The organism is Arthrobacter sp. UYCu512, from assembly GCF_040547075.1.
Classification (GTDB): domain Bacteria; phylum Actinomycetota; class Actinomycetes; order Actinomycetales; family Micrococcaceae; genus Arthrobacter.
Window position 1 is genome coordinate 112,659 of record NZ_JBEPPA010000012.1, and the last position, 55,945, is coordinate 168,603.

54 protein-coding genes, 1 tRNA gene and 3 pseudogenes (2 of these 58 only partly in view) are annotated in these 55,945 nt (G+C 65.3%); 33 read left to right on the plus strand and 25 right to left on the minus strand.

Features of this window, described 5'->3' with window-relative positions; all coding sequences use genetic code 11:
• From ABIB49_RS13995 to rarD, 3 genes are all read right to left on the minus strand, one after another.
• Positions 1–462, minus strand: the 5' end (the start) of a protein-coding gene (locus ABIB49_RS13995) for a putative bifunctional diguanylate cyclase/phosphodiesterase (protein ID WP_282358538.1). The gene continues 1,131 nt to the left of window position 1, outside the view; the window shows 462 of its 1,593 coding nt (coding positions 1–462); its start codon is at positions 460–462; the stop codon falls past the left edge of the window.
• On the minus strand, positions 449–853 hold the full coding sequence (locus tag ABIB49_RS14000; protein WP_226776176.1) for a DUF7793 family protein: 405 nt from the start codon (positions 851–853) through the stop codon (positions 449–451). Before ABIB49_RS14000 ends, ABIB49_RS13995 begins: the two co-directional genes overlap by 14 nt.
• A 113-nt stretch (positions 854–966) precedes the next feature.
• The gene (rarD, locus tag ABIB49_RS14005; protein WP_282358532.1) at positions 967–1,992 is read right to left on the minus strand and encodes an EamA family transporter RarD; all 1,026 of its coding nucleotides are present in this window, start codon (positions 1,990–1,992) and stop codon (positions 967–969) included.
• Positions 1,993–2,175: 183 nt separating this feature from the next.
• Between rarD and ABIB49_RS14010 the strand changes: the two genes are divergently transcribed.
• The 6 genes from ABIB49_RS14010 to ABIB49_RS14035 all read left to right on the plus strand — a co-directional run bounded on the left by ABIB49_RS14010 (position 2,176) and on the right by ABIB49_RS14035 (position 10,192).
• On the plus strand, positions 2,176–3,612 hold the full coding sequence (locus ABIB49_RS14010) for an FAD-dependent oxidoreductase (protein WP_226774174.1): 1,437 nt from the start codon (positions 2,176–2,178) through the stop codon (positions 3,610–3,612).
• 240 nt (positions 3,613–3,852) lie between these two features.
• Positions 3,853–5,241, plus strand: a complete 1,389-nt coding sequence (locus ABIB49_RS14015; RefSeq protein ID WP_226774175.1) for a helix-turn-helix domain-containing protein — start codon at positions 3,853–3,855, stop codon at positions 5,239–5,241.
• A gap of 134 nt (positions 5,242–5,375) precedes the next feature.
• A complete protein-coding gene (gene exaC, locus ABIB49_RS14020; RefSeq protein ID WP_226774176.1) occupies positions 5,376–6,899 on the plus strand; it encodes an acetaldehyde dehydrogenase ExaC in 1,524 nt (507 codons plus the stop codon).
• A 163-nt stretch (positions 6,900–7,062) separates the two neighbouring features.
• The gene (gene adhP, locus ABIB49_RS14025; RefSeq protein ID WP_226774182.1) at positions 7,063–8,073 is read left to right on the plus strand and encodes an alcohol dehydrogenase AdhP; all 1,011 of its coding nucleotides are present in this window, start codon (positions 7,063–7,065) and stop codon (positions 8,071–8,073) included.
• A gap of 16 nt (positions 8,074–8,089) precedes the next feature.
• On the plus strand, positions 8,090–8,497 hold the full coding sequence (locus ABIB49_RS14030; protein WP_226774177.1) for a DUF779 domain-containing protein: 408 nt from the start codon (positions 8,090–8,092) through the stop codon (positions 8,495–8,497).
• Positions 8,498–8,659: 162 nt separating this feature from the next.
• Positions 8,660–10,192, plus strand: a complete 1,533-nt coding sequence (locus ABIB49_RS14035) for an APC family permease (RefSeq protein ID WP_226774178.1) — start codon at positions 8,660–8,662, stop codon at positions 10,190–10,192.
• Positions 10,193–10,315: 123 nt separating this feature from the next.
• Here ABIB49_RS14035 and ABIB49_RS14040 read toward each other — a convergent pair whose 3' ends face one another.
• Positions 10,316–11,824 (minus strand): catalase, encoded by a 1,509-nt coding sequence (locus ABIB49_RS14040; protein ID WP_226774179.1) that lies wholly within the window; start codon positions 11,822–11,824, stop codon positions 10,316–10,318.
• A 16-nt stretch (positions 11,825–11,840) separates the two neighbouring features.
• On the minus strand, positions 11,841–12,314 hold the full coding sequence (locus ABIB49_RS14045; protein WP_226774180.1) for a Fur family transcriptional regulator: 474 nt from the start codon (positions 12,312–12,314) through the stop codon (positions 11,841–11,843).
• A gap of 150 nt (positions 12,315–12,464) precedes the next feature.
• Here ABIB49_RS14045 and ABIB49_RS14050 point away from each other — a divergent pair, with 150 nt between their 5' ends.
• Both ABIB49_RS14050 and htpX read left to right on the plus strand, forming a co-directional pair.
• Positions 12,465–13,736 (plus strand): MFS transporter, encoded by a 1,272-nt coding sequence (locus ABIB49_RS14050; RefSeq protein WP_282468025.1) that lies wholly within the window; start codon positions 12,465–12,467, stop codon positions 13,734–13,736.
• A gap of 52 nt (positions 13,737–13,788) precedes the next feature.
• On the plus strand, positions 13,789–14,658 hold the full coding sequence (gene htpX, locus ABIB49_RS14055) for a zinc metalloprotease HtpX (protein ID WP_354157183.1): 870 nt from the start codon (positions 13,789–13,791) through the stop codon (positions 14,656–14,658).
• Positions 14,659–14,799: 141 nt separating this feature from the next.
• On the opposite strand, the gene ABIB49_RS14060 is transcribed toward htpX, so the two are convergent.
• Positions 14,800–15,291, minus strand: a complete 492-nt coding sequence (locus tag ABIB49_RS14060) for a YajQ family cyclic di-GMP-binding protein (protein WP_226773971.1) — start codon at positions 15,289–15,291, stop codon at positions 14,800–14,802.
• Between the two features lie 194 nt (positions 15,292–15,485).
• Here ABIB49_RS14060 and ABIB49_RS14065 point away from each other — a divergent pair, with 194 nt between their 5' ends.
• Complete coding sequence (locus ABIB49_RS14065) at positions 15,486–15,740, plus strand: hypothetical protein (protein WP_226773970.1); 255 nt, start codon at positions 15,486–15,488, stop codon at positions 15,738–15,740.
• Between the two features lie 150 nt (positions 15,741–15,890).
• Positions 15,891–15,972 (plus strand) — tRNA-Tyr (locus ABIB49_RS14070).
• Between the two features lie 96 nt (positions 15,973–16,068).
• On the opposite strand, the gene ABIB49_RS14075 is transcribed toward ABIB49_RS14070, so the two are convergent.
• Positions 16,069–16,566: an SRPBCC family protein gene (locus tag ABIB49_RS14075; RefSeq protein WP_226773969.1), complete on the minus strand. Its 498-nt coding sequence runs from the start codon at positions 16,564–16,566 to the stop codon at positions 16,069–16,071.
• Positions 16,567–16,579: 13 nt separating this feature from the next.
• Positions 16,580–16,912 carry an ArsR/SmtB family transcription factor gene (locus ABIB49_RS14080; RefSeq protein WP_226773968.1) on the minus strand — a complete coding sequence of 111 codons (333 nt, stop codon included), beginning with the start codon at positions 16,910–16,912 and terminating at the stop codon, positions 16,580–16,582.
• A 605-nt stretch (positions 16,913–17,517) separates the two neighbouring features.
• On the opposite strand from ABIB49_RS14080, the gene ABIB49_RS14085 reads away from it, so the two are divergent.
• Positions 17,518–17,694 carry a DUF1059 domain-containing protein gene (locus ABIB49_RS14085; RefSeq protein ID WP_226773967.1) on the plus strand — a complete coding sequence of 59 codons (177 nt, stop codon included), beginning with the start codon at positions 17,518–17,520 and terminating at the stop codon, positions 17,692–17,694.
• Entirely contained in the window at positions 17,691–18,845 is a 1,155-nt protein-coding gene (locus ABIB49_RS14090) for an EAL domain-containing protein (RefSeq protein WP_226773966.1), read from the plus strand. The genes ABIB49_RS14085 and ABIB49_RS14090 overlap by 4 nt, the downstream gene beginning before the upstream one ends.
• Here ABIB49_RS14090 and ABIB49_RS14095 read toward each other — a convergent pair.
• Positions 18,842–19,300 carry a DUF1810 domain-containing protein gene (locus ABIB49_RS14095; RefSeq protein WP_226773965.1) on the minus strand — a complete coding sequence of 153 codons (459 nt, stop codon included), beginning with the start codon at positions 19,298–19,300 and terminating at the stop codon, positions 18,842–18,844. The genes ABIB49_RS14090 and ABIB49_RS14095 overlap by 4 nt on opposite strands.
• 206 nt (positions 19,301–19,506) lie before the next feature.
• On the opposite strand from ABIB49_RS14095, the gene ABIB49_RS14100 reads away from it, so the two are divergent.
• The 4 genes from ABIB49_RS14100 to ABIB49_RS14115 are packed head-to-tail and all read left to right on the plus strand — an operon-like array spanning position 19,507 to position 21,019.
• Positions 19,507–19,755 (plus strand): MgtC/SapB family protein, encoded by a 249-nt coding sequence (locus ABIB49_RS14100; protein ID WP_309485679.1) that lies wholly within the window; start codon positions 19,507–19,509, stop codon positions 19,753–19,755.
• Positions 19,737–20,012 carry a hypothetical protein gene (locus ABIB49_RS14105; RefSeq protein ID WP_309485678.1) on the plus strand — a complete coding sequence of 92 codons (276 nt, stop codon included), beginning with the start codon at positions 19,737–19,739 and terminating at the stop codon, positions 20,010–20,012. Before ABIB49_RS14100 ends, ABIB49_RS14105 begins: the two co-directional genes overlap by 19 nt.
• Entirely contained in the window at positions 20,002–20,559 is a 558-nt protein-coding gene (locus ABIB49_RS14110; protein WP_226773964.1) for a GNAT family N-acetyltransferase, read from the plus strand. Before ABIB49_RS14105 ends, ABIB49_RS14110 begins: the two co-directional genes overlap by 11 nt.
• Before the next feature lie 55 nt (positions 20,560–20,614).
• Complete coding sequence (locus tag ABIB49_RS14115) at positions 20,615–21,019, plus strand: VOC family protein (protein WP_226773963.1); 405 nt, start codon at positions 20,615–20,617, stop codon at positions 21,017–21,019.
• A gap of 26 nt (positions 21,020–21,045) precedes the next feature.
• Here the strand turns inward: ABIB49_RS14115 and ABIB49_RS14120 are convergent, their stop codons facing one another.
• The gene (locus ABIB49_RS14120; RefSeq protein WP_226773962.1) at positions 21,046–21,534 is read right to left on the minus strand and encodes a GNAT family N-acetyltransferase; all 489 of its coding nucleotides are present in this window, start codon (positions 21,532–21,534) and stop codon (positions 21,046–21,048) included.
• Positions 21,535–21,656: 122 nt separating this feature from the next.
• Between ABIB49_RS14120 and ABIB49_RS14125 the strand changes: the two genes are divergently transcribed.
• Together ABIB49_RS14125 and trxA are read left to right on the plus strand one after the other, a co-directional pair.
• Complete coding sequence (locus ABIB49_RS14125; RefSeq protein WP_226773961.1) at positions 21,657–22,202, plus strand: acyl-CoA thioesterase; 546 nt, start codon at positions 21,657–21,659, stop codon at positions 22,200–22,202.
• Between the two features lie 159 nt (positions 22,203–22,361).
• Positions 22,362–22,775, plus strand: coding sequence for a thioredoxin (gene trxA / locus ABIB49_RS14130; RefSeq protein WP_226773960.1), 414 nt, complete (start codon positions 22,362–22,364; stop codon positions 22,773–22,775).
• A gap of 104 nt (positions 22,776–22,879) precedes the next feature.
• Here trxA and ABIB49_RS14135 read toward each other — a convergent pair whose 3' ends face one another.
• Entirely contained in the window at positions 22,880–23,158 is a 279-nt protein-coding gene (locus ABIB49_RS14135) for a putative quinol monooxygenase (protein WP_226773959.1), read from the minus strand.
• Between the two features lie 100 nt (positions 23,159–23,258).
• Here ABIB49_RS14135 and ABIB49_RS14140 point away from each other — a divergent pair, with 100 nt between their 5' ends.
• The gene (locus ABIB49_RS14140) at positions 23,259–24,935 is read left to right on the plus strand and encodes an AMP-binding protein (protein WP_226773958.1); all 1,677 of its coding nucleotides are present in this window, start codon (positions 23,259–23,261) and stop codon (positions 24,933–24,935) included.
• Positions 24,936–24,958: 23 nt separating this feature from the next.
• On the opposite strand, the gene ABIB49_RS14145 is transcribed toward ABIB49_RS14140, so the two are convergent.
• Positions 24,959–25,939 carry a DNA-3-methyladenine glycosylase family protein gene (locus tag ABIB49_RS14145; protein ID WP_226773957.1) on the minus strand — a complete coding sequence of 327 codons (981 nt, stop codon included), beginning with the start codon at positions 25,937–25,939 and terminating at the stop codon, positions 24,959–24,961.
• Positions 25,940–26,102: 163 nt separating this feature from the next.
• Between ABIB49_RS14145 and ABIB49_RS19300 the strand changes: the two genes are divergently transcribed.
• On the plus strand, positions 26,103–26,306 hold the full coding sequence (locus tag ABIB49_RS19300; protein WP_396021236.1) for a VOC family protein: 204 nt from the start codon (positions 26,103–26,105) through the stop codon (positions 26,304–26,306).
• On the opposite strand, the gene ABIB49_RS14150 is transcribed toward ABIB49_RS19300, so the two are convergent.
• Positions 26,307–27,485 (minus strand): SLC13 family permease, encoded by a 1,179-nt coding sequence (locus ABIB49_RS14150; protein WP_226773974.1) that lies wholly within the window; start codon positions 27,483–27,485, stop codon positions 26,307–26,309. It abuts the gene before it with no gap.
• 87 nt (positions 27,486–27,572) lie between these two features.
• Here ABIB49_RS14150 and ABIB49_RS14155 point away from each other — a divergent pair, with 87 nt between their 5' ends.
• From ABIB49_RS14155 to ABIB49_RS14175, 5 genes are all read left to right on the plus strand, one after another.
• Entirely contained in the window at positions 27,573–28,958 is a 1,386-nt protein-coding gene (locus ABIB49_RS14155) for a cystathionine beta-synthase (RefSeq protein ID WP_226773956.1), read from the plus strand.
• A 58-nt stretch (positions 28,959–29,016) separates the two neighbouring features.
• Positions 29,017–30,219, plus strand: coding sequence for a cystathionine gamma-synthase (locus tag ABIB49_RS14160; RefSeq protein WP_226773955.1), 1,203 nt, complete (start codon positions 29,017–29,019; stop codon positions 30,217–30,219).
• A gap of 6 nt (positions 30,220–30,225) precedes the next feature.
• Positions 30,226–31,512, plus strand: a complete 1,287-nt coding sequence (locus ABIB49_RS14165; RefSeq protein ID WP_226773954.1) for a glycosyltransferase 87 family protein — start codon at positions 30,226–30,228, stop codon at positions 31,510–31,512.
• Positions 31,513–32,036: 524 nt separating this feature from the next.
• On the plus strand, positions 32,037–32,690 hold the full coding sequence (locus ABIB49_RS14170; RefSeq protein WP_282358499.1) for an MOSC domain-containing protein: 654 nt from the start codon (positions 32,037–32,039) through the stop codon (positions 32,688–32,690).
• Positions 32,691–33,080: 390 nt separating this feature from the next.
• Entirely contained in the window at positions 33,081–35,216 is a 2,136-nt protein-coding gene (locus ABIB49_RS14175) for a DEAD/DEAH box helicase (RefSeq protein ID WP_282358498.1), read from the plus strand.
• 69 nt (positions 35,217–35,285) lie between these two features.
• Here the strand turns inward: ABIB49_RS14175 and ABIB49_RS14180 are convergent.
• Positions 35,286–35,598: pseudogene (locus ABIB49_RS14180) on the minus strand (aldehyde dehydrogenase family protein); the annotation flags it as partial.
• Between ABIB49_RS14180 and ABIB49_RS19305 the strand changes: the two are divergent.
• Positions 35,589–35,738 (plus strand): annotated as a pseudogene (locus ABIB49_RS19305) (DUF4913 domain-containing protein); the annotation flags it as partial. The pseudogenes ABIB49_RS14180 and ABIB49_RS19305 sit on opposite strands and share 10 nt — an antisense overlap.
• A 203-nt stretch (positions 35,739–35,941) precedes the next feature.
• Here the strand turns inward: ABIB49_RS19305 and ABIB49_RS14190 are convergent.
• From ABIB49_RS14190 to glyA, 9 genes are all read right to left on the minus strand, one after another.
• A complete protein-coding gene (locus ABIB49_RS14190) occupies positions 35,942–36,148 on the minus strand; it encodes a hypothetical protein (RefSeq protein ID WP_282358497.1) in 207 nt (68 codons plus the stop codon).
• A 29-nt stretch (positions 36,149–36,177) separates the two neighbouring features.
• Positions 36,178–37,077 carry a pyridoxal 5'-phosphate synthase lyase subunit PdxS gene (pdxS, locus tag ABIB49_RS14195; RefSeq protein WP_226773951.1) on the minus strand — a complete coding sequence of 300 codons (900 nt, stop codon included), beginning with the start codon at positions 37,075–37,077 and terminating at the stop codon, positions 36,178–36,180.
• An 84-nt stretch (positions 37,078–37,161) separates the two neighbouring features.
• Positions 37,162–38,058 carry a formyltetrahydrofolate deformylase gene (gene purU, locus ABIB49_RS14200; protein ID WP_226773950.1) on the minus strand — a complete coding sequence of 299 codons (897 nt, stop codon included), beginning with the start codon at positions 38,056–38,058 and terminating at the stop codon, positions 37,162–37,164.
• A 3-nt stretch (positions 38,059–38,061) separates the two neighbouring features.
• Positions 38,062–39,477, minus strand: a complete 1,416-nt coding sequence (locus ABIB49_RS14205) for an L-serine ammonia-lyase (protein WP_282359789.1) — start codon at positions 39,475–39,477, stop codon at positions 38,062–38,064.
• Positions 39,477–40,112: a sarcosine oxidase subunit gamma gene (locus ABIB49_RS14210; RefSeq protein WP_226773948.1), complete on the minus strand. Its 636-nt coding sequence runs from the start codon at positions 40,110–40,112 to the stop codon at positions 39,477–39,479. The genes ABIB49_RS14205 and ABIB49_RS14210 overlap by 1 nt, the downstream gene beginning before the upstream one ends.
• Complete coding sequence (locus ABIB49_RS14215; RefSeq protein ID WP_226773947.1) at positions 40,105–43,065, minus strand: 2Fe-2S iron-sulfur cluster-binding protein; 2,961 nt, start codon at positions 43,063–43,065, stop codon at positions 40,105–40,107. The genes ABIB49_RS14210 and ABIB49_RS14215 overlap by 8 nt, the downstream gene beginning before the upstream one ends.
• Positions 43,062–43,484, minus strand: coding sequence for a sarcosine oxidase subunit delta (locus tag ABIB49_RS14220; RefSeq protein WP_226773946.1), 423 nt, complete (start codon positions 43,482–43,484; stop codon positions 43,062–43,064). Before ABIB49_RS14220 ends, ABIB49_RS14215 begins: the two co-directional genes overlap by 4 nt.
• A gap of 27 nt (positions 43,485–43,511) precedes the next feature.
• Positions 43,512–44,732, minus strand: a complete 1,221-nt coding sequence (locus ABIB49_RS14225; RefSeq protein WP_226773945.1) for a sarcosine oxidase subunit beta family protein — start codon at positions 44,730–44,732, stop codon at positions 43,512–43,514.
• Positions 44,729–46,039 (minus strand): serine hydroxymethyltransferase, encoded by a 1,311-nt coding sequence (glyA, locus tag ABIB49_RS14230; protein ID WP_226773944.1) that lies wholly within the window; start codon positions 46,037–46,039, stop codon positions 44,729–44,731. Before glyA ends, ABIB49_RS14225 begins: the two co-directional genes overlap by 4 nt.
• A gap of 227 nt (positions 46,040–46,266) precedes the next feature.
• Between glyA and ABIB49_RS14235 the strand changes: the two genes are divergently transcribed.
• The 3 genes from ABIB49_RS14235 (at position 46,267) to ABIB49_RS14245 (ending at position 49,873) form a co-directional block, all read left to right on the plus strand.
• Positions 46,267–47,649, plus strand: coding sequence for an MFS transporter (locus ABIB49_RS14235; protein ID WP_226773943.1), 1,383 nt, complete (start codon positions 46,267–46,269; stop codon positions 47,647–47,649).
• A gap of 61 nt (positions 47,650–47,710) precedes the next feature.
• The gene (locus ABIB49_RS14240) at positions 47,711–48,967 is read left to right on the plus strand and encodes an aminopeptidase P family protein (RefSeq protein WP_283480251.1); all 1,257 of its coding nucleotides are present in this window, start codon (positions 47,711–47,713) and stop codon (positions 48,965–48,967) included.
• An 81-nt stretch (positions 48,968–49,048) separates the two neighbouring features.
• A complete protein-coding gene (locus ABIB49_RS14245) occupies positions 49,049–49,873 on the plus strand; it encodes an IclR family transcriptional regulator (RefSeq protein WP_226773941.1) in 825 nt (274 codons plus the stop codon).
• Between the two features lie 24 nt (positions 49,874–49,897).
• On the opposite strand, the gene ABIB49_RS14250 is transcribed toward ABIB49_RS14245, so the two are convergent.
• Positions 49,898–51,445 (minus strand): PucR family transcriptional regulator, encoded by a 1,548-nt coding sequence (locus ABIB49_RS14250; RefSeq protein ID WP_354157184.1) that lies wholly within the window; start codon positions 51,443–51,445, stop codon positions 49,898–49,900.
• Between the two features lie 108 nt (positions 51,446–51,553).
• On the opposite strand from ABIB49_RS14250, the gene ABIB49_RS14255 reads away from it, so the two are divergent.
• The 3 genes from ABIB49_RS14255 (at position 51,554) to ABIB49_RS14265 (ending at position 55,259) form a co-directional block, all read left to right on the plus strand.
• Complete coding sequence (locus ABIB49_RS14255; protein WP_226773939.1) at positions 51,554–53,092, plus strand: purine-cytosine permease family protein; 1,539 nt, start codon at positions 51,554–51,556, stop codon at positions 53,090–53,092.
• 140 nt (positions 53,093–53,232) lie between these two features.
• Positions 53,233–54,036 (plus strand): creatininase, encoded by an 804-nt coding sequence (locus ABIB49_RS14260; protein WP_226773938.1) that lies wholly within the window; start codon positions 53,233–53,235, stop codon positions 54,034–54,036.
• Between the two features lie 767 nt (positions 54,037–54,803).
• On the plus strand, positions 54,804–55,259 hold the full coding sequence (locus ABIB49_RS14265) for a nucleoside deaminase (RefSeq protein WP_226773937.1): 456 nt from the start codon (positions 54,804–54,806) through the stop codon (positions 55,257–55,259).
• A gap of 353 nt (positions 55,260–55,612) precedes the next feature.
• On the opposite strand, the gene ABIB49_RS14270 is transcribed toward ABIB49_RS14265, so the two are convergent.
• Positions 55,613–55,909 (minus strand): hypothetical protein, encoded by a 297-nt coding sequence (locus ABIB49_RS14270; protein ID WP_226773936.1) that lies wholly within the window; start codon positions 55,907–55,909, stop codon positions 55,613–55,615.
• Positions 55,910–55,914: 5 nt separating this feature from the next.
• Between ABIB49_RS14270 and ABIB49_RS14275 the strand changes: the two are divergent.
• Positions 55,915–55,945: pseudogene (locus tag ABIB49_RS14275) on the plus strand (transposase); its annotated part runs 506 nt beyond the window's last position; the annotation flags it as partial.

The following is a 55,945-nucleotide window of genomic DNA, read 5'->3' on the forward strand; positions in this document are numbered from 1 at the left end:
ATGCTGCCCGTCGGCGGCGGACCTCAGGCGCCGGGCGATTTCCACCAGGACGCTGTCCCCCGCAGCATTTCCCAGGCTGTCGTTGACCAATCTGAAGGCATCCAGGTCCACCAGGATCAGCGCGGGCGGGCGGCAGGATTCCCCGGCCGCAAGGGCGGAGCGGGAGATTGTCTCCCGCAGCAGCGACCGGCTCGCCAAGCCTGTCAGTTCATCGGTGTTGATGACCCGGCGCAGGTCCGCCTTGGCGTCTTCCAGCAGCGCCGTGCGTTCGGCGACCCGGACTTCCAGGCTGTCATACATGCTTTGGAGCTCTTCGGCGAGCAAATTGATGCCGGTAGTGACGGCATCAATGCCGTCCCGGGCAGGGGAAGTCTCCAGCCGGTTCGACAGATCCCCGGAGGAGAGGACGACGATGCCTGCTACCAGTTGTTCGAGCCGCCAGTCGTCGTTACTCGCGAGCATCGGCCCGCGTCATCAACCAGTTGACAGCCTCATCCTGGCTGGTGAAGAACTTCGTCGGAACCGGTGCCGCGTGGACGCCGAGGAAAAAATTGGCAAGGACACGGTCAACGGGGGAGGAACCAAGCAGGGCGATGGCCGACGCGTCGCAGGGTCGCGAAAACACGGCCCTCGCCGGCCTGCTCACAGAATTTGTGGTGGCCATATCGATCAGGAGCGGACGCGGCAGCCCCCGGCACAGTTCGTTAACACGGTCCATGGCCAACTGGGCGCCGGCGCCGTCGATGCTGACCCCCCGCCGCCAGACGAGCCGCAGAATGCCGCCGTGGTCGAACTCAAGGGATTCGATCAACGACCCGCCTGGGGTTTCAAAATCCCGGTCAGGCACGGGCATACCTCAGCTTCCAACTTAATGCGTCCAATGCCATGACAATAACGCACCGGAACACCCATCGCGAGCATCGGCCCGGCCCCCGCCGGCCCGTGGCGGGTCCCCAGGTTCCGGGATCAGGCAGCCGCGCGCGCCCGTTTGCGCAGTACGGAGTTCTTCCGTGCGGTCAGCAGCATGTCCACCGTCAGTACCAGCAGCGCCAGCCACACCACGCCGAAACCGATCCAGCGGTCTGTGGTCATGGGTTCGTGGAACACGGCGAGTGCCACGATGAACTGCAGCACGGGGGCGAAGTACTGCAGCAGGCCGATGGTCGTCATCGGCAGGCGCCTGGCGGAGGCTCCGAAGAACAGCAACGGCACGGCGGTAATGATGCCCGAGGCGGCGAGGAGCCAGAAGTGCCCGGACCCGTTGGTTGTCAGCGTCGCAGCGCCGGTCAGCGCCAGGACGATCAAGGCGGCCGCGGCCACCGGCGCCAGCACAATCGTCTCGATCGAGAGGCTGGTAATCGCATCAACGCGTGGACCGACGCGCTTTTTGACGAAACCATACAGGCCAAAGCTCAGCGCAAGAGTCAACGCGATCCACGGCAGTTTGCCGTAGGAGACCGTGAGGACGCCCACGGCGATGAAACCGATTCCGACGGCGGACCACTGCAGCGGCCGCAGCTTCTCCTTGAGCACCACCACACCCAACAGCACCGAGACGAGCGGGTTGATGAAGTACCCCAATGAGGCTTCAACGGCCTGTCCGGTGGTTACGCCGTAGACATAGGTCAGCCAATTGACGGCGATCAGCACAGCGGCCATGACGAGCGGGAAGATGATGGTGCGGTTCCGGAAGGCGGCCGCCAGGACCCGCCAGGAACGGGTGACAGTGATCAGCAGGACGCAGAAAATAAGCGACCAGAGCACCCGGTTCGCCACGATCTCCACCGCACCGGCGGGCTGCAGCAGGAAGAAGTAGAGCGGCATCAGCCCCCACAGGCCGTACGCGCCGATCCCAAAGACAATTCCCGCCGTGGTGTCCGTGTCTACTGCCTTGAGAGCTGCCGGGGCATGCTGCGGGGCACCCCCGCCGGGGGCAGCAGCGCCCCTGGTCGTCAGAGACGTGGGGGCGGGGGATCCATCGGGGGTAGGCACAAGATCAATAACACCACCTCCAGGGCCGGTATTCCTGCTTTCGGCTCCGATGCCTGCAGCGCCGGGCCCGGGATTCCTGGGACGTTGGTCACCGGGGCACCCGGAGGCGGCCGAGGACATTTAGAATGGAAGACTGTGCGCTGCATGAGCTGGCGCCGTCGCTAAGACTCAGAAGGGCTTCCGGTGTCCAACTCGGCCGAAACCACGTCCAAACGTCCGCTCCGCGTTGCGATTGTCGGCGCCGGCCCGGCCGGCGTCTATGCTGCTGACATTCTCACCAAGTCCAACGAGGTCAAGGACGGCGACTTCGAGGTCAGCATCGATCTTTTCGAAGCCTACCCGGCCCCCTATGGCCTGATCCGCTACGGCGTCGCCCCGGACCATCCCCGGATCAAGGGGATCGTCAACGCCCTGCACAAGGTCCTGGACCGCGGCGACATCCGTTTCCTCGGGAACGTCAGCTATGGCCGCGACCTGACCCTGCACGACTTCAGGGCCTTCTACGACGCGGTGATTTTCTCCACCGGAGCCGTCAAGGACGCGGAACTGGATATCCCCGGTGTGGGCCTTGCGGGATCCTTCGGCGGGGCGGACTTCGTTTCCTGGTACGACGGCCACCCGGATGTACCGCGCGACTGGCCGCTGGAGGCCAAGGAGATCGCCGTGATCGGCAACGGCAATGTGGCCCTCGACGTCGCCCGGATGCTGGTCAAACACTCCGACGAGCTGCTTGTGACGGAAATCCCGGACAACGTCTACCAGGCGCTCAAGAACTCCCCGGTCACGGATGTGCACGTCTTTGGCCGCCGCGGACCGGCCCAGGTGAAGTTCACGCCGCTGGAACTGCGCGAGCTCTCGCACGCCCGGGACGTCGATATTGTCCTTTACCCGGAGGACTTCGAGTTCGACGACGCCTCGGACGAGGCGATCCGCGGCAACAACCAGATCCGCACCATGGTGAACACCCTCACGAACTGGCTCGTCGAGGAACACACCGCAGCGCAGGAGCCATCTTCCCGCCGCCTGCACCTGCATTTCCTGCACAGCCCGGTGGAGGTCCATGATGACGCAGCACGGCCCGGCGAGGTTACCGGCATCACGTTCGAACGGATGGAGCTGGACGGCACCGGAAACGTCAAGGGCACGGGGGAGTTCCTGGACTACCCGGTCCAGGCCGTCTACCGCGCGATCGGGTACCACGGCTCGCCGTTGGACGAACTGGAGTTCGACGCCCGCCGCGGCGTCATCCCCAACGAGGGCGGCCGTGTGCTGGACTCCGACGGCAATCCGGTGCCGGGCATCTACGCGACGGGCTGGATCAAGCGAGGCCCCGTGGGCCTGATCGGCCACACCAAGGGCGACGCCCTGGAGACCATCGGCTGCCTGCTCGAGGACCGGCTGGGCTTGCCGCCGGCGCAGAACCCGGACCCGCAGGCGATCATCGAGCTCCTTGAAGCCCGCGGGGTCGAATACACCACCTGGGAAGGCTGGAACAAGCTCGACGCCCACGAATTGGCCCTTGGCGCGCAGTGGTCGGCGTCCGGCGAGGCCAACGGAATCGTCCGGGAGCGCGTTAAGGTGGTTCCGCGCGAGGACATGGTGCAGATCTCCCGCGACTAATCCTGCTCCACGCGGCGCAGCTCACCCCGCGACGCGCAAGAACGCTGGGGCACCGGGTGTTGCGGCGTCGAAGGCGCTTTGGCGCCCTGCCGGAGGTGGCGCCTGGTCCACGCAGTTGGCACCGGCCACGCTCCGACAGTGCCCGGGACCGGCGAGCTATGGCGGGCACTGACAACGCGCACTACACTGAGCTGGACGTGGCTGCCTTCGGCGTGGTCGCGCCTCTCCAGTGGGAGTTCAATGACGAAAGTGATCCATCCGGCGGCTCCGTTCCCGCCAGCGGGTAGGTTGCCCGCTGCGTTGCGCCAGCAATATGCAAGCGCCGGCCATGAGCAACTGGACTCCCGGGGACGTGTGCTGCCGGCGGACCTGCAGCTCCCGGGTCTCAGCAGCCTGATCCAGGAATCTTGGCGCCGCTCAGCGGAGCTGCAGGCGAACCCGGACAACCCCGAGGCCCCCTTGGCCATGGACCTAGAGGAACTCGAAGAGTACCGCCGCCAGCATCCGCTCGCCGCCATTATGCCCGTGATCCACAAACTCCTGGTTCTGCCCAGCCACGAGAGTGGAATGCTTGTCGCCGTGGGGGACGAAGTGGGCCGTCTGCTCTGGGTCGAAGGCGATGCCGAGATGCGGCGCCGGGCCGAAGGCATGATGTTCGTACCCGGGGCCGACTGGTCCGAGGCGACGGTGGGAACCAGCGCCCCCGGCACTGCCCTGGCCCTGGGCCGCGGCATCCAGATCGCGGGCGCCGAACACTACAAACGCTCCGTGCACCCGTGGAGCTGCACGGCAGTTCCCTTCCATGATCCGGATTCCGGGGCCCTGCTGGGTGTCGTCGACATTACCGGGACGGAATCTGCCGTCGCCCCGCACACACTGTCGCTGGTCGAAGCGACGGTCGCCGCTGCCCAGGCGCACCTGCGGGTGGAACGGCTGCAGCTGGCCGCTGCGCGCCAGTCCTCGCCGGCACGACGGCGGGGCGCCGCTTCCGCCGCTTCGGGCGGGGGGCCGGCCGTGGCCTCCGGCAGCCTCTACCGCAACAGCCTCCAGCTGCTCGGCAGGGACCAGGCGCTGCTTAGTATCGACGGCCGCACCGTGGCGCTGTCGGCCCGGCATAGTGAAATCCTGGCGCTGCTCAGCACCCACCCGGACGGCCTGAACGCCGAGGAGCTCTGCGCACTGCTGTACCCCGGAAACGCCTCCACCATGACTCTGCGGGCCGAGATGGTCCGCCTGCGAAAGGTCCTCCAGCAGCTCAATCCGGACGCCGTTCCCGAGTCGCGCCCCTACCGGCTGCCGCTGGATCTGGTGCCGGACTCAGTCCAGGTCCTCAATTGCCTGCAGCGCGGCGCCCACCGGATCGCCTTGGAGATCTACCGCGGCGCCGTCCTGCCGCGCTCCGAGGCCCCCGGCATCGCCGAGCTGCGGAACCGGGTCGGTTCACTGCTCCGCGAAGCGGTCCTCACGGATGGCAGCGCCGAGTCGCTGCTGCGCTACGCCGAGCTTCCCGAGGCCAGGGACGACGTCGAGGTCCGGATCGCGGCGTTGAAGCTGCTGCCGCCGCGCTCGCCCAAACGGGCCGCGATCGTCGCTGACCTGGAACGGCTCGAGGCGGAACTTACCGCCTGAAGTGCGCTTTCGGAGCAGCGTGACCCGGGTCACGCCCACTGCAACCTGACTGCAACCTCCTGGCTCCTAGGCTGAGTGCAACGGTGGCGCCGGCAACTGGCCGCCATCAATCTTGCACAGCAAAGGAGCTAGCAATGACTGTTTACGCACAGCCCGGTACCGAGGGCTCGAAGGTTACTTTCAAGGACCGCTACGAGAACTGGATCGGCGGCGAGTGGGTTGCCCCGGTCAAAGGCCAGTACTTCGAGAACATCACCCCCGTCACCGGGAAGGCGTTCTGTGAGGTTGCCCGCGGCACCGCTGAGGACATCGAGCTTGCCTTGGACGCCGCACACAAGATTGCCCCGTCCTGGGGCAAAACCTCCGTGGCCGAGCGGGCCGCCATCCTGAACAAGATCGCCGACCGCATCGATGAGAACCTCGAGATGCTCGCCGTCGCCGAATCCTGGGACAATGGCAAACCGATCCGCGAAACCCTCAACGCGGACATCCCGCTCGCCGCCGACCACTTCCGCTACTTCGCCTCCGCCGTCCGGGCCCAGGAAGGCCGGCTGTCCCAGCTCGACGAGGACACCACCGCGTACCACTTCCACGAGCCCCTCGGCGTCGTCGGCCAGATCATCCCCTGGAACTTCCCGATCCTGATGGCCGTCTGGAAACTCGCCCCGGCCCTCGCCGCAGGCAACGCAGTGGTCCTGAAGCCGGCCGAGCAGACTCCGTCCTCGATCCTGGTCTTGATGGAACTCATCGGCGACCTGCTCCCGGCCGGCGTCCTGAACGTGGTCAACGGTTTTGGCGTCGAGGCCGGCAAGCCGCTGGCCTCCAGCCCGCGGATTCGCAAGATCGCCTTCACCGGCGAAACCTCCACCGGCCGGCTGATCAGCCAGTACGCCAGCCAGAACCTCATCCCGGTCACGCTGGAACTGGGCGGCAAGAGCCCCAACATCTTCTTCAACGACGTGGCCGACACCAACGACGCGTTCTACGACAAGGCCCAGGAAGGCTTTACTCTCTTTGCCTTCAACCAAGGCGAAGTCTGCACCTGCCCCTCCCGCGCCCTGGTCCAGGAGGACATCTACGATTCCTTTATGGCCGACGCCGTGGCCCGGGTCGAGAAGATCATCCAAGGCAACCCGCTGGACACCGAAACCCAGCTCGGCGCCCAGGCGTCCAACGACCAGCTGGAAAAGATCCTCTCCTACATCGACATCGGAAAGCAGGAGGGTGCCAAGATCCTCACCGGCGGTGCCCGGGCCGAAATGCCCGGCGACCTGGCCGGCGGCTACTACGTCCAGCCGACCATTTTCGAAGGTCACAACAAGATGCGGATCTTCCAGGAGGAAATCTTTGGCCCTGTGGTCTCCGTGACCCGCTTCAGCGACTACAACGACGCCATGGGCATCGCCAACGACACCCTCTACGGCCTCGGCGCCGGCGTCTGGTCCCGCAACGGCAACGTAGCCTACCGCGCCGGGCGTGAGATCCAGGCCGGCCGGGTGTGGGTAAACAACTACCACGCCTACCCGGCGGGTGCTGCGTTCGGCGGCTACAAGTCATCCGGCATCGGCCGCGAAAACCACTCGATGATGCTGGACCACTACCAGCAGACCAAGAACCTCCTGGTCAGCTACAACGAGAACAAGCTCGGCTTCTTCTAAGCCGCACCAAACCCGGTCGGGGCGGATCAGGATGGATCCGCCCCGACCGCACCAGTTGTGCACCTCAGCGGAAGGATGCCGGCCCACTGCACATGCCTTTGGTTACACACACGCTTTATGACGCAAGGATTTCGCTATGACGACGACAACGACGACGACGACAATGCAGGCCGCAGTAGTGACCGAATTCGGCAAGGACCTGCAGATCCAGACCCTGCCCGTCCCCGTGCCGGGCCGGGGTGAAGCGCTGGTAAAGCTCCTGACCACCGGAGTCTGCCACACGGACCTGCACGCCGCGGAAGGCGATTGGCCGGTGAAGCCGAGCCCGCCGTTTATCCCCGGACATGAAGGCGTCGGTGAAGTCGTTGCCCTCGGCGCCGGCGTGACGGACCTGGCCGTCGGCGACCTCGTCGGCAATGCCTGGCTTTGGTCCGCCTGCGGCGACTGCCAGTACTGCCGGACCGGTTGGGAGACCCTGTGTGAAGCGCAGCAGAACGCCGGCTACAGCGTGGATGGTTCATTTGGCGAGTACATGCTGGTGGACACCCGCTTCGCCGCCAGGATCCCGGCCGGCTCGGACCCCGTGGAGGTGGCTCCCGTGCTGTGCGCCGGCGTGACGGTGTACAAGGGCCTGAAGATGACCGAGGCCAGGCCGGGCCAGTGGGTCACGATCTCGGGCATCGGCGGACTCGGCCACATCGCCGTCCAATATGCGGTGGCGATGGGCCTGCGTGTCGCCGCGGTTGACATTGCCGACGACAAGCTCGCCCTCGCCAAGAAGCACGGGGCCGAACTGACCGTCAATGCCCTGCACGAGGATCCGGCCGAAGTTATCCAGCGCGAAACAGGAGGTTGCCATGGAGTCCTGGTCACAGCGGTGCACCCGTCGGCATTCGGCCAGGCGATCGGCATGGCCCGGCGCGGCGGGACGATTGTGTTCAACGGCCTGCCGCCGGGCGACTTCCCGGCGCCGATCTTTGAGATTGTGCTCAAGGGCCTGACCGTCCGCGGCTCCATTGTGGGTACCCGGCAGGACCTGGAGGAGGCGCTGGACTTCTACGCCCAGGGCAAGATCCGGCCCACGGTCTCCACCCGGGAACTCTCGGAAGTGAATGCCGTCCTCGACGAAATGAAGCACGCCAAGATCGACGGCCGTGTGGTCATCAAATACTGACGAAGGAAGAATGCTAATGTCCGGGACAAAACTCGACGCCGCAGTGACCCTTCCCGGGGAAGACTTCTCCCGGGTGGCGCTCACTCCGGCCGCGGTGGAGCTGCTGCGCAAGATGTGGCTCCAACACGGGCCGCTGATGTTCCATCAGTCCGGCGGCTGCTGTGACGGCTCCTCCCCGATGTGCTACCCCGCAGGGGAATTCATCACCGGTGACTCCGACGTGCAACTTGGCCTGTTCGACATCTCGGATGGCCTGCAGCCGCAGCCCATTGAGTTCTGGATGTCGAAGGAACAGTTCAACTACTGGAGCCACACGCACCTGACCGTGGACGTCGTTCCCGGCCGGGGGAGTGGTTTCTCGGTGGAAGCACCTGAGGGCAAACGGTTCCTGATCCGGTCAAAGCTGATGGACTGGCCGGTTTAGGCGGGCCTGGAACCGGGCGGATGATCCGCGAGCGGGCCGTGCAGCTACCCTGCGCGGCCCGCTTTCTGGTCTCACTATGCGGGATGAAAATGGCCGTCCAGTGGATGGACACTACTATGGACAGGTTGTTTCCACCCAGCTACCAAGAATGTGGACTTTGCCATGAATCTATTCCGGACCAAATCGATTGAGCAGTCCATGTCGGACGCCGAGGAACCCGGACGCAAGTTGAAGCGCTCGCTCAGCTCCTGGGACCTGATGATTATGGGTGTCGCCGTCGCTGTCGGCGCCGGTATATTCTCGGTGGGCGCCAAGGCGGCCGCAAACTTCGCCGGCCCCGCCGTGACCCTGTCCTTCGCCATTGCCGCCGTCACGTGTGCCCTGGCCATCATGTGCTACGCCGAGTTCGCCACGGCTATTCCGGTCGCCGGCTCCGCCTACGTCTTCACCTACGCCACCATGGGCGAGTTGCTGGCGTGGATCATCGGCTGGAACCTCATCCTCGAACTGTTCACCGCCGGTGCGGTGATCGCCAAGTACTGGGGCATCTACCTCAGCAAGGTCTTCGCGCTTATGGGCGCTGACATCCCGCCGTCGATCTCCCTGGCGGGCGTGGACCTGTACTGGGGCGCCTTCCTGATCGTCGCCGTGTTTACGGTGCTGCTGGTGCTGGGAACGAAGCTGTCCGCCCGCGTCGGCAACGTCTTTACCCTGATCAAGATCGCAGTTGTGCTCTTTGTCATCGTGGTGGGCTTCAGCTACGTGAAGTTCGAGAACTACGCGCCCTTCGTTCCGGCGTCCGAGCCCACCGGGGGCACCGGCGCCGCCGACGTCATGAAGCAGTCCTTCTTCGGCTTCCTTACTGGGGCTGCCCCGGCGCAGTACGGCACGCTGGGCATCTTCGCCGGCGCCGCCCTGGTCTTCTTCGCCTTCATCGGCTTTGACGTTGTTGCCACCTCGGCCGAGGAGGTTAAGAACCCGCAGAAGACCCTGCCCCGCGGCATCTTCGGCGGCCTCGCCGTCGTCACAGTGCTGTACATCCTGGTCTCACTGGCGCTGACCGGCATGGTCTCGTACACCGAACTGGCCGAGGCCAAGAACCCGACCCTCACCACGGCGTTCGAGGCTGTTGGCAATAACGACGCGGCCAAGGTCATCGCCTTCGGCTCCCTGGTGGGCCTGACAACTGTGATCATGGTGCTGCTGATGGGCCTCTCCCGGGTGGTGCTGGCCATGAGCCGCGATGGCCTGCTTCCCCGCTCGCTGTCCAAGACCAGCACCATCCGCGCGACGCCGGTCCGGCTGCAGATCATCTGCGGAGCCGCCGTTGCCGTCGTCGCCGGACTCACCAACGTGGACCTGCTGGAGGAAATGATCAACATCGGCACGCTCTCGGCATTTGTGACGGTGAGCATCGGAGTGCTGGTGCTCCGTAAGAAGCGGCCGGACCTGAAACCGGCGTTCCGCGTGCCGCTGGGGAAGGTCCTGCCGATTGTCTCTGCAGTGCTGTGCCTGTATCTGATGACCAACCTGGCCGTGGAGACGTGGATCTTCTTCGCCGGCTGGCTCGTGATCGGTGTGATTATTTACTTCTCCTACGGCCAGCGGCACTCCCGGTTGAACGAGAAATTCGCCGAGGCCAAGGCTTCGGTTAACGGCCCCGGCGACAGGAACGCTGCCCTCACCCGCTCCTGATCAGGGAGTGGCCGGTCCCGACACAGCGAAGTCGCCGGAACCGTGCGAGTTCGCCGGAAACCTCCGACGAACTGGCACGGCTCCGGCGACTTCGGCGTTACGCGGCAGCCGCCAACAAGAGGATCAGATCTTGTTGGCTGCCTCAGCCTCGGAGCTGGCAGCGCCGGCACCCAGGTTGGCGCGCAGCTTCGCGCCGAGTCCGGCGTCGACGTTGGTCCAGTACTGGATGGCGCGTTCCTTGATCGCAGCGTTCTGCACCCCGCCGACGGCACCGGTGATGGTGTCCAGGAAGCGGGCCTTGGCTGCTTCATCGAAGACGTCGCGGTACAGCGTGCCGGCCTGGCCGAAGTCGCTGTCCTCGGAGTGCAGGGTCGCTGCGGTGCGGATCAGGGCGCCGTCGAATTCCCAGGAACCCTCAGCGGCGCGGGCCGGGTCGGCCACGGGACCGCCGAAGGAGTTCGGCGCGTAGACGGGGGCCGTTGCCGGCTTGTAGCCGTGGCGCAGCGAGCCGTCCTGCGAGTAGTTGTTCACCGGCGAGACCGGTCGGTTGACCGGCAGTTCGTTGAAGTTGGTGCCCACGCGGTAGCGGTGCGCATCCGGGTAGGAGAACACACGTGCCGTGAGCATCTTGTCCGGCGAGATGTCGTGGCCCGGGACGACGTTCGCCGGAGACAGTGCGATCTGCTCGATCTCGGCGAAGAAGTTCTCCGGGTTGCGGTTCAGCTCGAAACGGCCGACCTCGACCAGCGGGTAGTCGGCGTGCGGCCAGACCTTGGTCAGGTCGAACGGGTTGAAGCGGTACGTCTTGGCGTCCTCGTAAGGCATGACCTGGACGTGCAGGTCCCAGCTGGGGAAGTTGCCCTCGTTGATGGCCTCATACAGGTCGCGGCGGTAGTAGTCGGCGTCGGCGCCGGCAAGCTCCCCGGCCTGTTCGTTGGTGATGTTGTGCTCGCCCTGGTTGGAGCGGAAGTGGTATTTGACCCAGAAGCGTTCGCCCGCGGCGTTCGTCCACAGGTAGGTGTGGGAGGAGAAACCGTGCATCTCGCGCCAGGAGCGGGGCAGTCCGCGGTCACCCATCAAGTAGGTGACCTGGTGGGCGGACTCGGGGGAGAGCGTCCAGAAGTCCCACTGCATGTCGGCATCGCGCAGACCGGAACCCGGCAGGCGCTTCTGCGAGTGAATGAAGTCCGGGAACTTAATGCCGTCCTTGATAAAGAACACGGGGGTGTTGTTGCCCACGATGTCCAGGTTTCCCTCGGGGGTGTAGAAGCGGGTCGCGAAACCGCGGACATCGCGCCAGGTGTCGGGGGAGCCCTGCTCGCCGGCGACGGAGGAGAAGCGGATGGCCGTGCCAACCTGGGCGCCCGGCTGGAACGCAGCTACGCGGGTGTACCGGGAAACGTCGCCGGTCACCGTGAAGGTGCCGAAGGCGCCGCCACCCTTGGCGTGGACGATGCGCTCCGGAATCCGCTCGCGGTTGAACTGTGCCAGCTTCTCGACCAGGTAACGGTCGTGCAGCGCGGTGGCACCGTCGGCACCGGAGGTCAGCGAGTGCTCGTCGGAGGCGACGGGGGCTCCGGTCTGGGTAGTGGTCGCGGTGTGCGGGATGGGCGCGGAAAGGTTCGCAGTCATCATTCTCCTTGGTGGATTACTTGTTTTCAGAGGTGGCGGGAAGTTGTTGGGTTTCCTGGCAGTCCTGGCAGACGCCCTGGTAGAGCACATCGGCGATCTGGATGCTCATCGGCCGGGCGTTGGTATCCCAGTTGGGTGTCAGGCACGGGGCATGGCCGACGGCGCAATCGACGTCCTCCACCCGGCCGCAACCGATGCAGACAGCATGGTGGTGGTTATCGCCCACCCTCGTCTCGTACAGGGCGGGAGAGTGCGGCGGCTCGAAGCGGCGCAGCATTTGCAACTCGGTCAGGTCGCCGAGGACAACATAGACGGACTGTGCGGTCAACTCGGGAAGTTCCCGGCGTGCGGCGGCCAGGATGTGCTCGGCCGGTGAATGCGGGAGATGCTCGACGGCGGTAAGGACGGCCAGCCGCTGTTTGGTCACGCGGCGGCCATGGGCGCGCAGGGCAGCAGCCCATGCTGCCTGGCTGCCTGTCGAAACCGTCATGGCACCATTCAAACACTTATTATGATTCGATCGCAATAAGGCTCGGCTAACTACGCACCCCCTTAGCGACCCCGTCCCAAGGGCGACCCCCAGACCGCGCCGGACGTCCGGAACACCGGCCGGCCCTTCCGCCGCCGCTAGAGTATCCGGGTGGGGAAATATCTGGCGGACATTACGCCCTTGCGCGAGAGTCCGGCGTTCCGCCGCCTGTGGCTCGGGTCCGCCGTCGCCGCGCTGGGCAGCCAACTGACCCTGGTCGCCGTGAGCCTGGAGGTCTACCGGCTCACCCAGGACAGCCTGTACGTTGGACTGCTGAGCATCTTCGCCCTGGTCCCGTTGGTGATCGGTGGCCTGCTGGGCGGTTCGATCGCCGACGCCCACGACCGACGCAGGGTAGCACTGCTGGCTTCGTCTGTGCTGTGGCTGACCACCGCCTGCCTTGCACTGCAAGCCTGGCTGCAACTGGGAAATATCTGGCTGCTGTACGTTCTGGTCGCTGTGCAGAGCGGCGCCCAGGCCATCAACCAGCCGGCTCGCAGCGCCATTATTCCGGTGTTGATCCGCAAGGAGCTCCTGCCGGCGGCGAACGCGCTGAGCATGATCAGTTTCGGTCTCACCCTAACGGCCGGGCCCCTGCTGGCCGGGCTTCTCGTGGCCTCCGTCGGCTTCGCCTGGACGTATACAGTCGACGTCGCCACCTTCGCCTTCGCCCTGTGGGCCCTCCTGCGTCTGCCCGCCATGCCGCCGGGTGAGCATGCGCGGCCGGCGGGCCTGCGCTCCGTCGTCGAAGGCTTCCGGTTCCTGGGCACGCGCCCCAACTTGCGGATGACCTTTGTGATTGACCTCGTCGCGATGATCCTTGCCCAGCCCCGGGCGCTTCTTCCCGCGATCGGCGCCGTCATGATCGGCGGCGGCGAAACCACCGTGGGCATCCTGCTTGCCTCCACCGCGGTTGGGGCGTTCCTGGCCGGCCTCTTCTCCGGGCCGCTGGGGGCGGTGCGTCGGCAGGGAACGGCCGTCGTCTGGTCCGTGATGGGTTGGGGCGCCTCGATTGCCGGTTTCGGCCTCGTCGTGGTGCTTGCCGGGAACTCCGGCGCCGGCGGCGTAACGTGGTGGCTGCTTCCGGCGGCCCTGTGCTGCGGGCTGGCCGGCATCGCGGACTCTGTCAGTGCCGTCTTCCGCACCACCATCCTGCAGGCCTCGGCCCCGGACCACCTGCGCGGTCGCTTGCAGGGAGTGTTCATAGTGGTGGTGGCAGGCGGTCCGAGGGTGGGGGACATGCTGGCGGGCGGCGGGACTAAAATTCTTAGTGAAGGCTGGGTCCTGCTTCTGGGCGGCTTGTTGTGCATCGCGGTGGCCTGGACCGTGGCGCGCTGGCAGTCGGGCTTCCTGAGGTACGACGCGCGGAACCCGGTGCCGTAACGAAACGTTGTCCGGGTCCGGGTCCAGGGCAGGACAACTTGCGGGAGGAACATTGCACCAGCATCACAACGGACTGAAGACCGCCGCTCTTTTTGGCGTGCTGTGGGCGGTATTGCTGGGTATCGGCGCACTGATGGCCGCCAGCCTGCGCAGCGCCGCGCCATTGTGGATCATGGCCCTGATCGGCGTTGGCACCACTGCCTACGGATACTGGAACAGTGACAAAATCGCCATCCGGTCCATGCAGGCCTATCCCGTGACGGAGGCCGAGGCGCCGCAACTGCACCGGATTGTCCAAGAGCTCTCGGCCACGGCACAGCAGCCCATGCCGCGGATCTACCTCTCGCCGACAATGGCGCCAAATGCCTTCGCTACCGGACGGAACCCGCAGAACGCGGCGGTGTGCTGCACGGAAGGCATCCTCCGGCTGCTGGACGACCGCGAACTGCGCGGTGTGCTGGGCCACGAGCTGATGCACGTTTATAACCGGGACATCCTGACTTCGTCCGTGGCTGCGGCCGTCGCCGGGGTTATTACCTCCGTGGCCCAGATGTTCCTGTTGTTCGGCGGCGGGGACCGGCGCAATGCCAACCCCATCGCCGCGATCGCGATGGCGCTGCTCGCACCCTTTGCCGCCTCGCTGATCCAGATGGCCATTTCCCGGACCCGGGAGTTCGACGCCGACGAGGACGGGTCCAAGCTCACGGGTGATCCGCTGGCGCTCGCCTCCGCCCTGCGCAAGATTGAGCAGGGCGTGCAACTGGCGCGGCTGCCGCAGGACCAGCGGCTGGTTAACGCCTCGCACCTGATGATCGCGAATCCGTTCCGCGCCGGCGGCGTAGCGAAGATGTTCTCGACGCATCCGCCGATGAGCGAGAGGATCGGCCGGCTTGAGCGGATGGCCGGCCGGCAATCGGGCTAGGCGCTGGCCCGGCACCGGCGGGCGGCGACCCTCCCTGACGCCGAGAAGTGCCCGTGCTGCGCGAAAGGGCCGTCGATGCCGGTATTACGGCATCGACAGCCCTTTCGCGCGTCGTCGGCAACTTTGTGCCGCGGCAGGCTCTTAGCTGCGGAAGTTCACAAACTGCAGGTCTGCCTCGTCGAATCCCTTGAGCAGGTTCATGGTTTCCTGGAGGTCGTCGCGGGACTTGGAAGTCACGCGCAGCTCGTCGCCCTGGATCTGCGACTTGACGGACTTGGGACCCTCGTCGCGGATCAGCTTGTTGATCTTCTTGGCGAGATCCTGCTCGATGCCTTCCTTGATGGTGGCCTCGAGCCGGAACTCCTTGCCGGAGGGATACGGCTCACCCGTGTCCAGCGACTTCAAGGAGATGCCGCGTCGGATCAGCTTGGACTGCAGCACGTCCAGGACGGCCAGCACACGCTCTTCGGAGTTGGCCTTCATCAGGATCTTCTCGCCGCTGAAATCAACCTCGGCGCCGACTCCCTTGAAGTCGTAGCGCTGGACCAGTTCCTTCTGCGCCTGGTTCATCGCATTGGCGACTTCCTGCTTGTCTACCTTGCTGACGACGTCGAATGTGGATTCGCCTGCCATGACTGTCCTCCTGATCGTTGGGGTGCCCGTCGAGGGGCTCTGGGGTCTGTAATCCAGCCTAGTACGGATGCCCCGATCTGAAGGCGCCGCGATCCGCCGCTTTCACAGTCCGCTCAAAGCTGAGTCAGGGCGGGAACGAAGTTTCGGCGCGCAGAGTTGCGGGAGTTGGAAGAGTTCCCCGAAAGGTAGACCTTATGCAAAACCAGGCCGTCCGGTACGTCATTAGCTCCACCGCGGCGGCAGTTGGCGGAATTGCCGCCGCCGCGACCTCGGTGGCTGCCGCAACACTGGCGGCTTCGATCATTTTCAGCCCCGCCGCCGATGCCTCGGCGAGGCTGGATGGTGTTCATGCGGACTTGGCGCGGGCCATCCAGCTGAACCAGGTCACCGAGGAACAGGCCGCAAGGTTCGAGGCGAAACTCGCCGGCCGCATCCTAGGCGAGGCCTGAGTTTCCAGGCTTTTTGAGGTGGCAGACCGCCGATTCGATTCTTCGGCGGAAGTTCTGTAAAGTTGTCTTGCCCGCGGTTACTGGAAGCGGAACGGACTGGAAACAGGCGTTTTGTAGATAGCGGCCGGGAGTGATCTTCTTTTGAAGTTCGGCAGATTACCCGAGCGGCCAAAGGGGGCTGACTGTAAATCAGCTGGCAACGCCTACGGGGGTTCGAATCCCTCATCTGCCACCCTTGAAAAAGTCTCCGGAACCAATAGGTTCCGGAGACTTTTTCTTTGCCGGGGCCCCTCGTTCCGCTCCGGAGCTGCGGGGCGGACGGTGGTGGTCAGGCGGGGCCTGAGCCGGCGAGGATGCCGTCGATCTGGCCGAGGGCCTGCTTCATGCCCTCTTCCATGCCCATGGCGAGGACCTGTTCCAGTGCGGCGGCCGAGTCAAAGGTCGACACCACTGTCATCCGGGTGCGGTTTTCGACTGCCGCCAGCCTCATCACTGCATGGCTCGTGCCCAGGTCGGGGTTCGGGTCGCCGTTGTCATCAGCAAAACCGTCGTCGAACTCCAGGCGGTGCGGAGCCTCGATGGCGGTGAACCGCCACCAGCCGCGGGCTTTTTCGCCGTCGGGTCCGGTCATGTAGTAACTGGCCTTCCCGCCGGGCACAAAGTCGTGGCTCTCGAAGGTCGCAGGCCACGTGGGCGGGCCCCACCAGCGCTCCAGCTGGCGCGGGTCCTCCCAGAGCTGCCAGACGCGCTCGATGCCGGCGTCGAACTCGGCGATGACGGTGAAACTGAGGGCTGCGGCATTCTGGTGTGAACTGATAACGGCCATGGCGGAACTCTTCCTATCCCTCGGTGAGAATTTCTGCGATCCTGGTGGCCCGGTCCCGCCAGATCACCTCGTATTCATCGAGCAGCCGCCGGGCCCTTTGCAGGGCATCGTGGCGTGCGCGCACGATCTGCTCCCGTCCGCGCTTTTCCTTCGTCACCAGGTCAGCGCGCTCCAGGACCGCCACGTGTTTCTGTACGGCGGCAAAACTCATGGCGTAGTGGTCCGCCAGCCCCGACACGGACGACTCTCCAGCCGTCACCCGAGTGACGATATCGCGGCGGGTAGCATCCGCAAGCGCCTGAAACAGGCGGTCAAATTCGGCATCCCTTAGCTTATCTACAACCATTTGGTTGTAGAATAGTCCGGTTGACCGGCGGTGTCAACGCTGCCCGGTCGGCCCTTGGGCCATGCCGGGGTGCACCGCGATGAGCTCAATTTTGTTCCCCGGCTGGACAGTCCTTTTCGGGGCCCGGGAGCACCCCGGCGTCCAACTGGTTCAACATCCGGTGGGCGGCGAGTGCCTCGTCCTAAACGGTGCTGCGCGGCGGCCCGGAAAATTCCGTCGGGCAGCCGACGTTGAAAATGCTGGAAATGACGGTGCTGAGGCTGCTCCGGGGAAGGGACGGGACGCTGGAGCGCAAATGTTAATATTCAGTCCCATCCGTGCGATGACGGGCCACGAATAGCTCTTCGGTAGGCCAAGGCGGTAAGCAGTCCGGCGCGGCCCGCCGGGAGCCCATTGGGTTCGGGAGATCATCGGCGAGGATGACACCGGGGCCAAAAGCTGAACATCAAGCAGCAATTGCACCGGAGCAGCAGCCAGGATAAAAGGCAGCCGCCAGGCGCATATCACCGTGTATTGCCGCTCAGGGCAGTACTGTAGTGCCGTTCGCCGTCAAACAGTTTTGACGCCAAATATTCATTATCGCCGTCAAATATCAAGGAGCCTACGTGAAATCTTTTGCCTGTGGAGACGTAGTACCTGGTTGCGAAGCCCGATGGGTATGCAGCACGGAAGACGAAATCCTGGTCACCGTCGCCGCGCACGCAGCGGCCGCGCATGGCTTGGTGGAACTGCCCGACGAAGTCGTCCGGTCGGTCCACCGCGCAATCGTTCCGGTTAGTTGAGCAGCCCCGCGGCGGGCCGGCCGTCTCCCGCTGCCCGCGCCCCCGCGGGACCGCACTGGGAGGAGCTCTTGGCGGTCGCCTGCCGTGGAGACGGCCTCGCAGCGGCGTTCCAGCCGATTGTCGACACAGCCCGCGGTTCGGTGGTGGGCTATGAAGCGCTCGCCCGGTTTCCCGGCTTCACCGAGCAAAATCCCGAAGTGTGGTTTTCCGCTGCCCGCGACCATGGGAAGTCTGCAGAACTCGAATCGGCCGCCCTGCGGACAGCACTCGCGGCTCGTTCCACGCTGCCGACCAACTGCTTCCTGACTCTCAACGTTTCTCCCGAGCTGCTGGGCACCGAGGAGATCCGGAGCATCTGGCGGGAGGAAGGAAATCTGGGTGGACTCATCGTTGAACTGACCGAACAGACCCCCATCGATTCCTACGTGGGGCTGGAACCTGACCTGAACCAGCTGCGTGCCGCCGGCGCCCTGATCGCCGTGGACGACGCCGGTGCCGGCTACGCGGGACTGCGGCACCTGTTGTCGCTGCGGCCCTCCCTGATCAAGATCGACCGTGACCTCATCCAGGACGTCGACCGCGATGAAGCAAAGCGAGCCCTGATCGAGATGCTGGGCACCTTTGCCAGCCGTGTCGACGCATGGATCCTGGCCGAGGGTGTTGAACGGGTGGAGGAACTCGACGCTCTGGTCTCTCTTGGTGTGCCCCTGGTTCAGGGCTATTACCTGGCCAGGCCGGCACCGGCCTGGGCCGGCATCGATCTGGATCTGGCCCACCGGCTCGCTTCGAAGCCAGCGGCATCCGGCAAGGCAGTCGTTCGCGATGTCCTAGAATCTGCGACGACGGCAAGTACTGTCGTGCTCGCCGCGGAGGCCTTCGCCGGAAACCCCGGACTTGAGTCGGTGGTTTTGATCGGTGAGCACCTGCGGCCGGTTTCTGTGCTGACCCCGGCCGCAGCGGGGCTGGGCGTGGTCAACCCCGGCATGCGCGTGAACCTGGATACCCCGCTGAGCGAGGCCCTGGCCCGGTCCATGACGCGGTCCGCCTCCAGCCGGTTCGAGCCCCTGTTGGTAACTGACAACGCCGGCCGCTACGCCGGTGTCGCCCGCTTGGAACGGATGATCACGGCGCTGGCAACGCCGGAAGCCTAACCAGGTCCTGCTTCGGGTCGACGCTTGAGGCCGAGGATCTGGTCGGTGGCCGGATCGGGCACCCCGTCGAAGTATGCGGCAAGCACCTCCCGGAAGATGCCCGCACGGGGGTCCGCCCGCAGGAACAGGGTCATTGAGGAGCGCAGCTTCCGCTCATCGATCCCGCCGAAGATCTGCACGGCGGAGCGCCCTGCCAGGCCGGCCACCGCCTGTGTGCATTCGACCAGCCGGGGACCCAAGACCGGATGCAGCAGATAGGCCTTCGCTTCATCCAGCGATGTCACCGCGTACCGCTGTGCAGTCGCGCTCCTCCCGAGTCCGGCGAGCTGCGGGAACACAAACCACATCCAGTGGCTGCGCTTAGATCCCCCGCGAAGCTCATCGAGGGCACGCCGGTAGCTTTCGTCTGAATCCTGGGCTGTGACGAAACGTTCCAGCTGGTAGGGGTCCTCCACAGTGTCCTCCCTGGCCCGGCCCGCGTCTGCGCCCCAGCGGGCCGTGACGTCCGGACAGCCGGCGACCGAGGCCGGCCGCACGCTGCCACAGCGGCGCGGTTCTTCGATCCTATGGTGGCGGAAGCGTCCGAGGAAAGAGGGGGTTCGTGCAGCAGTGCTCCCGGCCAGCCCGGCCATTGATTCACGGGCCAAGTAAGGTGGGCCGCATGTTTGCATTCTTCACCGAAACAAGCCTGGTGGAAGCCGGCCTGCTGCTTGCGACGTTTGTGCTCTGTTCGCTGATCGGCATTGAGCGCCAGGTCCGGCAGAAGAGCGCCGGCTACCGGACCCATGTGCTGGTGGGACTCGGCTCCTGCGCGTTCACCCTGGTGTCCGCCTACGGTTTCGCGTTTGTGATGGACCCCGGGGCGCCTGTGGCGCCGGCAGGATCCCTTCCGTGGACAGGAACCGCGTGATGCACATCGACCATGCGGATGGCCAGGGCGTTCTGCGGCAGATCCTCGAGATCGCCACCACCTTGGGGTTCAGTTCCTCGATCCAGCGCACCCGTCGCAGCGGGGATGAGCAGAAGCCAATGGTCTCCATGGACGTGCGGTTCTTCGGACGCCATCCGCTGCGCAACCTCGTCCTGCCGCTTATGGACCTGCAAGGCGTTGCAAGCGTCAGCGTCCGTGGCGCCGATTCCAGCGAGGACGACGACGATGCGGCCTGAGCTTTTGCGTGCCAACGATCAGACCCTGGCCGGCAGCGTCCAGGTCCGGGTGCTGCGAGCATCCGACGCGGCGGCCCTGAGCGCTGCATACCGGCGGAACCGCGAGCACCTGGCGCCTTGGGAGCCGCTGCGGGCAGAGGAGTTCTTCACCGTCCACGGTCAACGGGCAAGCATTCAATCCAAGCTGGACTTGTTCGATGCGGGATCGGCTGTTCCCTGGGTTCTCACCGACGGTGACGTGATTGTGGGGTTGATGACTCTCAGTGGCATCGTCCGGGGCCCGTTTCTCAGCGCCAACCTCGGGTACTGGGTGGACGAAGGCTACGGCGGGCGCGGGATCGGCTCGGCTGCGGTCGCCTGCGCCGTCGAGTCAGCGCGGGAGGCACTGGGCCTGCACCGGCTGCAGGCGGCCACCCTCCGGCACAACGCAGCCTCGCAGAAGGTCCTTAAGCGCTCCGGGTTTATGCAGATCGGCATGGCACCGGACTATCTCAACATTGCCGGCGCCTGGCAGGACCACCTCCTCTTCCAGCGCATTCTGGCGTAAGCCGCGGGAGCACGGCGGCGGCAAGTTCTGCCTCAAGGCGTGCGAGACTCTTCAGGTGACTGATGAAACGCCTGGAGCCCTGGACCACGTGGAACTGTGGGTCCCGCACCTTGGCCGTGCGCAGTCCGAATGGGGCTGGCTCCTGACCCGGCTGGGCTATCGCGACCACCAGGACTGGCCGCACGGGTGCAGTTGGCGGCGGGGTCCGACGTACATCGTCGTCGAGGAGTCTCCGGCGCTGAGCAGCCGCGCCTACGAGCGCACCGCGCCCGGACTCAACCACCTTGCCTTTCGAGCGGGTACCCGGCGTCAGGTCGATGCCGTGGCGGTGGACGCCGTCGCGCATGGCTGGCGGGAACTGTTCCCCGAGAAGTACCCGCACGCCGGCGGCCCGGACCACTACGCCGCATATTTGGTGAATTCGGACGGCTTCGAAGCAGAATTGATCGCGACCGTCTGAAACGTCGCGCGGCCAGGGACCGGGGATCAGCGGACCATCCGCAGGATTCGGACCGGGGTGCCGAGCAGTTCGTGGTCGGCTGCGGAGCCGTCGGGGGAGAAGCCGTTGCGGCGGTAAAAGGCGAGCGCCCGGGGATTTTGTTCGGCAACCCAAAGATAGGCGCCGCTGTCGGCCACGGCTGAATCCAGCAGCAGTTGGCCCGCCCCCGAGCCATACTGGCTGGCGAGTACGTAGAGTCCCATCAGCTCCCGGTCTCGGGGTCCGTCCTCATCGCGTCCGGCCCCGGCGCTGGCCCAGCCGACGATCTCGGCGCCGGCGCAGGCCACCCAGACACTTGAGGTGCCGGCGGCGATGATGGAACGCCAGCTCCTCTCCCGCGGGCCCTGCTGCAGTCCGGCCAGGGCAGCTGCCGGCAGGAGGTGGGCGTAGCTTTCGCGCCAGGCCTGGAGGTGCACGCGGGCAATACCGCCAGCGTCCGCCGGCGAAACGGCCCGTACAGTCAGGTCCCTTGTCATCCGAACAGCGTAATACCCCGGAGAAGCGGCCGGCCGGCGGACACTCAACCTACCGCCGGACGGGGCGCACGCCGCGGGTACGGGTCTTGGCAGCTTTGTTACTCGCGGGTAACATGTTCACCATGCATCTGCTCCTGCGCACGCTCGTCCTGCTTTTTACCTCGTCCCGCCGCTCTCCGCTAAGCATCTGGGACACCGCGTCGCTGCCGTTGAAGGTACTGCCGACCGATATTGATATTGCGATGCATGTCAACAACGGAATGTATTTCTCCCTGATGGACCTGGGCCGGTTTGACCTGATGGCCCGCAGCGGAACCTGGAAGGCCATGCGCCGCAGGGGATGGAGTCCCGTGGCGGCGGGGGAGACAATCGCTTTCCGCCGTTCGCTGCAGTTGTGGCAGCGGTACACCATTGAAACGAGGATCATCGGCCTGGACGAGAAAGCCATCTACTTCGAGCAACGGATGGTGGTGGACGGGGAAATCTACGCCCGTGCCTTCATCGCAACCCGTCTGGTCAGCAAGGGCAAGCCGGTTAGCCAGGCTGAAATCATCCGTGAGTTCGGGGCGCCTCCGGCGGATCTGGAACTGCCCGCCTGGATTCACGAGTGGCGCGAAACCAATGCCCTTCCCGGGGCGCGCCGCGCCGCCCCGAACGTCTGGGCCTAAGTCCCCACATGGCGCCGGCGACAGGCCCAAGCCGCCGGGCCGGCTGGGTACACCTAAGGCCCCGGGGCGGAAATCCGGGCCCGCCGGTGTGTCGTCACATGGATGTGCCAACAGCGAAATGCGCGGGACAAGGCGGGGCTGCTCGCGTACCGTTGAACCATGGCTACCGTAGACATTACAGGTGAACAGTTCGCATCGACCGTCGAGGACAACAACATTGTCCTTGTTGATTTTTGGGCCGAGTGGTGCGGCCCGTGCAAGCAGTTCGGACCCACCTACGCCGCAGTTTCCGAGAAGCACCAGGACGTTGTGTTCTCGAAGGTGGACACGGAGGCCGAGCAGCAGCTCGCTGCCGAGGCCGGCATTACCTCCATCCCCACCCTGATGGCGTTCCGTGAAAAGGTGCTGGTGTTTTCCCAGCCGGGTGCGCTGAACGCCCAGCAGCTGGAGCAGGTCATCGACGCCGTCAAGGCCCTCGATATGGAAGAAGTCCACGCGCACGTCGCGCGGTCCCAGGCGGAAGCCGCCACGGCAGCCACCGCCCAGGACGGCAGCCAGATCCCGGAGTCCTAGCTACCCCGCACGGACCCAAAGAGAAAAACGCGGGGCCGCTGCGCACCCATCGTCGTAAGACCAATGGGTGGGCAGCGGCCCCGCGTTGTTTTGGGACTGGGGGCTTAGAGTTTCACGAGCTTGACCGGCTCCGCCAGCAGTGCGCTGAGGGATTCGTTGAGGTCCTGGACCGCTGTTCCTTTTGAATGCGTGTCCAGGTCTTCCTGCGAGGCCCACTGTTCGGTCAGCACCAGCTTGGCCTCGGTGGCCTCCGTCAACTCGTACCGGATGCAGCCGGGTTCGTTGACTACTTGCTCAATCGCAATCTCCAGCGCGAGCTTCACACGAAAGAATTCGCCGTCGTTGGGGATGAAGGTGGCCTGAAGGTCTATGGGTTCGCTCATGGTTTTCACCATACCGGGTCGCGTCCTTGTGTCCGAAGATTTCGTAGGACATCCAAGCTTTGGTCTTCTTTTGCCGGCCGAGTGTTGGTAGCGTCACAGCATGCTTGCATACACAGCCGGGGACACTGACGTCCCGCTGCTTGAGGAAACGATCGGCGATAATTTCGAACGAATCGTGGCCCGGTTCCCTTATCAGGACGCCTTGATCGAGGCTGCGGCGGTTCCGGGGGAGGAAGCGCGCCGCTGGAGTTATACCAAACTGAACGACGACGTCGACCGGGTCGCCCGTGCCCTGCTGGCCCTGGGCGTGGCAGCAGGCGATCGCATCGGGATCTGGAGCCCGAACTGCGCCGAATGGACCATCCTGCAGTACGCGACGGCCAAGGCCGGGGCGATCCTGGTCAACGTCAATCCCGCGTACCGCAGCCACGAGCTGGAATTTGTGGTGCAACAGAACGGCATGCGGATGCTGGTCGTGGCCCCCTCGGACCGTAACAGCGACTACACCGCCATGGCTCGTCAGGCGCTGGCCGAATGCCAGGAACTGGTCGAACTTGTTTTCCTTCCCGATTCCGGCCTGCCGGGCCTTACGGCCGGCGTCCCCGAAGCTGGCGGCGAGCGCAGCTACGCGGAACTCCTGAAACGTGCCGACGACGTCGGGCACGCTGCCTTGAAGGCGCGGATGGCCGAGCTGGACCCCCACGACCCGATCAACCTGCAGTACACCTCGGGCACCACCGGCTTCCCCAAGGGGGCCACGCTCTCGCACCACAACATCCTGAACAACGGCTACTCGATCGGTGAGTTGCTCGAATACACCGAACGGGACAGGGTGGTGCTTCCGGTGCCGTTTTACCACTGCTTCGGTATGGTCATTGGAAACCTCGCCGCACTAAGCCACGGCTGCGCCACCATCATTCCCGGCCGGGGCTTCGCCCCCGCAGCCGCGCTGGAAGCGGTGCAGGACTTTGGCGGCACCTCGTTGTACGGCGTGCCCACGATGTTTATCGCCGAACTGGCGCTGCCCGACTTTGCCTCCTACGACCTTTCCACGCTCCGCACCGGGGTGATGGCAGGATCGTTGTGCCCCATCGAGGTGATGAACCGGGTCATAGCGGAGATGAACATGCGCGACGTCGCTATTTGCTACGGGATGACGGAAACTTCGCCGGTGTCCACCATGACCCGCAGTGTCGACACAATGGCCCAGCGCACCCAAAGCGTGGGCCTGACGATGCCGCACCTGGAGAGCACTGTTGTGGATCCAATGACCGGCGGGGTGCTGCAGCGCGGGGAGATCGGAGAACTGTGCACCCGCGGATACTCCGTTATGAAGGGGTACTGGAACCAGCCGGAAAAGACCACGGAGGCGATCGACGCCGAGGGCTGGATGCACACCGGCGACCTCGCCCGGATGGATGCGGACGGCTACATCGTGATCGAGGGACGGATCAAGGACATGGTGATCCGTGGTGGTGAAAACGTCTATCCCCGCGAGATCGAAGAGTTCCTGTACACACACCCGGACATCCAGGACGTCCAGGTGATCGGGGTGCCGGACGCCCGGTACGGCGAGGAACTGATGGCCTGCATTATCCTCAGGGCCGGCGCCGCCCGGCTGGACGCCGAGAGCCTGGCCGAGTACTGCCGCGGGAAGCTGGCGCACTACAAGATCCCGCGCTATGTGGACGTGCGGGATAATTTCCCGATGACGGTCTCCGGCAAGATCCGCAAAATGGACATGCGGCAGGAAGCCGTGGCCCGTCTGGGGCTCTGACCCCGCCCTGCCGCGGCGGCGGGCTAGTGGCTGCGGTGGTCCTGGATGGTCATCCGCGGCCCGAAGGTGGGTTTGCGGAAGCCGCTGAACCCGATCATCCGGACCACACGCTGCCGCTGCCCGGCCCACGGTGCCAGCAGCCGGAGCATGCCGGCGTCGTCCGTCCGGCGGCCGGTGAGCGCCGCGCCCACATACGCCGCAAGGTGGTAGTCGCCCACGGCAATGGAGTCCGGACAGCCGTGGGTGCGCTGCACCACCTCCGCCGCGGTCCACGCGCCGATCCCGGGAAGGGTCTGCAGCTTCGCGGAGGCCTCCGACGCCGGAAGCGCGGCGAGCCGCTCCAGCGCGACGGCGGAGCGCAGCGCGCGCATGACGGTTGCCGATCGTTGCGGCCCCACCCCGGCCTGGTGCCATTCCCAGGACGGGATGCGCAGCCACTGCTCGGCGGTGGGCTGGACCATCAGGTTGGCGGGAGCGACGGTGCCTGCTCCGGGTGCCGGCGTGCCAAAGCGGTACATCAAATACCGGTAGCCGCGCCTCGCCTCAATGACTGTGACCTTCTGCTCCAGCACCGTCGGCACGAGGGAATCGATCATCCGGCCGGTGGCGGGCAACCGCACAGCCTGGTTTCGGCGCCGGGCCTCAACCACCATCCGGGGGAGCGTGGCGTGGAAGCCGGCCTCGTCAAAGCCGGACCAGTCATCATCGCGGCCCAGCAGCCGCGGAACGGAGTCCACGGCCGCGGCAGCTCCCGGACCCCAAGCCTGGACGTTGACGGCCGGTTCCGAGCTCGGTCCGGCGGCGGTCAGGCGCAGCGACGCCGGACCCGACGCCGTCGTGAAGCCCAGCCACAGTCCGTCAGCCGCGGTGCGGATGGACGGATCTCCCTGCCCGCGCAGGAGCGGCCCGAGCGTCTGGGACAGGTCGAAGGGGCCGCCCGGGTGCCAGCGCAGCGAGGCGTCGGCCGCGGCGGCAACGCTTGCCGGGACGTCTGCAATGGTCATCCGACAATGATTCCACGCACGGCCAGCGGCGACCGCATCTTGGCCGCCGGCGGCCCGCCCCGCAGGGCCCTTAACGTCCCGGGCCGGCGGGGTTAGATTCCGGCTGTGGGGCTGGCCGCGTACGCCCGCCCCTGGCCCGAATCCTTGTTCCTAGGAGAACGTAATGGCTGGTGGAGTAGTACATTTTGAGATCCCCGCTGACGACGAGCACCGCGCACGGGAGTTCTACAGGTCGATTTTCGGCTGGGAGTTTCAGGTACTGCCGGAGATGGATGGAACGCGTACTTCAAGGACACCGAGGGCAACGTTCCAGGACTGTGGCAAAACGCCTCGGCGCGCGGAAGCGCCGGCTCCCCGGCCGCTGTGATCAGTGCATTCCCGTGGTCAGCCAGAGTGCCACAACCGCTAGGGGCACGGTGAGGACGACGGCGGCGAGGCCTGCGACCGCGAACCCGCCCCAGCGGATCTCGACGTTGAGGGTGCGCAGCCGTTCGTGCCAGAGGAGAGTGGCCAGGGACGCCCACGGGGTTACCAGCGGGCCGAGGTTCACCCCGAGGAGCAGGGCCGCGAGCCGCACCGGCGAGTCGCCTGCCGGTTCCAGCGCCAGGTAGGCCGGCAGGTTGTTCGCCGCGTTCGCCAACCCAACGCCGATTCCCGCGAGCTGCAGCAGCGCCGGAAGACCCTCGCCTGACCCGGCGATTCCGGACAGGAACCGCGTGAGGCCTTGGGCGTGCAGGGCTTCGACCACCATAAACAGCCCGGCGGTGAGGCTAAGCGGCCGCCAGGGGATCATGGACCAGCGCAGCGCCGCGCGACGGCGCCAGAGAAAGAGGCCCAGCAGGACCGCCGCCGCCGTGATCGCCGGGAGCTGCACGGGAACGCCGGAGACGAGGGCGGGCAGCAGCAGCACCATCACCCCCGACGCCAAGTACAGCAAAAGCCTGTCCCGTGCCTTGCCGGCTGGCTGTGGAATGTAGCGGCCGGCCAGGTCCTTCCGGAACGCCAGCCACAGCAACCCGATCGGGACCAGGATCCCCACCAGCGCCGGCGCCCAGACGAGGCCGGCAAAGGCGGCCGGGCTGAGCTTCAGCCGGTCCTGGGCCAGCAGATTCGTCAGGTTCGACACCGGCAGCAACAGCGATGCGGTGTTGGCCAACCAGACCGTTGTCAGCGCAAACGGCAGCGGCGGGATCCGGGCGTGGATGGCCAGCAGCACAACGACCGGGGTCACGAGCACGGCAGTTGTATCCAGGGACAGGAACACTGTGGAGACGGTGGCCAGGCCGATCACCAGCAGCCACAGCAGGAAGACCCGCCCCCGGCCCAGCACCGCAAGCCGCTCCGTCACGACCCGGAACAGGCCGGCGTCGTCAACCATTTCGGTCACGAGGGACATGGCTACCACAAAGGCCAGCACCGGGACGGTGCGGGCGGCCAGGGCCTCGAACGCGGGCCAGGGCAACAATCCGGTGAGTAGCACGGCGGTGCCCGCGGCCAGCATGCCGGCGGGGAGCAGATGGTCGTTCAATTCCCTGGGCCAGCGCATGCTCGTCACCGGATAATCTTCGCACCCGGATGCGCCGGATGACTGCCCCGACGTCCCGCGGTCCGCGGAGACGGTAACTTTGTATCTATGAAGTACGCCCAGTCCGTTCTGGACCTCATCGGCAATACGCCGCTCGTCAAGCTGCACCACGTTACCGACGGCATCGGGGCCACGGTCCTGGTGAAGCTGGAATACCTGAACCCCGGCGGTTCCATCAAGGACCGCATCGCGGTGAAGATGATCGAGGAGGCCGAACGCACCGGCAAGCTCCTGCCCGGCGGCACCATCGTGGAACCCACCTCCGGCAACACCGGTGTGGGACTGGCCCTCGTAGCCCAGCAGAAGGGCTACCGGTGCATTTTTGTCGTGCCGGACAAGGTCGGCGAGGACAAGCGCGCCGTCCTCCGGGCCTACGGCGCCGAGGTTGTGGTGACTCCCACCGCCGTCGCCCCTGACAGCCCGCACAGCTACTACGGCGTCTCGGACCGGCTGGTGACCGAAATCCCCGGCGCCTATAAGCCCGATCAGTTTTCCAACCCGGCCGCCCCGGCCAGCCACTACGAATCGACCGGCCCGGAAATCTGGGCCGACACGGACGGCCGGATCACGCACTGTGTGATTGGTGCCGGTACCGGCGGCACCATCACCGGTACCGGCCGGTACCTCAAGGACGTCTCGGCCGGCCGGGCGGCGGCCGACGGCGGGGTGGTCAAGATCATCGGCGCTGATCCGGCAGGTTCGGTCTACTCCGGCGGCACCGGACGGCCGTACTTCGTCGAGGGTGTCGGTGAGGACATGTGGCCCGCCAACTATGACAAAACCGTCGCCGACGCCGTCATCGCCGTGAGCGATGCCGACTCATTTGAGATGACCCGCCGGCTGGCCCGGGAAGAAGGCCTGCTGGTGGGCGGGTCCTCCGGCATGGCAGTCGTGGCCGCGCTGCAGGTCGCCAGGGACCTGCCCGATGACGCCGTCGTTGTGGTGGTCCTGCCGGACTCCGGCCGCGGTTACCTAGCCAAGATCTTCAACGACCAGTGGATGCGCTCGTACGGCTTCCTCGCCGGCGGGGACGAAGCGTCGGTGGGCGAGGTCCTCAAGTCCAAGACCGGCGAGCTGCCGGACCTTGTGCATATCCACCCCACCGAAAGCGTCCGCGACGTTATCAACATCATGAATGAGTACGGCGTCTCGCACATCCCGGTGCTCTCCCAGGAGCCGCCGGTCGTGATGGGCGAGGTGCTGGGGGCGGTTGACGAACGCACCTTGACCGCGAAGCTCTTCCGGGGCGAAGCCAAGCTCTCCGACAAGATTTCCGAACACATGGAGGCCCGGCTGCCGGTCATCGGCTCGCTGGAATCCATCTCGACCGCCCGCGATCTCCTCTCCGGCGCCGACACCCTGATGGTGACGTTCGTCGGCGCTCCGGTGGGGATCCTGACCCGCCACGACCTGCTCGCCTACCTCAGCAACTGACCCGGTGGCGGGGCATGCCGTTGCAGCATGCCCCGCCCGCCGGCCGAAAGGAACGCACATGTCTTTGCCAGCCAACTCCTCCTCAAAGAACCCAGGCTTCAACACCCGCGCCGTGCACGCTGGCCAGGCGTTCGAGCCGCGGACCGGCGCCGTTGTGCCGCCCGTGCACTTCTCCTCCACCTACGCCCAGGACGGGATCGGCGGTCTACGGTCCGGCTACGAGTACGGGCGCGGAACCAACCCCACCCGGGATTCACTGCAGGAACAGCTCGCCGCGCTGGAAGGCGGCTCCGCTGCCTTCTCCTTCAGCTCCGGTCTGGCCGCCGAGGACTCCATGATCCGTGCGCTGACCCGCCCCGGCGACCACATTGTGCTGGGCAACGACGCTTACGGCGGCACCTACCGGCTGATCAGCCGGGTTCTGGGGGAGTGGGGAATTGGCAACACTCCGGTGGACATGTCCAGTCTTGACGCCGTGGCGACGGCCGTGGCGGCCCACAAAACCCGGCTCGTGTGGGTGGAGACGCCGTCGAACCCGATGATGAAGATCACCGACATCGCGGCGCTCGCCAAGGTGGCGCACGACGCCGGAGCCCTCCTGGTAGTGGACAACACCTTCGCCTCGCCGTACCTGCAGAACCCGCTGGGCCTCGGCGCCGACATTGTGGTGCATTCCACTACCAAGTACATCGGCGGGCACTCGGACGTTGTCGGCGGTGCCATCATCGTCAACGACGCGGACCTGGCCGAGAAGATCGGCTTTGTGCAGTTTGCCGTCGGCGCCGTCTCCGGCCCGATGGATGCTTTCCTCACCACCCGCGGGCTCAAGACCCTCGGCGTCCGGATGGACCGGCACAGCGACAACGCCCAGGCCGTGGCCGAGTGGCTGCTGCAGCGCCCCGAAGTGGAAGCCGTACTCTACCCGGGACTGCCCTCACACCCCGGCCACGAGCTCGCCCGGAGGCAGATGAAGAAGTTCGGCGGCATGATCTCCGTGCAGTTCAAGGGCGGCGAGGCGGCGGCGCGCAAGGTGGCCGAGTCGACTTCCGTGTTCACCCTCGCGGAGTCCCTCGGCGGCATCGAATCGCTGGTGAATTACCCGTCGGAAATGACCCATGCCTCGGTCAAGGGCACCGAATTGGCCGTCCCCGTCAACCTGATTCGGCTCTCCTGCGGCATCGAGGATGTTGAGGACCTGATCGCTGACCTGGAGCAGGCTTTCTCACAGATTGCGTCCCAGACCGGCGGGTCAGGCAGCTAACCACCCGTGACCACCACCACTGCCACGTCCTCAACCACCCGCGGCTGGCTCGCGACGGCGGCCGGCGCGCTCGCCGTCGGCCTCGCGCTGGTGGTGCTGTATTCGGCGTATATTCCGCTGATGAATGACTTTGAGGTTTACTTCTACGGCGGCAGCCGGGTGCTGCAGACCGGGGAAATCGGCGTCAACGAGCTGTACGCGGCGCGGGACGGGCTGCCGTTCACGTACCCGCCATTCGCGGCGCTGCTGTTCGCGGCCATGGCGACACTGGGCCAGGGCGGCGGGAGTCTCTTGTTCACCTGCACGGCACTGCTGGGCGCCGCTGTCTTGGCCGCCTGGCTGGCGCGGCACTACTTCCGCCCCGGCAACTGGCGGAACGCATTCGCGGACTGGCGTTTCCGGACAATGGCCCTGGCCGGCACGGCAGCGATCCTGCTGTTGGGGCCCTGGCGGGACACTTTCGACTTTGGCCAGATCAACATCATTCTGATGGGTCTGATCCTGGCCGACTTCGCGCTCTACGGCAAAGCCCGTGCCGGGCATATCCGCTGGCCCGCCGGCTTGCTGATCGGCATGGCTGCGGGCATCAAGCTGACTCCGCTCGCGTTCGGGCTCTACTTCCTGGTCCGCCGCGATTTCAAAGCCCTCGCCTGGATGGCGGCCGGCTTCTTCGGTTCCATCGGCCTCGCCTGGGCCGTGCTGCCGACGGCCTCGCTCACCTTTTGGACCAAGATCCTGCCTGACACCGGTCGAATCGGTGGGCCCGCATACGTGGACAATCTTTCGGTCAAGGGCTTGCTGCTGCACCTGGGGCTGCCGGATTCCGGCGTGACCAGCGTGTTGTGGCTGGTGCTGGCCCTGGCACTGGCTGCGATCACAGCACTTGTGATCACGCGGGCCGTGGCCGCGGACGAAAACCTGGTCGCCGTCTCGGCAACCGCCGTGCTGATGCTCCTGGTCAGCCCGGTTTCCTGGTCCCACCACTGGGTATGGATGGCTGTCGCCCTGCCCGGCATGGGCTTCGCGATCCGGCGGGTGCCATCCAGGAACGGGCGGATGCGCCGTGCGGGCTGGATCATCGTTGCGTTCTCCGCGCTTTCTTTTTACCTGACGCCCAAGTACCTCTCGGTCTTGGCGGGCGCAGCGGAGTGGGGTAAGGACCCGCAGACCCAGTGGCAGCTGATCGTGGCCAGCCTCGGGGTGCTCTGCGGCATCGCCATTCTGATCTACTGGGCGCTGGCGTACCGGCCTTCCCGGACGGTGCTGCACCCGCAGGCTGCCCCGGGGGCGTAGCGCCGCGAGCTGCCCACTCGCGCCGTCGCCAGTGGGCAGTTCGCCGCAATGTTTCGCCAAACACTGCCGCGAGCTGCCCACTCGCCCGAGCAGCGCCGGTGTTCCCGGCATCGCAGCTAGGTAGCATGCCTGCCGGCCTTCGGCTGGACCCTGCGGGAGGCCCCGGCCCGGTACCGCGGATTGCGGTGGCTTATGGGCGCAGTGCTGGGCCTGTCCGCACCCGTCTTCTTCTGGTCGCCGAAGACCATCGGTGTGCCCTCGGCGCCGAAAACCTCAATGTCCAGGCGCCTTACCCGTGGATTATGGCCTCCAGTGCCGGCGTGTTCTGTGCCCTGGCCATCATGGTGTGCCGGCTTCTGGTCCTGCGCCGCGCTTCCCTGACGCCGGCGATCCAGACCCCGCAGGTCGATGAAGCGGACTACCGCCGAGTCGGCACTGATGGCGATGATTGCGCCAAACACTGCCGCGAAATGACAACCCGGGCGGTCTCCGACGCCGGTGCGGCCCGGGCCTACACTGGTGAAATGGACACCGCCTCTGTTTTCGCCGTCTGCCGCGTGCACCAGTTGCTGAACGACACCGGAAGCGTGGGCGTGACAGCCATCGACAAACGGCCGGTGGCCGGGCCGGTCAAGGTGCACAGGCTTGGACTGCGCGGTGACATCCAGGCCAGCCGGATCCATCACGGCGGCGAAGACCAGGCGCTCTATGCCTACTCCCAGGACGACGCCGACTACTGGGCAGCGGAGCTCGGCCGCGAACTGCCGCCCGGGACCTTTGGTGAGAACCTGCGCGTCGCCGGCGTCAGCGCAACCAACGCCGTCATTGGGGAACGCTGGAAGATCGGACTCGACGTCGAAGTTGAAGTAACTTCTCCGCGCACGCCCTGCGCCACGTTCCAGCGCCGCATGCAAGAGCCGCACTGGGCCAAGCGGTTCGGCGATGCCGGGCGGGTGGGAACGTATCTGCGGGTAGTGCGCGTCGGCAGCATCCAGGCAGGGGACCACATCCACCGGATCTTCGTTCCCAGCCACGGGGTGACGATCGGTAAATGGTTCAGCGAGCCGGCATTCGAGGATATGGAGGCCCTGCGTGACGCCGACGCCGACGGTGAGATCCGCCTCCAGCCTGAGTACCACGGGGAATTCGAGAAGCTGCAGCGCCGTCTCCGGGCGTAGGGCAGCGGGCCCCGTGTGCGCAAGCTCACCGCTGTTCCGGGCCCTCTGGTTACCCATGCGAGGATTCATGCTTTATGATTGAAGTATCCCCCACTCCGGAAATCCCTTATTTCCTGCCCAATTCTTGAGGCAAGACTGGTAAGTGTTGGGGCCCGCGCAATTGAGATGCGGGCATTTTCATAGGGAGAGCCGGCTAAAGAAAACGCTGTACAGACTGCTGTGATAGCAGCCAAGAGATGCAGCGGGAAGTCCTGCCACGGGATTGCGAAAGCGCCGGGCTTCTATGTGACCGGCCGGTCAAGTACGTCCGGCGATTCAGGTCACGCGTACTGCGGCTCCGCTCACCTCGGGTTGTGCCGCTTGGCCCCTATGGATGAGGATATTTCACCTATGCCCGAAAATCAGAACAACTCCGTCGACACCGAAATCACCACCGAGAATAGCCAGGTCGACGTCGAGACTTCTGAAACGGCTGCCCCCGCAGCTGGCTCCGCCCCGGAATTCACCGAGGCGCCTGCGGACCACGAAGCTCCGGCCGCCGCCGAAGCCGCACCGCAGACCGAATCTAAGCCCGAAGCCGCATCAGCTCCGGCGAAGGAAGACGACGCCGAAGACGAAGGCGTCAAGTTCGTAGACCTCGGCATTGACGGCCGTGTCCTGGCCGCCCTGCAGGATGTGGGCTACGAGAAGCCTTCGCCGATCCAGGCAGCAACCATTCCGTTGCTGCTCGAAGGCCGCGACGTCGTGGGCCTGGCCCAGACCGGTACCGGTAAGACTGCAGCATTCGCAGTACCGGCGCTGTCCCGCCTGGCCGAGCTCCACGACCTCAACGGCCCGTCCCGCAAGACCCAGGCCCTGGTGCTCGCACCGACCCGTGAGCTCGCGCTCCAGGTTGCCGAAGCGTTCACCTCCTACGCCAAGCACATCGACGATTTCACCGTCCTTCCGGTGTACGGCGGCTCCGCCTACGGCCCCCAGCTCAACGGCCTGCGCCGCGGCGCCCAGGTTGTTGTCGGTACCCCCGGCCGCGTGATCGACCACATCACCAAGGGGTCCCTGGATCTGTCCGAGCTCCAGTACCTCGTGCTGGATGAGGCCGACGAGATGCTCCGCATGGGCTTCGCCGAAGACGTGGAGCAGATCTTCCAGCAGACCCCCGCGGGCCGCCAGGTGGCGCTGTTCTCCGCTACGATGCCGAGCCAGATCCGTCGGCTCTCCAAGCAGTACCTGAACAACCCCGCCGAGGTACAGGTCAAGTCCAAGACCACCACCGGCGCCAACACCCGCCAGCGTTACCTGCAGGTCATGGGCCCGCACAAGCTCGATGCGCTGACCCGCATCCTCGAGGTCGAAGAGTTCGAGGGCGTCATCGCCTTCGTCCGGACCAAGATGGCCACCGAGGACCTCGCCGACAAGCTGCGCTCGCGTGGTTTCCAGGCTGCTGCCATCAATGGTGACATCCCGCAGCAGCAGCGTGAGCGAACTGTCGAGGCCCTGCGTGACGGCAAGATCGACATCCTCGTCGCCACCGACGTCGCGGCCCGCGGCCTTGACGTTGAGCGCGTCAGCCACGTGGTCAACTACGACATCCCGCACGACACCGAGTCCTATGTGCACCGCATCGGCCGTACCGGCCGTGCAGGGCGTTCCGGCGACGCGATCCTCTTTATGACGCCGCGGGAGAAGTACTTGCTCCGGTCCATTGAGAAGGCGACCCGCCAGCCGGTGGAGCAGATGCACCTGCCCACCGCCGAATCGGTCAACACCCTGCGCCTTGGCAAGTTCGCGGAGAAGATCACCGAAACCCTCGCCTCCGAGGATGTTGCGGCGTTCCGCGACCTCATCGCCTCCTATGAGGAAGAGCACAACGTTCCGGCGTCGGAGATCGCTGCCGCACTGGCCGTGATGGCTCAGGGCGGCCAGCCTCTCCTGGTCAAGGAACTGCCGGCAGCCCCGGAATTCCAGAAGCGTGAACGCGCCAAGGATGGCTTCGGCTCCCGTGGCCCGACCCGCACCCTGACCGAGGGCAACGCCACCTACCGGATCGCCGTCGGACGCCGCCAGCGCGTGATGCCGGGTTCCATTGTTGGCGCCATTGCCAACGAAGGCGGCATCTCCTCGGCCCAGATCGGCGGCATCGACATCCGTGCGGACCACTCCCTCGTGGAGCTCCCGGCGGACCTCAGCGCCGACCAGCTCAAGGCGCTGTCCCGCACCCGGATCGGCGGCGAACTGATCCACCTCGAACTGGACAACGGACGCAAGCCCTCCGGCGAGCGTGGCGGCTACCAGGGCAGCAGCAGCCGTAGTGGCGACCGCGGCGGTTACTCCGGCGGCGGCGACCGCGGGGGCAACTTCAAGGGTAACGGCGGCTTCAAGCGCGAATTCCGCAAGACCGACGGCGAGCGGTCCTCCGCGGACCGTGGCGGACGTTCCTTCAGCGACCGCAACGAGCGCGGCGTCGGCACCGACGCCGCGCGCAAGCCGCGCACCGAGGGCGGCTTCAAGCCCCGCACCAAGTGGTAGCCACTCGCTGCTGAGCACTGAATCACCCTGAGAACGGGCCGGCTCTATTGCCGGCCCGTTTCGGTTTAAGTTCCTTTGGTCACATACCGACCCCATGTTCCGCATCTTGGCGGCAAAGGCGCCGTCGACGGCCTTGTCCAGGTGCGTCCTCGAAGACGATGAACGGCGCGTTCCGGCCGAGCTCCATGCAGATGCTCAGTACGTTGGTGGCGGTGTCGGCCATGAGTCGTTGCCCGCCGGCCAGCAGCGGCCCGGAGCTGCCCGCGGCGCTGGCGGAGGCCACGACGTTGAGTACTCCGGCGGGCAGGCCAGCATCCAGCATGGTCTGCGCAAAGAGCTGGGCGGTTGGCGGGGTAAGCCCAGCCGGCTTGAACACTATGGTGGCGGGACCCCGCAGACCACCACATGCGAGTTCTGCTGGACCCACAAGGGCCCTTCTACAACTGCGATATGAGAGAACACCGCGACCGCGACCATCTGGAACCAAAGATGACACCAGCTGGCTGGTTCCCTGACGTGAGGCTCCACCACGAAAAGTGGGGCTTTCCAAGGCCTACCGCCGAAAACTGTGCCCGTTCCGATTCTGGGTTTCGGGCACTCGCTGGCCGGACAACGCGTGCGACATCTGGCTCTCACCTCGACATGGCGGGCGACGGACATAAGGAAGGTTGGGGCCGTGGCGTTCATTCGGGGAGGGATGGCCGATGTGCCGAGATTCCCCGAGATCAGTGGCGAAACGCAGAGACCTTCCAAGCTTCGTAGCCTTGCGCTTTGTCGATCATTTTCCGCGGATTGTTGCCGTCCTGGGCAAGCCACAGGATATTGGAATCCTTTGTGGCGTGGTCGACGCGGCCTGTGCGGACTGTTTTTCCCTGGCGCCGGATTTCCACTGTTGCGCCGATCAGGTGTGCCCAGTCGTCATGAAGGATCATGAAGTTCGTTCCTTTTCAGAGTGGTTGGGCTACCAGCCGCGCTCGGCGAGGCGGTGCGGGGCCGGGATTTCGTCGACGTTGATTCCGACCATGGCCTCGCCCAGGCCGCGGGAGGCCTTGGCGATCTCGTCCGGGTCATCAAAGAAGGTAGTGGCCTTCACGACGGCGGCGGCACGCTGGGCCGGGTTGCCGGACTTGAAGATACCGGAGCCAACGAAGACACCGTCGGCGCCGAGCTGCATCATCATCGCCGCATCCGCCGGGGTGGCGATGCCGCCGGCGGTGAACAGCACCACGGGGAGCTTGCCGGTGGCGGCCACTTCCTTCACCAGTTCATACGGGGCCTGCAGTTCCTTGGCCGCGACGTAGAGCTCGTCCTCGGCCATCCCGGCGAGCCGCTTGATCTCCGCACGGATCGAGCGCATGTGCGTGGTGGCGTTGGAGACATCCCCGGTGCCGGCCTCACCCTTGGACCGGATCATCGCCGCGCCCTCGTTGATCCGGCGCAGCGCCTCACCAAGGTTCGTGGCACCGCAGACGAAGGGAATCGTGAAATTCCACTTGTCGATGTGGTTCGCGTAGTCCGCCGGGGTCAGGACCTCGGACTCGTCGATGTAATCCACGCCCAGGGTCTGGATGACCTGGGCTTCGACGAAGTGGCCGATCCGGACCTTCGCCATGACCGGAATGGACACGGCGGCGATGATCGCCTCGATCATGTCCGGATCGGACATGCGGGACACACCGCCCTGGGCGCGGATGTCGGCCGGAACGCGTTCCAGCGCCATCACTGCCACGGCTCCGGCATCCTCGGCAATGAGAGCCTGCTCGACGTTAACGACGTCCATAATGACGCCGCCCTTGAGCATCTCCGCCATACCGCGCTTGACGCGGCTGCTGCCCGTAGCCCGGGGAAGTGGCTGATTCAATGGATGTCTCTTTCGTTGTTTGTGGATGTACCGGGCGCGCCGTGGTGACACGGCTAGCGCCGGACTCCTGGGTGGGTCCAGGAGCTAGCGCAGGACGACCGTCCGGTTGTCTTGAAGGAAAACGCGTCCCTCGCAGTGCCAGCGGACGGCGTTCGATAGTGCCTTGCGCTCGGTGTCGCGTCCGGCGGCCACGAGATCCTCGGCGCCGAAGGTGTGGTCTACCTCGACCACCTGCTGGGAGATGATGGGCCCTTCATCGAGCTCCGCGTTGACGTAGTGCGCCGTGGCCCCTACCGTCTTCACGCCGCGGGCGTGCGCCTGGTGATAGGGTTTGGCGCCCTTGAAGCTGGGCAGGAAGGAGTGGTGGATGTTGATGGCACGGCCATCCAGGCGTCGGGTGAGCTCGTCGCTGAGGACCTGCATGTAACGCGCCAGAACCACGAGTTCGACATCGAGCCGGTCGACGAGCTCCATTAGGCGCTCTTCGGCTGCTGGCTTGGTGGCGGCCGTGACGGGCACGTGGAAGAAGGGGATGCCGTGCCATTCTACGATTCCCCGGTGGTCCGGATGGTTCGAGACGACCCCGACAATGTCGATGGGCAGCTCGCCGATGCGGGCGCGGAACAGCAGATCGTTGAGGCAGTGCTCGAATTTCGAGACCATGATCAGGACCCGGCGTTTCGCCCCGTGGGCGCGCAGTTGCCACTGCATGCCGAATTTTTCGGCCACGGGCGCGAAGGCCTCCTCAAGCGAACCAAGGGCGGCCGGTCCGCCGGGGGAGTTGTCGGCCACGGCGAAGTGGATCCGCATGAAGAAATGGCCGTCGTCCTGGGAGTCGAATTGCTTGCTTTCCAGGATGTCGCAGCCCTGTTCGAGCAGGAATCCGGACACGGCGTGGACGAGGCCCCGTGTTTCCGGGCAGTCGAGGGCCAGAACGTATTCATCGACGGTGCTGTTCGCGGTGCTATTTAAGGTATCCATGGCTCAGCACTCGATGACGTTGACGGCGAGGCCTCCACGGGAGGTTTCCTTGTACTTGGTTTTCATGTCCGCTCCTGTTTCGCGCATGGTTTTGATGGCTTTGTCCAGGGACACTTTGTGGCTGCCGTCGCCGTGGAGGCAGAGGCGGGCGGCGTTGATGGCCTTGACGCTGGCGATGGCGTTGCGTTCGATGCAGGGGATCTGCACGAGCCCGCCGACGGGGTCGCAGGTCAGCCCGAGGTTGTGTTCGATCCCGACCTCCGCGGCGTTTTCTACCTGCGCGGGCGTGCCGCCCAGGACTTCGGCCAGCCCGGCTGCGGCCATGGAGCAGGCTGATCCGACTTCGCCCTGGCAGCCGACCTCGGCGCCGGAGATGGAGGCGTTGATCTTGAACAGGATTCCGACGGCGGCGGCCGTCAGGAGGAAGCGGATGACGCCGTCGTCGTTGGCTCCGGGGACGAACTTGACGTAGTAATGCAGGACCGCGGGCACGATGCCGGCCGCGCCGTTGGTGGGGGCGGTGACGATCCGTCCGCCGGCGGCGTTTTCCTCGTTGACGGCCAGGGCGAACAGGTTCACCCATTCCATCGCGAGCAGCGGGTCCGCGGGCACCTGGACTGGGGACGGGTTCCTCGCTTCGGTTTCGGCGTTCACGGCGAATGCTGCCAGCGTCCGGAACAGGGCAGGGGCGCGTCGTTTGACGTTCAGCCCGCCGGGCAGGATGCCCTCGGCCGCGCAGCCGTTCTCCACGCATTGGCGCATGACGGCCCACAGGGCCAGGAGCTTGTCCCGGAGTTCGGCTTCGCTGCGCCAGAGAAGTTCGTTGGCGAGCATAACGTCGGCGATGGACATGTTCTCGCGGGCACAGATTTCCAGGAGCTCGTCGCCAGTGGTGAAGGGGTAGGGCAGCACGGTGTCATCCGCCACCACTTGGTCAGCGCCCTGGGCGGTGCCGTCAACAACAAAGCCGCCCCCGATCGAGTAGTAGCTGCGCTCCTTGAGCACTGCCCCGGTGTGGTCCAGTGCCCGGAAGGTCATGCCGTTGGGGTGGGCCGGTAGGGACTTGCGGCGGTGCAGCACCACGTCCTCGTCCCAGTTGAAGTCCACCCGGTGGTCCCCGCCGATCCGGAGCTCGGCGTCGAGGGCGGCGGCCGCGACCTGGTCGTCGGCGGTGGAGGTGTCCACCGTGTCCGGGTCCTGGCCCTGGAGGCCCAGGACCACGGCCTTGTCCGAGCCGTGGCCCCGGCCAGTGGCGCCGAGGGAGCCGAACAGTTCGGCCTGCACCCTCGTTGTGGCGCTCAGCTGCCCCTCGCTCTTCAGTCCGTCTGCGAACCGCTTGGCCGCCCGCATCGGGCCGACCGTGTGGGAGGAGGACGGCCCGATGCCAACAGAGAACAGATCCAGGACGCTGAGCGCCATCAGGGGACCTCAGGGGATGCGTATTCGCGCATGGCGTCCAGGAGCCAGCGGCCCAGGAACTCCGCGAACGAGGCCCGGGGGAAGAGCCGGAAGCTGTTCTCTGCGGTCTTCTGCAGTACCAGGGGGATGTTGCCGACTTCGGTGGTCAGCGCCGTTCCCGGGGTGAAGCTGCGGGGGTGCAGATCAAGGGCGCAGCCCTTTTCCAGGACGGCCCGGGCGCGCGGGCCTGAGAGCTCGAACGTGGTGCGGTTGGCGGAGAGATCCACCACCTGGCCTGGGGCGTCGCCCAGTGCTTCCAGGAGGGAGCCGAGGAGGTTGCCGCCCAACGAATCGTGGGCAGCTTCCGGTGCGACTGCCATGAACTCGGACGGTCCGAGCCAGAGGACGCTGATGCTGTCCGTGCCGGCCACGTCACCGCAGCGTGCCGGCAGTCCGCCGGTCGCGGCTGCGATCCGTGATCCTGCCTCGGAATGGGGGTCCACGCGGACTCCGGCCATGGTCTGGAACGGACCTTCGTTGAGGACCACCTTGCCCGGGACGGATCCGGCCGCCAGCGCTTCGGTCAGGTGGTAGGCGGGGCTGCGGCGGATGTCCCGGAGTCCATTGATGCCTGTCAGTGCTGCTGTATTAGCCATCTTTGCGGGTCCCTTCGGGGTCAAAAAGTACGGTTTCTGCTATAACGACGTCAATCAGCTGGTCCCCGGCGGCGGCCACAAGGGTTTCGCCGATACGGTTGCGGCCGTTCTTGATCAGGGCCAAGGCAAACGATTTGCCCAACGCGGCGCTGTGGTAGCTCGAGGTCACGAACCCCTGCATGGGGACGGGGCCGTAGGCGGGGTTCGTGGTGATGCCCTGCTCGACGAGCTGAGTGCCTTCCGGGAGCCGGATCGTGCCATCCACTGGAAGGACGCTGACCAGGTGCTTCCGGTCTGTGCGGCCAGCGTCGGCCCGGGCGTAGGAGCGCTTGCCGATGAAGTCCTTGACCTTCGATACAACCCATTCCATGCCGGCGTCCTGCGGGGTGACGGTCCCGTCGGTGTCCTGACCGACGATCGGGTACCCCTTTTCTGCGCGGAGCACGTGCATGGTTTCGGTGCCATAGGCGGTGATGTTGAATTCGGCCCCGGCGGCGGCCACGGCTTCCCAGGTGTTCAGCCCGTACCAGGACGGGATGTTGATTTCGTAGGCCAGTTCGCCGGAGAAGGAGATCCGGCAGATCCGGGCCTGCACGCCGGAGGCGAGGGTTGTTTCGCGGAAGGTCATAAAGGGGAAGGCTTCCGCTTTCAGCCCGCCGTCCGCGGCAAGCTCCGGGGCCACCTTTGCGAGTACAGCGCGGGAGTTGGGCCCGACTACGGCAATGGTGGACCACTGTTCGGTCACCGAGGTGCAGTGCACGTCCAGTTCAGGCCATTCGGTCTGGAGCCATTCCTCCAGCCAGTCGAGCACCTTCGCGGCGCCGCCGGTGGTGGTGGTCATGAAGTACCGGTCTTCGTCGAGGCGCAGGGTCACGCCGTCGTCGAAAATCATCCCGTCCGCCATGCACATCACGCCGTAGCGGGCCGAACCCGGAGCGAGCTTCTTGAAAGCGTTGGTGTAGATACGGTTCAGGAACTCGCCGGCATCCTTGCCGCGGATTTCGATCTTGCCCAGGGTGGTGGCATCCATAAAGCCTACGGACTCGCGGACGGCGGCGCATTCGCGCAGTACTGCGGTGTCCATGTCCTCGCCGCCCTGCGGGTAGTACCAGGGGCGCTTCCACTGCCCGACGTCCTCGAACAGGGCACCTTTGGCGACGTGCCACGGGTGGATCGAGGTGAGCCGGGCGGGGTCGAACAGCTCACCGCGCTGGCGTCCCGCGAGTGCTGCGAACGCCACCGGCGTGAACGGTGCCCGGTAGGTGGTGGTGCCGATGTCGCCGATCCCGCGCGAGGCCTCGCCGGCCTGCCGGAGCGCGGCGGCGATGACGCCGATCGCGTTGACGCCGGAGGTCTTGCCCTGGTCGTTGGCGGTGCTGATGGAGGTGTAGCGCTTGATGTGTTCCACGGACCGCATGCCGGCGCCGGTGGAACGCAGCACGTCGGCCACGGACTGGTCGCGCTGGAAGTCCACGAAGTGGTGGTGCCAGTCATCCGGGCCGCCTTCCTGCCCGGGGACCAGCCAGAGCTGGCGGGTCGGGCCGGTCGCCTTCGGTTCGCCGATGGGGGCGGGTTCGACGGAGGATGCGAAGCCTGCGGCGATGGCGGCTGAGGCTCCGGCGGAGATGCCCTCGGCCAGGCAATCCTCAAGTTCGAAGCTGCCGCGGCCGGAGCCGATGGTCTGCTGGTTCGGGACCACGGTGCTCGGCACGAAAGCGGCGAGCCCGTCGTCCCAGCGCAGCTTGCCCTGGCGCTGGGAGTGGAGGTGGACCAGCGGGCTCCAGCCACCTGACACGGCCAGGAGATCGCAGGCGACCTCCTCGACCCCGGAGGTGAGTTCGCCGTCGTCGTTGATGCTGCGGACGGTGACGGCATTGAGCCGGCCGTCGCCGGAGTCCGTGCCATCTCCAGAGGAAGAGGTGTTGGCAACGGCGCTGCCGATCAGCACCCGGGTGCCGGTTTCGACGGCGGCCGCAGCAACGTCCGTGAGCTTGGCCCGGGCGTCGACGACGGCGGCGACCTTGACGCCGGCGGCCTGCAGGTCTGCAGCCAGGGCGTAGGCGCTGTCATTAGTGGTGCTGATAACGACGCGCTGGCCCGCGGCAACGGCGTAGCGGTTGAGATAACTGCGGACGGCCGAGGCGAGCATGATGCCGGGGCGGTCGTTGTTCTCGAAAACCAGTGGGCGTTCGTGGGCGCCGGGGGCGACCACCACCTGGTTGGCGCGGACGTGCCAGATCCGCTGCCGGGACACACCGGGAGCGGCAGGGCTGGGCAGGTGGTCGGTGCGGCTCTGGACGGCGATGACGTAGTTTGCGTCGTAGGCGCCGAAGGCGGATGTCCGGTTCAGGACGGTGGACTCGGCGGCAGAAACCAGTTCGGCTTCGACGTCTCCGACCCATTCCAGCGCGGGCTTGCCTTCGATGGTCTCGGTCAGCCCGGGTGCGGTTGAGCCGGAAAGGAGGGATCCGCCCAGCTCGGGCTGGTCGTCCATCAGGATCACGCGGGCGCCGGTGCGGACGGCCTCGCGGGCCGCGGCGAGGCCGGCGGGGCCGCCGCCGATCACCAGGACGTCGGTATGGACGTATTTCTTGTCATACTCGGCTCGGTCCTCCTCCGGGTCCAGCTTGCCCAGGCCGTTGAGGAGTTCTGCTTTCAGGCCGTCCACCAGGGTGACAGTGGTGGCCGGGAGCATGGACTCGGCAACGTCGCCGGGGAAGCGCGCAGCAATTTTGACCATGGCGTTGGATTCCTCCACGCCGGCGGACATGATGCCACGGGTCCGGTCCTCGTAGAGCGAGTTGCCGGCGGCGATGCGGCCGTTCGCGATCAGGGCCGAGGCGAGTGTGTCGCCCGGGTGGCCGGTGAATTCCTCGCCGTCCACGGTGAAACGCCAGGCGATGGTGCGGTCGATGCGTCCTCCGGCGGCAAGGCGGGCGTTCTGGGAAGTCACTTGGTTGCTCCCTTCGGGGCAGTGGTGCTGGCCGGTGTTGCGGCCGGGGCGATGCTGGAAGCTGCGATGCTTGGGGCGGAGTCCCCGGTGGTGGTGCTCTCGGCAGTGGTGCTGGCAGTGCCGGATTCGGCAGCGGCCGGGACCGATACATCGGGCCGGGGCGTTCCCATCGGGTACACGGCCTGGATGCCGTAGGTCACGGTGTCGCGGAGCATGTTGAACCACTGGCGGCATCCGGTGCTGTGCAGCCAGCGTTCGGCGAAAATGCCCTTGGTGTTTTCGCGGTAGAACAGGAACTCGGCCCATTCCTTGTCATTCAGGTCGTTCGGGTTCTCCGGGTACGGGACGTGGGCCTGGCCGCCGTAGTGGAACTCGGTCTCGTCGCGCGAGCCGCAGTTGGGGCATGAGATAAGCAGCATGTGCGTCTTCTTTCTAAGGGGCGGCGGCTAGTGGGCCACGGCGGCGGCGCCGTGTTCATCGATCAGGGCGCCGGTTTCGAAGCGCTCGAGGGCAAAAGGTTTGTTGAGCTTGTGCGGCGTTCCAGTGGCGATGGTGTGCGCGAAGGTCAGCCCGGCGGCCGGGGTGCCCTTGAATCCGCCGGTTCCCCAGCCGCAGTTGACGAACATGTTCTCCACCGGGGTGGTGCCGACGATGGGGGAGGCATCCAGTGTGGTGTCAACGATCCCGCCCCAGGTCCGGAGCACGTGGGCCCGGGCGAAAATCGGGAAGAGCTCGACGGCGGCGGCCATCTGGTGCTCGATCACGTGGAAGGATCCGCGCTGCCCGTAGCCGTTGTAGGAATCAACGCCGGCGCCCATAACGAGTTCGCCCTTGTGTGCCTGGGAGACGTAGACGTGGACATGGTTGGACATGACGACGGTGGGGTGGACCGGTTCGTGGAGTTCGGACACGAGGGCCTGGAGCGGGTGGGACTGGATCGGCAGCCGGAAACCGGCCATCTCGGCCAGCACCGAGCTGTGGCCGGCCGCGCAGAGACCCACCTTTTCGGTGTGGATGGTGCCCTGGTTGGTCTTGACCCCGACCACCTTGTTGCCGTCCTTGACGAAGCCGGTGACTTCGCAGTTCTGAATGATGTCCACGCCGAGCTCATCGCATTTGCGGGCAAAGGCCCACGCGACGTGGTCGTGCTTGGCGATGCCGGCGCGCGGCTGGTACGTGGCGCCCATAACGGGGTAGCGGATGTTGTCGTTGATGTTCAGGATGGGGCAGAGTTCCTTGACCTGCTGCGGATCCAGCCACTCCGCATCCACTCCGTTGAGCTTGTTGGCCCCCACCCGTCGGATACTTTCGCGGACATCGCCCAGGGTGTGGGCGAGGTTCATCACGCCGCGCTGGCTGAACAGGAAGTCATACTCGAGCTCCTCCGGCAGGATCTCCCACAGCTTCAGGGCGTGCTCGTAGATCGCCGCGCTCTCGTCCCAGAGGTAGTTGGAGCGGATGATGGTGGTGTTCCGGGCCATGTTCCCGCCGGCAAGCCAGCCCTTTTCCAGCACCGCGATGTTCGTCATGCCGTGGTTCTTGGCCAAGTAGTAGGCGGTGGCGAGGCCGTGCCCGCCGCCGCCGACAATCACTGCGTCGTAGGAGGACTTGGGCTCCGGGTTGCGCCAGAGAAATTCCGGGTGCTCCGGAAGCTGTTCCGTGCTCATAGTGCAACTCCGTTCGGGGTGGTTCCGGCAGTTCCGGAAAGATTCGGGTAAAGCGGAAATTTCTCGGCGAGGACCGTGACCCGGTCGCGGAGCAGGACGGCCGACTCGTCGCTGAGCTTGCCCTTGATGGCCTCGGCGATGATGTCGGCAACCTCGGTGAATTCGGCCGGGCCGAAGCCGCGGGTGGCCAAGGCGGGGGTGCCGATCCGGAGCCCGGAGGAGACCATCGGCGGGCGGGGGTCGAACGGGACGGCGTTGCGGTTCACGGTGATGCCGATTCGGTGCAGGCGATCCTCGCCCTGCTGCCCGTCCAGGGCCGAGTTGCGCAGGTCCACCAGGACCAGGTGCACGTCGGTGCCGCCGCCCACTACGGAGATACCGTATTCGGCGACGTCCGGTGCGAGCAGGCGCTCGGCCAGGATCTTGGCCCCTTCCAGAGTGCGTTGCTGCCTGTCCTTGAACTCATCGCTTGCTGCGATCTTAAAGGACACGGCCTTGGCCGCGATCACGTGTTCCAGTGGGCCGCCCTGCTGGCCGGGGAAGACGGCGCTGTTGATCTTGCGCGCCAGGGACTCACGGCTGAGGATCACGCCTCCGCGCGGGCCACCCAAGGTCTTGTGCGTGGTGGTGGTGACGACGTCGGCATACGGCACCGGGTTCGGGTGCAGCCCCGCGGCCACCAGGCCGGCGAAGTGAGCCATGTCCACCATGAGATAGGCGCCCACGGCGTCGGCGATGCGGCGGAACTCCGCGAAGTCGAGCTGGCGCGTATACGCGGACCAGCCGGCCACGATCATCTTCGGGCGGTGCTCCAGGGCAAGAGCCTCGACCTCGGCCATATCCACGATCATGTCGGATTCGCGCACATGGTAAGGGACGACGTTGTAAAGCTTGCCGGAAAAGTTGATGCGCATCCCGTGGGTGAGGTGTCCGCCGTGCGCCAGCGAGAGTCCCATGATCGTGTCGCCCGGCTCCAGCAGGGCAAACATGGCGGCGGCGTTGGCCTGCGCACCCGAGTGCGGCTGCACGTTCGCCGCTTCCGCGCCGAACAGGGCCTTGACCCGGTCGATGGCGAGCTGCTCGATCACGTCAACGTGTTCGCAGCCGCCGTAGTAGCGCTTGCCCGGGTAGCCCTCGGCGTATTTGTTCGTCAGCACCGAGCCCTGCGCCTCCATGACCGAGGCGGGGGCGAAATTCTCGGACGCGATCATCTCGAGGGTGGACTGCTGGCGCTCCAGCTCATGGTCAATGGCCCGGGCGACGTCGGCGTCGACGCTGGCCAGGGTTTCATTCAGGGTGCCCGTCATGGCGGCCTCTTTCGGTTCAAGGAAACTTAAAGACGAATGCAACAGTGTTGCGTTGAATGCAACTCTAGTTGGCCGCCGGTGTTGCGTCAATCACTTTTCTTCCGAATCGTAAGGTGGCCAGATTTCTATATCCGCGGAAAAAAACCCTTGACTGTGTTTCAGCTCACGCATAATCTGATGCAACAGCGTTGCGTTCAATGCAACTCCAAATTTTCATTGGTGGACATATGAGTAACGAACCAAATCAAGCGGCAACCATCCCGGACTCCAGCTCACGGCGGGCTCCGGATTCCGCAGATTCACTGCCTCCGACGGCCATTGGACCTGTTCACGCAGTCAGCAAGGAGACCCGACGCCGGGTGATCGCCGCGAGCTTCATCGGCAACTTCGTGGAGTGGTTTGACTACGCGGTCTACGGCTACCTGGCAGTCACCATCGCCGCAGTCTTCTTTCCCGAATCCAACCCCCAGACCGGGCTCCTGCTCACGTTCGCCCTGTTCGCCATCTCGTTCCTGGTTCGGCCGTTGGGCGGCTTCGTCTGGGGCCACATCGGCGACCGCGTTGGGCGCCGGACAGCACTTTCGCTGTCCATCCTGATCATGTCCGGAGCGACATTCTGCATCGCCCTAATTCCTGGCTACGCCACGATCGGCATCGGGGCTCCCATCCTGCTGCTGATAATCCGGGTTGCGCAGGGCTTCTCCGCCTCGGGGGAATACGCCGGCGCCTCCGCATTCCTGGTGGAGTACGCCCCGGCCAACAAACGCGGCCTCTACGCCGCCGTCGTTCCCGCCAGTACGGCTGCCGGCCTGTTGCTCGGCTCTCTGCTCGCGGGGCTGCTGACCGCTCTGCTTAGCTCCGAGGCCATGCAGAGCTGGGGGTGGCGTCTGCCATTCCTGCTCGCCGCCCCGATGGGCCTGATCGGACGCTACATCCGCACCAAGCTCGAAGACACCCCGGTGTTCCGCGAACTCGCAGCAGAGGACCAGACCATCAAGGCCCCGGTCTTTGGCCTCTTCCGCGACCATTGGCGGCTGCTGCTGAGGGCAGTCGGAGCGGTGCTGCTCAACGCCGTCGGCTTCTACGTAATTCTCAGCTACATGCCGACCTACCTTTCCTCGGAACTCGGCCTCGGCAAAACCGAGTCCTTCCTGGCCACGACCATCGCCCTGGTGACATACATCGGGTTCATCTTCCTGACCGGAATGCTCTCTGACCGCTACGGCCGCAAGAAGGTTCTCATCGCAGCATCCCTCAGCTTCATCGTGCTGACCGTTCCAGCCTTCGCCCTGCTCGGCACCGGAAACTTCCTGGTGATCGTCCTCGTCCAGGTCCTGCTCGGCGCGATGCTCACCCTCAACGACGGCACGCTTCCGAGCTTCCTGGCGGAAATGTTCCCGACCCGTGTCCGCTACAGCGGATTCGCGGTCAGCTTCAACCTCTCCAACGCCCTCTTTGGCGGCACCGCACCCTTTATGGCGACGCTCCTGATCGCCGCGACGGCCAATGAACTGGCCCCGGCCTGGTACCTGGTGGGCGCCGCGATCATCTCCCTGATCGCCGTGGTGCTCTCCCGTGAAACCAGCAAGGAACCGCTGAGCCATAAATAGCCCAGGCTGACGCCCCAATTTTCCGCTTCAAAGAACAGCACCGAAGAAAGGCACCACCACCATGACCAGCACCATCTCCGCAAACGCCTCGTCGATTTCCGAACTGGAACGGCTGAAGGTCCTGCACAACGGACAGAAGGAAAAACTGACCTTTTCAAACGCTGAGTTTGAGCGCCGGCTGTCCGGGCTGCGCCGCATCATGGAGGAGAAGAATCTGGACGCCGTCGTCCTGACGAGCTACCACTCCATCAAGTACTACTCCGACTTCCTGTTCACCTACTTCGGCCGCTCCTATGCCATGGTGGTCACCAAGGACGACACCGTGACCGTCACGGCCAACATCGACGCCGGCATGCCGTGGCGCCGCAGCTATGGCGACAACGTGGTCTACACGGACTGGCGCCGCGACAACTACATCTTCGCCATCCAGGAGGCGCTCCGCACCCGCGGCATTAATCCGCGCCGGATCGGCGTCGAAGATGATTCACTCCCGCTGGACAACCGCAACAAAATCCAGGCAGCCTTCGACTCCGCCACCCTCGTGGACGTCGCCCAGGCCGCCATGCGCCAGCGGATGATCAAATCAGCCGAAGAGATCGAGGTCATCAAGCACGGAGCCCGCATCGGCGACCTGGGCGGAGAAGCCATCCGCAACGCCATCACCGCCGGGATTACCGAATACGAGGTCGCCCTGATCGGCACCGAAGCCATGGTCCACGAAATCGCCCGGACCTTCCCGGACTCGGAAATCCGGGACACCTGGGTCTGGTTCCAGTCCGGCATCAACACCGACGGCGCCCACAACTGGGCCACCACCCGCAAGATCCAGGAACACGACATCCTGTCCCTGAACTGCTTCCCCATGACCTCCGGCTACTACACCGCCCTGGAGCGCACCTTGTTTTATGGTGAACCAGACGCCCGGTCGCTGGAGCTGTGGACCATCAACGTGGAAGTCCACAAGCGCGGCCTGGAACTGATCAAGCCAGGAGCCGTCTGCAAGGACATCGCCGCCGAACTGAACGAGATCTACGTAGGCCACGGACTGCTGGCCAACCGCACGTTCGGCTATGGGCACTCCTTCGGGGTCCTGAGCCACTACTACGGCCGGGAAGCCGGACTCGAACTCCGCGAGGACATCGACACCGTCCTGGAACCGGGCATGGTGGTCTCCATGGAACCAATGATCACGGTCCTTGACGGCCAGCCCGGCGCCGGCGGCTACCGTGAGCACGACATCCTGGTGGTCGGCGAGGACGGGGCCGAGAACATCACCAAGTTCCCGTTCGGGCCGGAATACAACATCGTAGGCGCCTGAGCGTCCCTGATCCGCAATGAGGCGGCGCCACTTTCCAAGTGGCGCCGCTTTTGGCTTCCGTAAGGAATGATGAGAGTCACCATGAGTCCAGAAGAATCTCCTGATACCAACGGAAACGGCGACGCCAAGGGCGCCTCGGTCATCGTCAACGCCATCGCCGTGCTGCGAACGTTCACCGCCGACGAACCGCTGCTCGGCGTCACTGAGATCGCCAACCGCGTTGGCCTGCACAAGAGCACGGTTTCCCGGATCCTGTCCACCTTCGAACAGGAACACCTCGTGGAACGGGATCCGGAAACCCGGCGCTTCCGACTTGGCCTGGGACTGATCGCCGTCGCCGGGCCGCTTCTGGCCGAGCTGGAAGAACGGCGCGTGGCCTACCCGGTCCTGCAGGAACTCACCGAACAGACCGGCGAAACCAGTGCGCTGATGCTGTGGAACGGCACGGAGTCGATGTGTGTGGAACAGATCGCCAGCCACCAGCAGATCAAGCACACCACACCGCTGGGCGCCAGGTACCAGGACGCCATGAGCGCCTCCGTGCAGGTCTTCCTGTCCGCCGAACCGGTCGAGCGTGTCCCTGCACTGCTCCGCAGCGGGACAATAACGTATCCGGGACTCGACGACGTCGGCCTCGATGGATACCAGATCAAACTTAAAGATGTGAAGGCCCGCGGCTGGGCCATCAACTACGGGGAATCCTCCATCGACGAAGTCGGCGTGGCCGCGCCTGTCTATGATCATCGTGGAGACATCGTGGCCGCCGTCCTCATTCCTGCCCCCCGGTTTCGGGTTTCCCGCGAGCGGCTGCAAAGTCTTGGCGAGGCTTGCGCGGCCGCCGCCCGGCAGGTCACCATCCGGCTCGGCGGACGGCCGGCCCGGGCCCAGGAGCACGGGCAAAGCTAGGACGTCGGGCCAGTTGGAATGGAGTCAGGCAAGCCGCGCCAGCCGGGTGGCCAAATGCAATGCCGCCAACCGACGCGTTGCCCGCGGGTCACCGCCGCACAGCTCGAAGATCCGCCGCAGCCGCTGGTGCAACGACTGCCGTTCCAGATGTAGCTCCCTGGCGGCTTGGGCGGTGTTGCACCCGGAATCCAGCCACGTTGCCAGAGTGTCGAGCAGCCGCGAATTGCGTTGCGCATCGTAGTCCACGAGCGCACCCAGCTGGTGGCGGACGAAGTTCCGTCGTTGATAGGGGTCCAGGGATTGAACGGCGAGGCGTTCCACTGCGAATGCCTCCGCGTCGAGCACGGATTGGTGCTCGCCACCGATTTCGGAACCTGATTTTTCCGGGGAGACGGCAAGTTCCAGCGTGAGCTTGGCTTCGGACAACGACCAGGGGGCCGCCGAAATGCCAGCCGCCAGGGGGCCCACTGCCGCGAGCGTCTTGGCTACGGCCGGAAGCTCCAGGAGCCCGGCAATGAGCCGTTGCCGGCTCTGCTCCGGCGCGTCGCCGCCCAGGCCGGCCACTGCGAGAAGTTCGGCGTTGTCGACGTAGGTGGCGTGGGAGTGCGCCGCCCGGTCCAGCAGCTGCTCGACAGAGGTACGCAGCTGTTGGGAGGAATCTGACCGGACCACCAGGGCCACCAGCGGGGCGGAGACCGGAATTCCTGCTGCCGATGCCAACTGCTGAAGCCGCCACGTCTGGCTGCCTGAATCAATTGCGCGGATCAAGGCAGCTCCTGCGACCTCCCGGAGTCCGGGGGACCTCCGCTGCAGCATCGCCAAGGCGAGGATGTCCACCGACCGCTTCCCGGCCGTGCGCGCAAGATTTTCGTCCTCGTCTACCGGCACCCGGAGCAACAGCTGCGCGGCTAGGATCCCCCGTACCGGAACGTCGATATGGATCAGCCGTGCATGGTCCTGCGTTGCGTGGAAAGAGTCGGTGGCAACGTCGTCGGACTCAGCGTTCACGGGCGTTGCACTGGCCAGGAGCGCCCCTGTCAGGGACGCCAGGGTCACCTCGGAGTGGGTGATGCCTGCGAGGACGGCCAGGATCCGGTCCAGACTGCCGCCGTGCGCCAGCTCAACGGCCATCGCGTGGCTGGCCTCGTCGGCCCGCCGCAACTGCGAAACCGATTCACTGACCAGCATCGAGTTGATCGCTTGCATGACAGCGACAAACGGCACCACTTTGCGGAGCTCGATCAACGGAAATCCGGCTGCCTCGGCGGCCGCAACCATGGCGGAGGGCAGCGCGGGAAGGGCGACGCCGGTTTCGATGGCCAGCGCCGCCACGCCCCGCTCGGCCAATTGGCGGACGTACATGATTTGCCGATCCTCTGAGGCCTGGGCGAGGGCTTCACCTCCTGTCAGCAGCAGCTCCCCGCCGTCAAGTAGGGGAGCGATGTCCAGGATCTCGCTGGAGTGGATCCAACGGAGCTGGGTCCGCTCCGCCGGGCCAGCCGCTGCCCGGACGATGGGATCAGCGATCGAAAGCATCGGATGGTCCAGGACTTCCCTCAGGCGAATGGGCATGACACTCCGTCGCTAAAATTAGATATTGACTTGACACATTATATATAGGCAGGTGTGGTGTATGCCACATATTCTTGGAGGAACCCCAAAACTCAAACGGAGGCTCCAATGCCTGAAAAATCCCAAGCGATACCCGCCAGTCCAGTGGTCAACGAAGACCACGTGGACCACGAGGCCTGGCTCCAGCCCATTCCCGAATCCCAGCGCACCCGAAAAGTCTCCGGTCAGTTCTGGATCTGGGCCGGCGCCAACCTCGCCCCGATCAACTGGGTCCTGGGTGCGCTCGGCATCCAGCTGGGGCTGGGTTTCGCGGACACCGTGACAGTCCTTGTACTGGGGAACCTGATAGGCATGCTGCTCTTCGGATGCTTTGTGCTCCTCGGCCAAAAGACCGGCGCCACCGGTATGGTGTTGGCCCGGGCCGCCTTCGGCCGGCAGGGGAACTACCTGCCCGCGGCTATCCAGGCCCTCTTGGTCATCGGCTGGTGCGCCGTCAACACCTGGATCATCCTGGATCTGGTCATGGCGCTGTTCGGAACGCTCGGCTGGGTGGATCCGGAGGCCAAGAACTACCTCTGGAAGATCGGCATCGCCACCTTCATCATGGCCGTACAGGTGGCTATCGCCTGGTTCGGTTACAAGGCGATCGCCGCGTTCGAGAAATGGACCGTCCCGCCAACCATCATCATCCTGACGGTGATGTCGGCAGTCGCCTGGTTCGGCATGAAGATCAACTGGACCTACGCCGGACCTGCCGGCCATATCCTGGAAGGCTCGGAACGCATCGCCGCGATGAGCGCGGTCATGACGGCCATCGGCATTGGCTGGGGCATCACTTGGTTCACCTACGCCGCGGACTACTCCCGCTTCGTCAGCTCCACGGTGCCTAAGCGCAAGGTCTACCTCGCCTCCGTGCTGGGCCAGTTTATACCCGTCGTCTGGCTCGGAATCCTAGGGGCCAGTTTGGCCACAAACACAGGGGAAATAGATCCGGGCAAACTAATCGTGCTCAACTTCGGCGCGCTGGCCCTGCCGGTGCTGCTCATGGTGCTGCACGGCCCGATCGCGACCAACATCTTGAACATCTATACCTTCTCGGTCGCCACGCAGGCTCTCGACATCTCCATCAGTAGGCGCAAGCTGAACCTGTTCGTCGGCGTGTTCTCCCTTGCCGCAGTCGTCTTCTTCATCTTCCAGGAGGACTTCGCCTCTGTCCTGGACGCCTGGCTGATCGGTCTCGTGGCCTGGGTGGCTGCCTGGGGCGGCGTCATGCTTGTCCACTATTTCTGGCTTGACAAGCGCTGGCCCGGCGATCCCTCACGGCTGTTCGACGCCGTCGGCACCAAGCGCCTCCCGGCTGTGAACCCGGCCGGCATTGCCGCCCTAATCGTCGGCATCTTCGCCACGTGGCTGTTCATGTACGGGCTGGTGCCGGCCATGCAGGGACCCATCGCCGTCGCCCTCGGTGGATGGGACCTGTCCTGGCTCGCCGGCGGCCTGACCAGCGCCGCAACCTACGCCATAATGGGCCCGCGATTCCACCGGCGCTACCTGCACCTCCGCAGTAACACTAAATCCGCCCCAGAGGCATCCGCCACCGGGACGGCCAACCTTCCCGCTGTGTCCGCTCCCTCCGCCGGTCTCTGACCAAAGCTCACCCCGATGGCGCCGAAAACGTCACAAGATTGCCCTTGGGACCGGCGGCCCACAAGATCATCAGCGCCGAACACCCGGTGAGAGCGTCAGCCGCCACTCGCACACGGCACCAAACGAGGAGCACCACCAGCATGGACAAGTCAGTATTACTGGAAGACCTGGATGCCTTTGCCTATCGCGAAGCTTTGGCATCCGGGGACGCGATCGTCCTCATTCCCGTCGGGTCCCTGGAACAGCACGGCCCCCACCTTCCGCTGGGAACGGACACCATCCTCGCCTCCCACTTCGCGGAGGGTGCAGCCAGGCGGCTGGGTGGACTGGTTGCCCAGCCCATCGCTTACGGGTACAAGTCGCAGCAGAAGTCCGGCGGCGGCAACCACCTCGCCGGTACAACGAGCCTGGATGGCGCAACCCTTATCGGCGTGGCGCGCAACCTGGTCAAGTCCTTCCTCAACCAAGGCGTCCGGCACGTGGTCTTCATCAACGGCCACTTCGAGAATTATCAGTTCCTGTACGAGGGCATCGACCTCGCCTTGGACGAGCTGAGGATCAAGCCCGGGGCAGAGCAAAGCGCGCTGCTTCTGTCGTACTGGGACTTCGTCAGCGATGACACACTCGGGCAGGTCTACCCCGATGGCTTCCCGGGCTGGGACATCGAGCACGGCGGGGTCCTGGAAACCTCGCTCATGCTCCACCTCGAACCGGCTCGGGTAGCCATGGACCGCCTGGTCGACGGTCCCGCTGCGGTCCTCCCGCGCTTCGACAGGCTCCCGGTGGTTCCGGAACGGACACCCGCCACCGGCTGCCTCTCCTCCGCTGCTGGCTCCAGCGCAGCCAAGGGCGGCCTGCTGTACGGACAGGTTGTCCGGGATCTGGCCGTCGATCTGGGAAGTGAACTGCTCCATGAACCCGCGCCTGCGGTTGTTCCGGCCTAGTGGGCAGCGATTCCACAGGCCAACACGGTTCAACGAAGGCGCCGCGGGGAGACTTTCCCGCGGCGCCTTCGGGTCAGGGTTCTGCGCACATCGGCTAAGTGAGGGTGTTGACCAAAATGCCAGGATAGAGGCAGGCACGTCGAGGATCTGCTGGCCGCCAAATTCCGCCGGGATGACCTGTACACCGACGGGGAGTCAGGGGGGCGTTAAACAGCCGGCCAGGTTTCGACCAGGCAGCGACGATGCTGCATCCACGCCGCTGCAGGGCTGTTCCCGAATTACCCGACACCGGCCTTGGGTATACCCCGGCCACACTGCGTCCAGAGGAAAAACTTTCCATAGGCGAACCGGAGCGGAGATCTAGGTCCTATTCGGTCAATCGGCTGTTTGGTCAGCTTCCTGCGGTGGATCCTTGAAGTCCTTTGTTAACACAAACGACCCGTCCCAGATATAGAGTCGCAGCTAACATCCGCTTAGGTGCTGAAGGCAGATAGCCAATGACTACGATCCAGGCAACGTTTATGGTTACAGGCCTGGTGCTTGTCCCTGCTTCAGCCCTCATGCTCACGCTGGAACTACGAAATGGCCCAAGAGGTGACCTAACCGGTCGCCGGGGGAGACTCGTATTTGCAGCAGTCGCAAGTGCGCTTGGTGTGGCCCTGGTGCTCGTCGCGGCACTCGTTCCTATGTAAGCCTTACGGAACGACTGGCCAAACCGTTTCAGCGGCGCCAACAATTTTTCGTCGTGGGCGATTTAGACTGCACTCATGTCCGAAAATGAACGAACCGTCACTGGCCCGGTCTTCGAAGCTGCCTACGAGGCCGCCCAAAAGAGTCTCCGAGAGGGCGGCATCCCGATCGGCGCTGCCTTGGCCCGCGGCGGCGAAGTGATTGCCACCGGCCACAACGAGCGCGTCCAGCATGGTGATCCAATCGCCCACGGCGAGATGTCGGCGCTGCGGGCTGCCGGACGCCAGAAAAGCTACCGTGACACGACCCTCTACACCACTTTGGCACCGTGTGCGATGTGTACCGGGACCATCATCCAGTTCAAGATTCCGCGCGTAGTGGTGGGCGAGGCCATGACTTTCCCCGGCGAATTCGAACTTCTGCGCTCACGTGGCGTCGACGTGGTGCTATTGAATGATTCCCGATGCGTCGAGATGATGCGCACCTTCCAGGACGAGCACCCTGAACTATGGGCTGAGGACATCGCCGAATAGCCCACGCACAAAGTGGGCACCGGTGAAATGGTTCAGATACGGCCAGCGCCAGGGCGTGTTCGCTGAGGCCGGGACCGGGCCTGCTTCTGTGCGCAGTGCGGGCGGTATTTTCCCGCCGGGTTTCTGTCCCGGAGCAGTTCGAGGCTGAGCGTCAACGGTGCCCTTCCAGCCCGGAGGCTCCGGAGCGCAGGCCCTTCGATCGACTTGTCCGCCCATGGCTGGGTGGCCGGTACCCGTCCGGCTCACCTCGGTAGCTTCATATGGAGATTGTCGATCGTTAAAATCCACACCGTCCTGGTGGGGTCCGACAAGGTTGACACAATCACCCTTTTGTTTTTCGGAGCTGGGCCGCTTTAGTTTCGCTCGGATCCCACTGCGCCGTCTGTGCGGACTTTCTTGGCTTTGGCTGCGCCTTTGCCCATGGCGAGGGACGCGCTGGGGTGGGTGCCCTCGTTGCGTTCTGCGGCGGCGCCTCCTCCTACTTGCGTTTGGTTGGCCATGGCGCTTGCCAGGGATGCCGCGAAGGCTTCTTGGCGTTCCGCTGTGCCGTAGTCAGCGGCCGATGTCTTCTTTGCTTTCAGGCCCTGGTCTTTGAGCCGGCTGCTGTCGTTACCGGTGACGGGCTCGATCTCGCGGCCGGGGCCCTCCATGCCGCCAACACACCGCCGTGACCGGGCAGACAGCGG

Bases quoted from the DNA above. Each gene is read 5' to 3' on its own strand.
- ABIB49_RS14000 (WP_226776176.1), bottom strand. From the start codon at position 853: ATGCCCGTGCCTGACCGGGATTTTGAAACCCCAGGCGGGTCGTTGATC.
- ABIB49_RS14015 (WP_226774175.1), top strand. From the start codon at position 3,853: ATGACGAAAGTGATCCATCCGGCGGCTCCGTTCCCGCCAGCGGGTAGG.
- exaC (WP_226774176.1), top strand. From the start codon at position 5,376: ATGACTGTTTACGCACAGCCCGGTACCGAGGGCTCGAAGGTTACTTTC.
- adhP (WP_226774182.1), top strand. From the start codon at position 7,063: ATGCAGGCCGCAGTAGTGACCGAATTCGGCAAGGACCTGCAGATCCAG.
- ABIB49_RS14030 (WP_226774177.1), top strand. From the start codon at position 8,090: ATGTCCGGGACAAAACTCGACGCCGCAGTGACCCTTCCCGGGGAAGAC.
- ABIB49_RS14035 (WP_226774178.1), top strand. From the start codon at position 8,660: ATGAATCTATTCCGGACCAAATCGATTGAGCAGTCCATGTCGGACGCC.
- ABIB49_RS14040 (WP_226774179.1), bottom strand. From the start codon at position 11,824: ATGACTGCGAACCTTTCCGCGCCCATCCCGCACACCGCGACCACTACC.
- ABIB49_RS14045 (WP_226774180.1), bottom strand. From the start codon at position 12,314: ATGACGGTTTCGACAGGCAGCCAGGCAGCATGGGCTGCTGCCCTGCGC.
- ABIB49_RS14060 (WP_226773971.1), bottom strand. From the start codon at position 15,291: ATGGCAGGCGAATCCACATTCGACGTCGTCAGCAAGGTAGACAAGCAG.
- ABIB49_RS14065 (WP_226773970.1), top strand. From the start codon at position 15,486: ATGCAAAACCAGGCCGTCCGGTACGTCATTAGCTCCACCGCGGCGGCA.
- ABIB49_RS14075 (WP_226773969.1), bottom strand. From the start codon at position 16,566: ATGGCCGTTATCAGTTCACACCAGAATGCCGCAGCCCTCAGTTTCACC.
- ABIB49_RS14080 (WP_226773968.1), bottom strand. From the start codon at position 16,912: ATGGTTGTAGATAAGCTAAGGGATGCCGAATTTGACCGCCTGTTTCAG.
- ABIB49_RS14100 (WP_309485679.1), top strand. From the start codon at position 19,507: ATGTTTGCATTCTTCACCGAAACAAGCCTGGTGGAAGCCGGCCTGCTG.
- ABIB49_RS14110 (WP_226773964.1), top strand. From the start codon at position 20,002: ATGCGGCCTGAGCTTTTGCGTGCCAACGATCAGACCCTGGCCGGCAGC.
- ABIB49_RS14120 (WP_226773962.1), bottom strand. From the start codon at position 21,534: ATGACAAGGGACCTGACTGTACGGGCCGTTTCGCCGGCGGACGCTGGC.
- ABIB49_RS14125 (WP_226773961.1), top strand. From the start codon at position 21,657: ATGCATCTGCTCCTGCGCACGCTCGTCCTGCTTTTTACCTCGTCCCGC.
- trxA (WP_226773960.1), top strand. From the start codon at position 22,362: ATGGCTACCGTAGACATTACAGGTGAACAGTTCGCATCGACCGTCGAG.
- ABIB49_RS14135 (WP_226773959.1), bottom strand. From the start codon at position 23,158: ATGAGCGAACCCATAGACCTTCAGGCCACCTTCATCCCCAACGACGGC.
- ABIB49_RS14140 (WP_226773958.1), top strand. From the start codon at position 23,259: ATGCTTGCATACACAGCCGGGGACACTGACGTCCCGCTGCTTGAGGAA.
- ABIB49_RS14145 (WP_226773957.1), bottom strand. From the start codon at position 25,939: ATGACCATTGCAGACGTCCCGGCAAGCGTTGCCGCCGCGGCCGACGCC.
- ABIB49_RS19300 (WP_396021236.1), top strand. From the start codon at position 26,103: ATGGCTGGTGGAGTAGTACATTTTGAGATCCCCGCTGACGACGAGCAC.
- ABIB49_RS14150 (WP_226773974.1), bottom strand. From the start codon at position 27,485: ATGCGCTGGCCCAGGGAATTGAACGACCATCTGCTCCCCGCCGGCATG.
- ABIB49_RS14155 (WP_226773956.1), top strand. From the start codon at position 27,573: ATGAAGTACGCCCAGTCCGTTCTGGACCTCATCGGCAATACGCCGCTC.
- ABIB49_RS14160 (WP_226773955.1), top strand. From the start codon at position 29,017: ATGTCTTTGCCAGCCAACTCCTCCTCAAAGAACCCAGGCTTCAACACC.
- ABIB49_RS14170 (WP_282358499.1), top strand. From the start codon at position 32,037: ATGGACACCGCCTCTGTTTTCGCCGTCTGCCGCGTGCACCAGTTGCTG.
- ABIB49_RS14175 (WP_282358498.1), top strand. From the start codon at position 33,081: ATGCCCGAAAATCAGAACAACTCCGTCGACACCGAAATCACCACCGAG.
- ABIB49_RS14190 (WP_282358497.1), bottom strand. From the start codon at position 36,148: ATGATCCTTCATGACGACTGGGCACACCTGATCGGCGCAACAGTGGAA.
- purU (WP_226773950.1), bottom strand. From the start codon at position 38,058: ATGGATACCTTAAATAGCACCGCGAACAGCACCGTCGATGAATACGTT.
- ABIB49_RS14205 (WP_282359789.1), bottom strand. From the start codon at position 39,477: ATGGCGCTCAGCGTCCTGGATCTGTTCTCTGTTGGCATCGGGCCGTCC.
- ABIB49_RS14210 (WP_226773948.1), bottom strand. From the start codon at position 40,112: ATGGCTAATACAGCAGCACTGACAGGCATCAATGGACTCCGGGACATC.
- ABIB49_RS14220 (WP_226773946.1), bottom strand. From the start codon at position 43,484: ATGCTGCTTATCTCATGCCCCAACTGCGGCTCGCGCGACGAGACCGAG.
- ABIB49_RS14225 (WP_226773945.1), bottom strand. From the start codon at position 44,732: ATGAGCACGGAACAGCTTCCGGAGCACCCGGAATTTCTCTGGCGCAAC.
- glyA (WP_226773944.1), bottom strand. From the start codon at position 46,039: ATGACGGGCACCCTGAATGAAACCCTGGCCAGCGTCGACGCCGACGTC.
- ABIB49_RS14235 (WP_226773943.1), top strand. From the start codon at position 46,267: ATGAGTAACGAACCAAATCAAGCGGCAACCATCCCGGACTCCAGCTCA.
- ABIB49_RS14240 (WP_283480251.1), top strand. From the start codon at position 47,711: ATGACCAGCACCATCTCCGCAAACGCCTCGTCGATTTCCGAACTGGAA.
- ABIB49_RS14245 (WP_226773941.1), top strand. From the start codon at position 49,049: ATGAGTCCAGAAGAATCTCCTGATACCAACGGAAACGGCGACGCCAAG.
- ABIB49_RS14250 (WP_354157184.1), bottom strand. From the start codon at position 51,445: ATGCCCATTCGCCTGAGGGAAGTCCTGGACCATCCGATGCTTTCGATC.
- ABIB49_RS14255 (WP_226773939.1), top strand. From the start codon at position 51,554: ATGCCTGAAAAATCCCAAGCGATACCCGCCAGTCCAGTGGTCAACGAA.
- ABIB49_RS14260 (WP_226773938.1), top strand. From the start codon at position 53,233: ATGGACAAGTCAGTATTACTGGAAGACCTGGATGCCTTTGCCTATCGC.
- ABIB49_RS14265 (WP_226773937.1), top strand. From the start codon at position 54,804: ATGTCCGAAAATGAACGAACCGTCACTGGCCCGGTCTTCGAAGCTGCC.
- ABIB49_RS14270 (WP_226773936.1), bottom strand. From the start codon at position 55,909: ATGGAGGGCCCCGGCCGCGAGATCGAGCCCGTCACCGGTAACGACAGC.